Origin of the sequence: Bifidobacterium sp. 2450 (assembly GCF_041900695.1) — a bacterium.
In the GTDB taxonomy this organism is placed as follows: Bacteria; Actinomycetota; Actinomycetes; order Actinomycetales; family Bifidobacteriaceae; genus Bifidobacterium; species Bifidobacterium longum.
In genome coordinates, this window is record NZ_JBHEEA010000006.1 from 1 (window position 1) to 55,194 (window position 55,194).

56 protein-coding genes, 1 tRNA gene and 1 pseudogene (1 of these 58 only partly in view) are annotated in these 55,194 nt (G+C 63.0%); 21 read left to right on the forward strand and 37 right to left on the reverse strand.

What is annotated here, in order from left to right; genetic code table 11:
* The first annotated feature begins 114 nt into the window (after positions 1-114).
* Both ACEUKI_RS04260 and mobC read left to right on the forward strand, forming a co-directional pair.
* Positions 115-1,299, forward strand: coding sequence for an IS256 family transposase (locus ACEUKI_RS04260; protein ID WP_131218582.1), 1,185 nt, complete (start codon positions 115-117; stop codon positions 1,297-1,299).
* Between the two features lie 202 nt (positions 1,300-1,501).
* Positions 1,502-1,894, forward strand: a complete 393-nt coding sequence (gene mobC / locus ACEUKI_RS04265) for a plasmid mobilization relaxosome protein MobC (protein WP_374156538.1) — start codon at positions 1,502-1,504, stop codon at positions 1,892-1,894.
* A gap of 10 nt (positions 1,895-1,904) precedes the next feature.
* Here the strand turns inward: mobC and ACEUKI_RS04270 are convergent, their stop codons facing one another.
* From ACEUKI_RS04270 to ACEUKI_RS04280, 3 genes are all read right to left on the reverse strand, one after another.
* The gene (locus tag ACEUKI_RS04270) at positions 1,905-3,173 is read right to left on the reverse strand and encodes a type II restriction endonuclease (RefSeq protein WP_251847780.1); all 1,269 of its coding nucleotides are present in this window, start codon (positions 3,171-3,173) and stop codon (positions 1,905-1,907) included.
* Between the two features lie 45 nt (positions 3,174-3,218).
* The gene (gene dcm / locus ACEUKI_RS04275; RefSeq protein ID WP_080784732.1) at positions 3,219-4,190 is read right to left on the reverse strand and encodes a DNA (cytosine-5-)-methyltransferase; all 972 of its coding nucleotides are present in this window, start codon (positions 4,188-4,190) and stop codon (positions 3,219-3,221) included.
* Between the two features lie 128 nt (positions 4,191-4,318).
* Positions 4,319-5,101, reverse strand: a complete 783-nt coding sequence (locus tag ACEUKI_RS04280) for a cell filamentation protein Fic (protein ID WP_374156539.1) — start codon at positions 5,099-5,101, stop codon at positions 4,319-4,321.
* A 171-nt stretch (positions 5,102-5,272) separates the two neighbouring features.
* On the opposite strand from ACEUKI_RS04280, the gene ACEUKI_RS04285 reads away from it, so the two are divergent.
* Entirely contained in the window at positions 5,273-5,557 is a 285-nt protein-coding gene (locus tag ACEUKI_RS04285) for a hypothetical protein (RefSeq protein ID WP_374156540.1), read from the forward strand.
* Positions 5,558-5,802: 245 nt separating this feature from the next.
* Here ACEUKI_RS04285 and ACEUKI_RS04290 read toward each other — a convergent pair whose 3' ends face one another.
* Together ACEUKI_RS04290 and ACEUKI_RS04295 are read right to left on the reverse strand one after the other, a co-directional pair.
* Complete coding sequence (locus ACEUKI_RS04290; protein ID WP_374156541.1) at positions 5,803-6,342, reverse strand: hypothetical protein; 540 nt, start codon at positions 6,340-6,342, stop codon at positions 5,803-5,805.
* Between the two features lie 124 nt (positions 6,343-6,466).
* A pseudogene (locus tag ACEUKI_RS04295) lies at positions 6,467-7,560 on the reverse strand (IS30 family transposase).
* Positions 7,561-7,698: 138 nt separating this feature from the next.
* Here ACEUKI_RS04295 and ACEUKI_RS04300 point away from each other — a divergent pair.
* Positions 7,699-9,006, forward strand: a complete 1,308-nt coding sequence (locus ACEUKI_RS04300; RefSeq protein ID WP_374156542.1) for a relaxase — start codon at positions 7,699-7,701, stop codon at positions 9,004-9,006.
* A 19-nt stretch (positions 9,007-9,025) separates the two neighbouring features.
* On the opposite strand, the gene ACEUKI_RS04305 is transcribed toward ACEUKI_RS04300, so the two are convergent.
* From ACEUKI_RS04305 to ACEUKI_RS04335, 7 genes are all read right to left on the reverse strand, one after another.
* Entirely contained in the window at positions 9,026-10,309 is a 1,284-nt protein-coding gene (locus ACEUKI_RS04305; RefSeq protein WP_374156543.1) for a HipA domain-containing protein, read from the reverse strand.
* A complete protein-coding gene (locus ACEUKI_RS04310; RefSeq protein WP_374156544.1) occupies positions 10,306-10,620 on the reverse strand; it encodes a hypothetical protein in 315 nt (104 codons plus the stop codon). Before ACEUKI_RS04310 ends, ACEUKI_RS04305 begins: the two co-directional genes overlap by 4 nt.
* Positions 10,621-10,666: 46 nt before the next feature.
* Complete coding sequence (locus tag ACEUKI_RS04315) at positions 10,667-11,800, reverse strand: hypothetical protein (protein ID WP_374156545.1); 1,134 nt, start codon at positions 11,798-11,800, stop codon at positions 10,667-10,669.
* Entirely contained in the window at positions 11,787-12,734 is a 948-nt protein-coding gene (locus ACEUKI_RS04320) for a DUF4913 domain-containing protein (RefSeq protein ID WP_374156546.1), read from the reverse strand. Before ACEUKI_RS04320 ends, ACEUKI_RS04315 begins: the two co-directional genes overlap by 14 nt.
* Positions 12,734-14,542 (reverse strand): type IV secretory system conjugative DNA transfer family protein, encoded by a 1,809-nt coding sequence (locus ACEUKI_RS04325; RefSeq protein ID WP_374156547.1) that lies wholly within the window; start codon positions 14,540-14,542, stop codon positions 12,734-12,736. The genes ACEUKI_RS04320 and ACEUKI_RS04325 overlap by 1 nt, the downstream gene beginning before the upstream one ends.
* Positions 14,543-14,620: 78 nt before the next feature.
* Positions 14,621-15,262, reverse strand: a complete 642-nt coding sequence (locus tag ACEUKI_RS04330) for a hypothetical protein (RefSeq protein WP_374156548.1) — start codon at positions 15,260-15,262, stop codon at positions 14,621-14,623.
* A 108-nt stretch (positions 15,263-15,370) separates the two neighbouring features.
* Positions 15,371-16,039, reverse strand: coding sequence for a hypothetical protein (locus ACEUKI_RS04335; protein ID WP_374156549.1), 669 nt, complete (start codon positions 16,037-16,039; stop codon positions 15,371-15,373).
* A gap of 125 nt (positions 16,040-16,164) precedes the next feature.
* Between ACEUKI_RS04335 and ACEUKI_RS04340 the strand changes: the two genes are divergently transcribed.
* Complete coding sequence (locus ACEUKI_RS04340; RefSeq protein ID WP_374156550.1) at positions 16,165-16,422, forward strand: hypothetical protein; 258 nt, start codon at positions 16,165-16,167, stop codon at positions 16,420-16,422.
* A gap of 176 nt (positions 16,423-16,598) precedes the next feature.
* Here ACEUKI_RS04340 and ACEUKI_RS04345 read toward each other — a convergent pair whose 3' ends face one another.
* From ACEUKI_RS04345 to ACEUKI_RS04445, 21 genes are all read right to left on the reverse strand, one after another.
* Entirely contained in the window at positions 16,599-16,937 is a 339-nt protein-coding gene (locus ACEUKI_RS04345; RefSeq protein WP_374156551.1) for a dehydrogenase, read from the reverse strand.
* Positions 16,938-16,951: 14 nt separating this feature from the next.
* Positions 16,952-18,511 carry an ATPase gene (locus ACEUKI_RS04350; RefSeq protein ID WP_251847786.1) on the reverse strand — a complete coding sequence of 520 codons (1,560 nt, stop codon included), beginning with the start codon at positions 18,509-18,511 and terminating at the stop codon, positions 16,952-16,954.
* 53 nt (positions 18,512-18,564) lie between these two features.
* On the reverse strand, positions 18,565-20,052 hold the full coding sequence (locus ACEUKI_RS04355; protein ID WP_080784742.1) for an SCO6880 family protein: 1,488 nt from the start codon (positions 20,050-20,052) through the stop codon (positions 18,565-18,567).
* A 33-nt stretch (positions 20,053-20,085) separates the two neighbouring features.
* Positions 20,086-22,074 carry a hypothetical protein gene (locus ACEUKI_RS04360; RefSeq protein WP_080784743.1) on the reverse strand — a complete coding sequence of 663 codons (1,989 nt, stop codon included), beginning with the start codon at positions 22,072-22,074 and terminating at the stop codon, positions 20,086-20,088.
* A gap of 8 nt (positions 22,075-22,082) precedes the next feature.
* A complete protein-coding gene (locus ACEUKI_RS04365; protein WP_011068085.1) occupies positions 22,083-22,385 on the reverse strand; it encodes a hypothetical protein in 303 nt (100 codons plus the stop codon).
* 37 nt (positions 22,386-22,422) lie between these two features.
* On the reverse strand, positions 22,423-22,905 hold the full coding sequence (locus tag ACEUKI_RS04370; RefSeq protein WP_179133395.1) for a hypothetical protein: 483 nt from the start codon (positions 22,903-22,905) through the stop codon (positions 22,423-22,425).
* A gap of 13 nt (positions 22,906-22,918) precedes the next feature.
* Positions 22,919-24,151: a hypothetical protein gene (locus ACEUKI_RS04375; protein ID WP_374156552.1), complete on the reverse strand. Its 1,233-nt coding sequence runs from the start codon at positions 24,149-24,151 to the stop codon at positions 22,919-22,921.
* Positions 24,148-24,786, reverse strand: a complete 639-nt coding sequence (locus tag ACEUKI_RS04380; RefSeq protein WP_115770376.1) for a hypothetical protein — start codon at positions 24,784-24,786, stop codon at positions 24,148-24,150. The genes ACEUKI_RS04375 and ACEUKI_RS04380 overlap by 4 nt, the downstream gene beginning before the upstream one ends.
* A gap of 314 nt (positions 24,787-25,100) precedes the next feature.
* Positions 25,101-29,909 (reverse strand): LPXTG cell wall anchor domain-containing protein, encoded by a 4,809-nt coding sequence (locus ACEUKI_RS04385; protein ID WP_374156553.1) that lies wholly within the window; start codon positions 29,907-29,909, stop codon positions 25,101-25,103.
* A gap of 339 nt (positions 29,910-30,248) precedes the next feature.
* Entirely contained in the window at positions 30,249-31,253 is a 1,005-nt protein-coding gene (locus ACEUKI_RS04390; protein ID WP_374156554.1) for an FIVAR domain-containing protein, read from the reverse strand.
* Between the two features lie 24 nt (positions 31,254-31,277).
* Entirely contained in the window at positions 31,278-32,189 is a 912-nt protein-coding gene (locus ACEUKI_RS04395; protein WP_080784748.1) for a hypothetical protein, read from the reverse strand.
* A gap of 28 nt (positions 32,190-32,217) precedes the next feature.
* A complete protein-coding gene (locus ACEUKI_RS04400; protein ID WP_007056112.1) occupies positions 32,218-32,448 on the reverse strand; it encodes a hypothetical protein in 231 nt (76 codons plus the stop codon).
* On the reverse strand, positions 32,448-32,702 hold the full coding sequence (locus tag ACEUKI_RS04405) for a hypothetical protein (RefSeq protein WP_007054327.1): 255 nt from the start codon (positions 32,700-32,702) through the stop codon (positions 32,448-32,450). The genes ACEUKI_RS04400 and ACEUKI_RS04405 overlap by 1 nt, the downstream gene beginning before the upstream one ends.
* A gap of 77 nt (positions 32,703-32,779) precedes the next feature.
* Positions 32,780-33,373 (reverse strand): ParA family protein, encoded by a 594-nt coding sequence (locus ACEUKI_RS04410; RefSeq protein WP_007052734.1) that lies wholly within the window; start codon positions 33,371-33,373, stop codon positions 32,780-32,782.
* Between the two features lie 135 nt (positions 33,374-33,508).
* A complete protein-coding gene (locus ACEUKI_RS04415) occupies positions 33,509-33,985 on the reverse strand; it encodes a WhiB family transcriptional regulator (protein WP_007054326.1) in 477 nt (158 codons plus the stop codon).
* The gene (locus tag ACEUKI_RS04420) at positions 33,976-35,346 is read right to left on the reverse strand and encodes a helix-turn-helix domain-containing protein (RefSeq protein WP_374156555.1); all 1,371 of its coding nucleotides are present in this window, start codon (positions 35,344-35,346) and stop codon (positions 33,976-33,978) included. Before ACEUKI_RS04420 ends, ACEUKI_RS04415 begins: the two co-directional genes overlap by 10 nt.
* The gene (locus ACEUKI_RS04425) at positions 35,343-35,543 is read right to left on the reverse strand and encodes a hypothetical protein (protein ID WP_115770777.1); all 201 of its coding nucleotides are present in this window, start codon (positions 35,541-35,543) and stop codon (positions 35,343-35,345) included. The genes ACEUKI_RS04420 and ACEUKI_RS04425 overlap by 4 nt, the downstream gene beginning before the upstream one ends.
* Positions 35,530-35,694 (reverse strand): hypothetical protein, encoded by a 165-nt coding sequence (locus tag ACEUKI_RS04430; protein WP_181896301.1) that lies wholly within the window; start codon positions 35,692-35,694, stop codon positions 35,530-35,532. Before ACEUKI_RS04430 ends, ACEUKI_RS04425 begins: the two co-directional genes overlap by 14 nt.
* Positions 35,682-36,065: a hypothetical protein gene (locus ACEUKI_RS04435; protein ID WP_186289866.1), complete on the reverse strand. Its 384-nt coding sequence runs from the start codon at positions 36,063-36,065 to the stop codon at positions 35,682-35,684. The genes ACEUKI_RS04430 and ACEUKI_RS04435 overlap by 13 nt, the downstream gene beginning before the upstream one ends.
* Positions 36,062-36,412, reverse strand: coding sequence for a hypothetical protein (locus ACEUKI_RS04440; RefSeq protein WP_115770778.1), 351 nt, complete (start codon positions 36,410-36,412; stop codon positions 36,062-36,064). Before ACEUKI_RS04440 ends, ACEUKI_RS04435 begins: the two co-directional genes overlap by 4 nt.
* 129 nt (positions 36,413-36,541) lie before the next feature.
* Complete coding sequence (locus ACEUKI_RS04445) at positions 36,542-36,787, reverse strand: helix-turn-helix domain-containing protein (RefSeq protein WP_101027751.1); 246 nt, start codon at positions 36,785-36,787, stop codon at positions 36,542-36,544.
* A gap of 141 nt (positions 36,788-36,928) precedes the next feature.
* Here ACEUKI_RS04445 and ACEUKI_RS04450 point away from each other — a divergent pair, with 141 nt between their 5' ends.
* The gene (locus ACEUKI_RS04450) at positions 36,929-37,258 is read left to right on the forward strand and encodes a helix-turn-helix domain-containing protein (RefSeq protein WP_260847461.1); all 330 of its coding nucleotides are present in this window, start codon (positions 36,929-36,931) and stop codon (positions 37,256-37,258) included.
* On the opposite strand, the gene ACEUKI_RS04455 is transcribed toward ACEUKI_RS04450, so the two are convergent.
* Positions 37,220-37,292, reverse strand: a tRNA-Asn gene (locus ACEUKI_RS04455). The genes ACEUKI_RS04450 and ACEUKI_RS04455 overlap by 39 nt on opposite strands.
* A 192-nt stretch (positions 37,293-37,484) precedes the next feature.
* Between ACEUKI_RS04455 and ACEUKI_RS04460 the strand changes: the two genes are divergently transcribed.
* Both ACEUKI_RS04460 and ACEUKI_RS04465 read left to right on the forward strand, forming a co-directional pair.
* Positions 37,485-37,871, forward strand: coding sequence for a hypothetical protein (locus ACEUKI_RS04460; RefSeq protein WP_179133396.1), 387 nt, complete (start codon positions 37,485-37,487; stop codon positions 37,869-37,871).
* Between the two features lie 344 nt (positions 37,872-38,215).
* Entirely contained in the window at positions 38,216-38,905 is a 690-nt protein-coding gene (locus ACEUKI_RS04465) for a M23 family metallopeptidase (RefSeq protein WP_007054320.1), read from the forward strand.
* Between the two features lie 77 nt (positions 38,906-38,982).
* Here the strand turns inward: ACEUKI_RS04465 and ACEUKI_RS04470 are convergent, their stop codons facing one another.
* Together ACEUKI_RS04470 and ACEUKI_RS04475 are read right to left on the reverse strand one after the other, a co-directional pair.
* Complete coding sequence (locus ACEUKI_RS04470) at positions 38,983-40,614, reverse strand: hypothetical protein (protein ID WP_374156556.1); 1,632 nt, start codon at positions 40,612-40,614, stop codon at positions 38,983-38,985.
* Positions 40,615-40,862: 248 nt separating this feature from the next.
* Complete coding sequence (locus ACEUKI_RS04475; RefSeq protein WP_080784753.1) at positions 40,863-42,083, reverse strand: NADP-dependent isocitrate dehydrogenase; 1,221 nt, start codon at positions 42,081-42,083, stop codon at positions 40,863-40,865.
* Between the two features lie 127 nt (positions 42,084-42,210).
* Here ACEUKI_RS04475 and ACEUKI_RS04480 point away from each other — a divergent pair, with 127 nt between their 5' ends.
* The 10 genes from ACEUKI_RS04480 (at position 42,211) to rlmN (ending at position 52,732) form a co-directional block, all read left to right on the forward strand.
* Positions 42,211-43,335: a GuaB3 family IMP dehydrogenase-related protein gene (locus ACEUKI_RS04480; protein ID WP_007052748.1), complete on the forward strand. Its 1,125-nt coding sequence runs from the start codon at positions 42,211-42,213 to the stop codon at positions 43,333-43,335.
* A gap of 161 nt (positions 43,336-43,496) precedes the next feature.
* The gene (locus tag ACEUKI_RS04485; RefSeq protein ID WP_012577406.1) at positions 43,497-43,988 is read left to right on the forward strand and encodes a hypothetical protein; all 492 of its coding nucleotides are present in this window, start codon (positions 43,497-43,499) and stop codon (positions 43,986-43,988) included.
* 90 nt (positions 43,989-44,078) lie between these two features.
* Positions 44,079-46,175 (forward strand): long-chain fatty acid--CoA ligase, encoded by a 2,097-nt coding sequence (locus tag ACEUKI_RS04490; RefSeq protein ID WP_080785020.1) that lies wholly within the window; start codon positions 44,079-44,081, stop codon positions 46,173-46,175.
* A 6-nt stretch (positions 46,176-46,181) separates the two neighbouring features.
* A complete protein-coding gene (gene def / locus ACEUKI_RS04495; RefSeq protein ID WP_080784754.1) occupies positions 46,182-46,670 on the forward strand; it encodes a peptide deformylase in 489 nt (162 codons plus the stop codon).
* Between the two features lie 355 nt (positions 46,671-47,025).
* Entirely contained in the window at positions 47,026-47,871 is an 846-nt protein-coding gene (gene rpsB, locus ACEUKI_RS04500) for a 30S ribosomal protein S2 (protein ID WP_007056702.1), read from the forward strand.
* A 78-nt stretch (positions 47,872-47,949) separates the two neighbouring features.
* Positions 47,950-48,801, forward strand: a complete 852-nt coding sequence (gene tsf / locus ACEUKI_RS04505; RefSeq protein WP_007052754.1) for a translation elongation factor Ts — start codon at positions 47,950-47,952, stop codon at positions 48,799-48,801.
* A gap of 173 nt (positions 48,802-48,974) precedes the next feature.
* Positions 48,975-49,715, forward strand: a complete 741-nt coding sequence (gene pyrH, locus ACEUKI_RS04510; protein WP_080784755.1) for a UMP kinase — start codon at positions 48,975-48,977, stop codon at positions 49,713-49,715.
* Positions 49,716-49,791: 76 nt separating this feature from the next.
* Positions 49,792-50,343 carry a ribosome recycling factor gene (frr, locus tag ACEUKI_RS04515; protein WP_013140812.1) on the forward strand — a complete coding sequence of 184 codons (552 nt, stop codon included), beginning with the start codon at positions 49,792-49,794 and terminating at the stop codon, positions 50,341-50,343.
* 22 nt (positions 50,344-50,365) lie between these two features.
* A complete protein-coding gene (locus ACEUKI_RS04520) occupies positions 50,366-51,352 on the forward strand; it encodes a phosphatidate cytidylyltransferase (protein ID WP_374156557.1) in 987 nt (328 codons plus the stop codon).
* A gap of 210 nt (positions 51,353-51,562) precedes the next feature.
* Positions 51,563-52,732, forward strand: a complete 1,170-nt coding sequence (gene rlmN / locus ACEUKI_RS04525) for a 23S rRNA (adenine(2503)-C(2))-methyltransferase RlmN (RefSeq protein WP_080784757.1) — start codon at positions 51,563-51,565, stop codon at positions 52,730-52,732.
* Here rlmN and ACEUKI_RS04530 read toward each other — a convergent pair whose 3' ends face one another.
* Positions 52,733-53,281, reverse strand: a complete 549-nt coding sequence (locus ACEUKI_RS04530) for a type 1 glutamine amidotransferase domain-containing protein (protein WP_080784758.1) — start codon at positions 53,279-53,281, stop codon at positions 52,733-52,735.
* Between the two features lie 174 nt (positions 53,282-53,455).
* On the opposite strand from ACEUKI_RS04530, the gene hisF reads away from it, so the two are divergent.
* The 3 genes from hisF to trpE form a co-directional block, all read left to right on the forward strand.
* Positions 53,456-54,226: an imidazole glycerol phosphate synthase subunit HisF gene (hisF, locus tag ACEUKI_RS04535; RefSeq protein ID WP_080784759.1), complete on the forward strand. Its 771-nt coding sequence runs from the start codon at positions 53,456-53,458 to the stop codon at positions 54,224-54,226.
* A gap of 133 nt (positions 54,227-54,359) precedes the next feature.
* Entirely contained in the window at positions 54,360-54,755 is a 396-nt protein-coding gene (hisI, locus tag ACEUKI_RS04540; protein ID WP_080784760.1) for a phosphoribosyl-AMP cyclohydrolase, read from the forward strand.
* 80 nt (positions 54,756-54,835) lie between these two features.
* Positions 54,836-55,194: the start of an anthranilate synthase component I gene (trpE, locus tag ACEUKI_RS04545; RefSeq protein ID WP_080784761.1), read on the forward strand. The gene runs 1,198 nt beyond the window's last position; only the first 359 of its 1,557 coding nucleotides appear in the window; its start codon is at positions 54,836-54,838; its stop codon lies off the right edge, out of view.

Here is a 55,194-nt window from a genome sequence, read left to right on the forward strand (position 1 = left end):
GAGATTTTGCGCACTTTGGTTTGGGCTTGAGATAGGGGCATGGCCCGTGTCCTGTGTACGATTTTCAGTCGCCAGACATTAGAAAACCGCGATTGGAAACGAGGGCACGAAGCCATGTCACAGCAGATTCTACAGGTCGACCAGGCCATGTTGGAAACCACCCTGGACCGGATGGTCCGCAAAAGCGTCGAGGAGACCCTGAACGCGATGCTCGACGCCGAGGCCGACGAGATCACCGGCGCCGCGCGCTACGAGCGCAGCGGGGACCGCAAGGCGTACCGGGCCGGCCACTACGAGCGCGACCTGACCGTCAAGGCCGGCAAAATGAGCCTGAAAGTGCCGAAACTCAAGGGCGCGGTGTTCGAGTCGGCCGTGATCGAACGATACCGTCGGCGTGAGGAGAGCGTCGAGGAGGCCTTGATCGACATGTACCTGGCCGGCGTCTCCACCCGCCAGGTCGATGATGTCAGCCGGCTCCTGTGGGGCGACCGCATGCCCTCGCAGACCCTGAGCGACAAGCTCAAGCGCGTCTATGCGGATATCGACGCATGGCGGGGCAGGCCCCTCGAACAGGATTACCCGTACCTGTTCATGGACGGCGTGTGGCACAAAAGGTGCTGGGGCGGGTCCGTGGAGAACGTGAGCATCCTGGTGGCCATCGGCGTCGGCATGGACGGGCGGCGCGAGGTGCTTTCGGTGGCCGAGGGCATGAAGGAGGACGCGGAAAGCTGGCGCGAATTCATCAAAGGCATGCTCGCACGAGGCCTCAAGGGCGTGAGACTGGTGACGGGAGATCGGTGCGCGGGGCTGGTCGCCGCCGCGGGCGAGCTGCTGCCCGATGCCCGCTACCAGCGGTGCATGGTGCATTTCGAGCGCAACATACTCGCCAGGGTCAACCCCGGGAACCGCGACTGGGCGGCCGACGCACTGAAGGCCGTGTTCTCCATGGAATCACGCGACAAGGCGTTGGAGAAGGCCGAATCCGTCGCCCGGGACATGGAATCCAGGAAACTCAAGGAGGCCGCCAAATGCCTGCGCGAGGGCATCGGCGAGACCACGACCTACCTGCTCGACGACTACCCGCGCGAGCATAGGCGTCGGATCCGCACCAACAACATGATCGAACGGCTCAACCGCGAGATCAGGCGCAGGACCCGCGTGGTCGGCTCGTTCCCCGACGGACGCAGCGCGTTGATGCTCGTCTGCGCGAGGGTCCGCTACGTGACATCCGACGAGTGGTCGACGCGCCGCTACCTCGACATGTCAAGGCTCGGTGAGACCGTACCAGCAGCGAACTGATCACCGCCACAGGGACGGGCGAAGACCAAAGTGCGCAAGAGTTCGGGCACTACCCATGGAGATGCCCATCAAATCGAAGGTAAGCAAGCTAGACGGATTGTATATACAATCCGAGCCCGCAGCCTCCCGCGCCCTGCGGCGCTGGAGCAACAACCCGAGTGCCGAAGGCCTGACAATCAATGATCCATGAGAGGAGGAAACGATGGCAAGGAAAAGACGGTGCAGGCAAAACGGTCCACGCGAAAAGGCGGTGCTGATCCGCGTCGATGACGACGAGAAACGGATGCTCCAGGATGCCGCGCGGCGACGCGGCCAGACCGTCTCCCTCACCGTCATCGAGGCGGTGAAGATGTTGGAGGGAAGCCTGTACGTCGAGGAGGAGGAACATGATTCGCCCACCGTCCAGGCGCTCAGGGATATCGAATACCAGCTGCGCCGCATCGGCCGCAACGTCAACCAGATCGCGCACAACGCGAACAGGGAGATGAACGCGACCATCGAGGACGAGGCATCGGCGTCCTACGCCGTCCGGCAATGCCGGGAGCTGATCGATCACCTCGATGCCGTCATCGGGCAGTCCGGGAGCGCCCGATGACGCGAACCGGTCAGAGCAAGGTCAGGCTTTGCGGACGGCCAGCTTGCAGTCCTTGGATTTCTTCGATGAACCGGGAGAACGTCATGGTTTCTCCCTGGATCAGGTCATCATAGGATTCCTTGACCACCTTGGGCATGACCAGGTGGATGTGCAGTTCATCGAGTTGGGCGAGCTTGGGATGGGTCACGTCGCCGGGAGTCAGGGTGAACAGGTGTTTGTCCCTGATCCGGTTGGCTTCGTCGGCGACCTGGCGGAAACGATCCTTGATGGAGGTTTTCGAGGCGAGCATACGCAGCTGTTCCTCGGGGAACGCCGGATCCTCGTAGGCGGCTTGCGAGGGGAACAGGAAATCGGGTTTCTTTCCGTTTTCCGTCTTGGCCTGCGCCTCGTATTCGATGCCGCGCGCGTCGAGGATGTGGGCGATGTGGATTTCGAGGACCTTGCCTGCGCGGCTCATGCGCCGGTTGCGCACGGAGGTGTAGAACGAAGTGAACGAGTCAACGTCGATGACGCCATCCGATACGAATGGCGCGGCATCGTAGTCGTGTTGGATGACCGCCCGCTCATAGAGTTTGAACAGCAGGTAGCTGCGGTCGTAGTATTCGATCACCACGTCGTCAGGGTCATCGTGCGTGGGGTCCACGTCCGTCAAGGAGGATTGGGAGAAGGCCGCGAACTCCTCGTTGCTGGGGAACCTGTATCCCCATCTGCCGATCATCTCGGGGAGAAGCGTGTCATCCCGCACTTCGACGTTGATGCCGAGAGCTTCGAAGACCTGCGCGCCGAAGGCGTCCAGCTCACGTTCCGTGTTGTCGTGGAAGCGGAACGCGCCCTCCTGTTCGTCGTCGATGCCGAAGAGCCATTTGGCTTGGGCTTCGGCCGTGCTGTCATGCTGTGCGATGATGATCAGCAGGCGATTGTCCCTGAGCATACCGAAGCACATGAGGTCGCCGGGACGGGCCATGCGTATTGGCTCGCAGTCCTTGTAGTAGAGACGCCATTCGGCGCTGCGGTTCGGGTTGTTGCGCCGAGCGTCGTACCATGTGGTTTCGAGGTCGGCGACCGCCGGCGCGTCGTCGTCGCTCAGGTACATGAGCGCGGTGGGTATGCCGTGCCCTTGTGAGGCTCTACGATCCTCGCCGGTGCCGAGCAGTCTTCTGAGCGCGTCGTTGCCGCCGAACTCGTGCTGGTTGCTGCTGTTGGTGTCGATATCGACGGCCGACAGTTTCTTGGCCGCGACCGGGCCGATGTAGTCGCCGATTCTCCCGTAATCGCTCATAATCCATGAGCATAGACCAATCGGACAGGAAACGCCTCGGGCGAATCAGTCGGACAGGTAGGGTTTCATCGCCTCGCCTATGGCTCGGATGACCGGCACTGCGACCGAGTTGCCGAACTGCCGGTACGCCTGCGTGTCTGATACCGGGATACTGAACGAATCCGGGTAGCCCATCAGTCGCGCGCACTCTCGCGGGGTTAGCCTGCGCGGGTTCTTCCCATCGCCGCGTGAGACCAGTATCTCACTGCCGTCCTTGCCGTACCGCGCGCTCAACGTGCGCGTGTGGTCGGTGGCGGCATCGACCATGCCATATCCGAAACCGTTGCCTGCGGCCTCATGCTTCTTCTTGTAGTTCTGGAGGTACGTCCACAGCTTGTCGCTCAGGACATACTTGTCGGGAACCTGGGAGGCGGGCAGGAGGATGCTGCCGACGTTGCCGTGCGCGATGGGCTTCACGTCATCGAACGTGAACCCGTTCTCCTCGCGGAAGCCCACGATGTACGTGCGTTCCCTGTGCTGGGGGACGAAGCCCGCCGCATCGATCAGCTTGTAGGACACGTGGTATCCAAGGTCTTCGGTCAGCACGGAATATATCGTCTTGAACGTGCGCCCACGGTCGTGCGAGAGCAGGTTCTTCACGTTCTCCAGGAGGAACGCCTTCGGCTGCTTCGCCTTGATGATCCTCGCCACGTCGAAGAACAGCGTGCCTTGGGTCTTGTCCTCGAAACCGGTGGGACGGCCCATGCTCTGCTTCTTGGAGACGCCCGCGATGGAGAACGGCTGGCACGGGAACCCCGCGAGCAGCAGGTCAATGTCGGGAACGTCATGCTCGCCGACCTTGGTGATGTCGCCGGCCACGGGATTCTCGTCGTGCCAGTTCGCCTCATAGGTCTGCACGCTGTACTTGTTCCACTCGGACGAATACACCACATGCGCGGCATCGCCCAGCGCCTGCACCATGCCCATGCGGATGCCGCCGATGCCGGCGAACAAATCCGCTATCCTGATCTCACTCATACGGTTCCTCCGATTCCCGAGAAACCCAGGATAGCACATGAGAAGGGCGCGGCCCGACACCCCGCGAACTCATCGCGTAAATAATCCCGTGGCGTTCGGGAGCAAACTTCCCCCGGACGCCACGACCGTCACCTCAGTAAGCCGGAACCTCCATCGAGGCCGTCGAGGGGACCACCGGGCACGATGCCCATCCCGTTCACGGCATCATTCGTCTTTTCCACGACCCCAGACGATTGGGCCAAAGTCAGCCCGCCGGGCACATGGCCGACGGCGTTCTGTGAGAGCCAATCGGAGAGCCGGGAGTAGTCGCCCGTCTCGTAGTAGCGCAGGAGCATAGAGACGAACTGCGCCTTGTCTTCGGGAGGGATCGAGAAGACGCCGATGCCGTCGTGTATGAGCTGGTGGTTGGCAACCATCAGCGCGGTGCGCTCGTTGCCGTCCGAAAACCATTGTCCCCGCGTGACCGCGCCGAACAGCAGCATCGCAGTGTCCGCCCCTTCTGACTCCTCCAGGATGCCGCGAACCCTTTCCCGTGAGGATTCGACGGTGGGGATCTCCGGCACCCATCCCGTGCCGCCGATCCTCACGCCGTATTCACGCAAGCGGCCGGCGTCGCGCACGAGGCCTTCGCCGATGATGCGGTTGTATTCGCGGATGTACTGCCAATCGACTGGATAGTCGATGTTCTCGAGCAGGAATCCCCACGCGCGCCTGATGTTGTTCACCGTGACTATATCGTCCACGCTCATACCCTCGGGCGCGCGCCCGTCGAAGATCTCCTGCGTGTCGGGGAAGGTGACGCCATCAACCTCGATCTTGGCGGTGCGCCAGATCGAATCGACCAGCAGCCGCTTCGCCAGTTCCACGGCCGTGCGCCTATCCGTCGTCGTATCGTTCCTCGCCGGTTCCATCAAAGCTCCTTATCCGCTTCCGATAATTCTATCGAAGTGGCCGTGCCGGCAAAGGACGCCTGAGAGCGGGGGCATGGAGCTCGTGTTCGTGAGGTTGGACGACCATACGCCGCTGATCATTCATGCGAACAATCTGACCAAGGGATTCCGCGACGAGATAAGGAGGAACCGATGACTGGTCGCAGATACATAGCCGAGAACGGCACCGAAATCACCGACGAGCTGGTCGACAGGTGGGCCGAGGAGGCCGAGAACGGTTTCCCAGGCGCCCAGGTCACCCCGTTCGAGGGGCGCGCGTGGGAGGCCGACACCGAGCCTCTGCGCCCGCGCACCATCTGTCTGAGCGATACCATGTGGCATCCCATCGAGGCGGATGCCAAGCGCAGCCACATGAGCGTAAGCGCATGGACCAGAGCCGCGATGACCGACCGGTTCTCGCACCTCGTAGACGCCTGACGCATCAGACACAGCTAATACAGGCGCTGACAACGCACCGACGCATAAGAGAACTGGCGTGTGAGGTCTCATCAAGACTGCACACGCCAGTTCTCCAACGATGTATGAGGTTTGAGGTTATTTGTGGTCCTTGTCATGTGGATGCCACCATTTACACCACACCAACAAGTAGGCGACGAGTCCCCCTAGGAAAGGCAGGAAATTAACTAACTTCATGATTTACCTTCGCATGAATAAAAACCTGTTCAGCAGTAACTTGAAACCCACGCCCAGAAGAACGTAAAACCAAGACCCACCAACACAGCGATGGCAGGATTCACCCCGACAAGGCTCAATGCGGCTTGCCACGCTGCGTCATGACCAAATCCTATGGCGGTGACAAGATACGGGCATACATCATGCGGCGTAATCCTCAACTGTGCCCTGTTCATAAGTTCCTGACGTTGTTCCGCAGGAATTTTCTCAAGCTCATTTGCTGCATTGGCGACTACCGCAGCTAGGGATTCAGTGCGAACAGCACCATTGAAATCCTTGACCGTAACGACTCCTGTGTCGTAGTTGATTGTTGCGGTCAACGTACCTTTACCATCCACTTCGACGGTCGAGGTATTTTCGCCGTGAAGCTCTCCTCCGAATGCCGCAGGTATGGACTCTTTTGGCATTCCGCTGATCGCGATCTCTGCCGCATTTGCTGATGTCATCGGCACGAGTCCCAAAACTAGTGCTAAGGAGAACAAGACTACTAGGGCAAGTATTCCACGTGCCGATTTCATAAGACGAGCCATTGATGCCTCCGATGCTTCATTGCCTTGGTAGGCGGTATACCCATCATTTATTAGGCAAGTAGAAAATCGCTTGTCTAGTAAAAGAGTATATCATCAACAGAGATTCCTGTAGAGGCCCCCGAATTCAATTTGCAAGTGCAACGTTCGTCTTTGGGTGGCTTGTCCTTGACATTACCTTGCCGGGCTCGCGGTACCAAACCTCGTTGGGCGTTTCCCAGCCCAGGACCTTCATGGGGGTGTCGTTGATCTCATCGACGATGGCCTGCAGGTCCTCGTCCGTCAGGCCGTCGAAGCAGGTCCTCTTGGGCAGGTAGCGGCGGATGCGCCCGTTGCGGTTCTCGTTGCCGCCCCTCCGGTATGAGGAGTACGGGTCCGCGAAATAGGTGAGCATGCCCGGCGCCTCGTCCACGAGCAGGTGGCAGGAGGATTCGGTGCCGTTGTCCCAGGTGCGGTCGATGCGCGCGGGCGCGGGGATGTCCTTGTAGATGTCGTATTCGGCGCGCGCGGTCGCCGGCGCGCTCTTGTCCTCGATGAAGCGGGCGAACAGGCGGCGGCTCTTGCGTTCGACCTGCGTGTTGCCGCACCGCTTCGACGGGGCCGCGCCGACGGCCGTGTCGGACTCATAATGGCCGAACTCGCGGCGCGGGCCCACGCGTTTGGGACGTTCGGCGATCGGCACGCGCATCGGGATGCGCGGCCCCTTCGACCTCCTGCCCCTGGCGCGCGTGCGATGCCGCTTGCCCCGAGGCAGGTACTGCCTGAGGTCCAATGCCCTGCGCGGCTTGGCGTGGATCCACCGGTGGAGGCATTCGCGGCCGATTCTCATATGCGGGTCGGCCGGCCATTCGACCTTCAGCCGTCCCTCGATGAGTTCGGGCGTCCATCCCTTGCGCAGCGCGTCCATGACCCACGCGAGCAACGGCGAATACGCCATGCGCAGGGGCTTGCGCGATTGGCGCGCGCCGCTCGGCCTTGCGCTGCGCGGTCATGGCCGAGTAGAACGGCCTCGACGTCCACGCGACCGCCTTCAGCCGTTTCGGGGTAGGACTCGTTCTCGTTGGACGCGAACCACAGGCCGCGTCCCGGCTCGCGGCTGACGGTGGACTTGTCGCGGCCGATCCTCAGGACGATCTGGCGGACACCGAGCCCGTCACGGTTCCTCAACTCGTCGATCCGGACGCGTTCCTCGGCCGACAGGTGGGAATACACTTTCCTCATGAGCAACACCTTCTTGAGTTAGGACTTGAACACTTCCAACCATAGACAGGCGTTGCACTTCTATCTAGAACCCGGGACGCATATCTCTCATAGACGCCATGCGCCGCCGTGCCGGGCGCGCGGGCGGAGAATCATCGTATGATACCGAATATCGTCAGGGGTTCGGACCCGGCCGGCCTGGTGCGCTACCTGTTCGGCAAGGGACGGCGCAATGAACACACCGACCAGCATCTCGTGTGCGCGAGCGGCGACATGTTTCCCTCGTTTGACATGGATGGCAAGCCGGCGGCGTCGTATGCGGAGATAGGCCGCAGGTTCGACCGACGCTACCGCGTCAGGGGACGCAAGGGCGATCCGTTCCCGCCCGACATGCGAGGCAAGGACAACCCCGAACGAGAGCATGGCAGGAAGCGCGTGTGGCACTGCTCGCTTGCCATCAAGGCCGGCCAGGGCATACTGACCGATCAGGAATGGGAGTCGGTCATCCGCGATTATCTGACGCGCATGAACATCATCGACGGCGACGGCGATCAGGGCGTCACGTGGCTCGCGGTCCGTCACGGACTGTCCGCCAACGGCAACGACCACGTGCACATCATGGTGCAGCTCGCCGCCGACGACGGTTGGATCAACCCGTACCACGACCGGATCGACGCGCAGAGATCATGCAGGCGGATGGAGAAATCGCGCCCCGAACTGGTCGAGCTCGCACGCTCCGATACCGGAACGCGCGTCAGCTGGCAGTACGGGCAATGGCGGCAATGGGCCCAATGGAAGGCGCGAACCGAGTACGGCGACGACGCGGGATGGGATGCGTTGGACGGCGACGAGAGAAGCCGGCTCGTCACGGCGGTCGCCGCCTCCACGATGCCGCGCCAGCATGTCGGCCGGATCGTGGAGGCGTGCGCCAAGGCGTCGCGCAGCGAGGACGAGTTCATACGCCGCGTGCGCAGGGAAGGCTTCTCCATCGATCCCAGGCTGCGCAGGGGAACCGCCAAAGACTCGTTCACCGACCCAGGCCAGGTGGTCGGCTACAGGATCATGTGGCGCAGCGCGGACGGGTGGACGGAACGGTTCAACGCCTTCGAGCTCGGCGACGACATGCGATTGAAACGACTGCGCGACGGCTGGGCGGACGATGCCAGGAGCCGCGCCCTGGCCGTGCAGGAATGGCGCGCCGCGATGGAGAACCGCCCGCCGTTCCTCGACGGCGGACGCGAAAGACACCCCGAGAATCTGTCCACGCACGACATGGAACGCCTCGTATCCGAAGCGTTCTGCATCGCCGCCAGCCTCAACGACGCGGCGGACGGCGACGAATACCGGGCAGCGATGCGCGAGGGCCTGCACACGTTCGACATGCTGCGCGAACGCTATGGAATCGCGCCGGAATACGGTCTATGGAGCATGGTCGCCTCTGACGGGGAGAGCCGGCCCCGCCGTTAGGACGCTTCCCGGAAAAAGCTCAGATGGTACGGCCCGAGGAGGGAAAACCGAGCGAATCGGGCAAGGCCGATGCTGGATCGAGAGAGTTCGCCGGCTCGTCTCCCGGCATGATCGGCTCGATGGACTCGTTCGCCTTCGTCCAGCACGCGTTCAGGCGATCGGCCATCCGCGAGTCCAGGCCCTCGCAGGATTCGGATATGCCGGCGAGGACCTTCCCCGCCATACGCCGGGCCATATCGGCCACCCTCGAACCATCGAGACCGTGACGTGTCGCCAGATCCTCCCAATCCTGGGGCGTGGTGTGCTCCGCGAAGGCGTGATCCTTGTTCAACGGCATGGTGAGTTCCCAGTTGAACTCGGGCCAATACCTGGTGGCGACCGCATCATACTGGGGAGACAGGCGTATCCCCGATGCGGGATCGAGGATCAGGGAATAGTTCTTCGCATGTGCGTCGCTGTTGGCGGACGACGTGTTGAAGGCCAGCCTTTCGAGCCACCGGTAGGACAGGGAGCCCGACGCGTCGATGCGTTGCAGGAGTTCCAGGCAGTCGTCGGCCGACGGATCGTATTTGTCGCGGGTCGGCAATCCCAACGCTTGCAGGAAGTCCTCTTGCCGCAGTCGGACGATTCGGCCTTCCTCCAGGCGACGGTCGAACCGTTCCACGATATAGGCCGTCTTGCGCTGCGCCGTGATCTCGCCGCGTGCCGGTGTGTCGATGCCGCACAGTTCCGACAATCGCATCGTCGCCAGTTCCACCTTGGTCGCCTCGGGAAGGTCATGGGGCTTCGGTTTGACGATGTGGGTGGAGGGAAGCATCATATCCGGCCAATACCACTTGCCGTCCACGCGGGACAGTGTGAACTTGCCCTGCGCCCCTCCCAAGGAGAACCGGCAGTGGCTGTCCTCGTCCCACCAGTAGTTCCTGGTCCGCTCGATGCGGTCGATTTCGTTGGCTATCTGGGAATCGGTGATCAGACGAAGCGTCGGCGATGGGATTGGAGGTTCCGGGGAGAGGGAGAACACCAGTCCGCCGGTGGCGTCAACCCGGTCCAGCAGATCGAAGACGCCGGCCGAGGAGGCATTCAGGTGCTCACGCATGGCCTGGCGGACGTTGGGATTGTCGGGCAGTAGATTGTCCAGGAAGTTACGCGGTGCCTGGTCTTTCCATCCGCCGGTCCTGGGCAGGCTCAGACTGATCGGCAGACCCTCGTTCGCGTCGTACGCGAACGATATGCGCTCCTCGTCGTCTTCCGAGAACACGCCCACATGATGCCCGTTCTCCCAGGCGTGCAGTTCCCTCACAGCAGTCTCCCCGCGTAGGCGGACGGCAGCGTTTCGGTGCGGATGTGCAGCAGGTCGAACATCCTGTACACGTAGCGGATGGAGGTCAGACCGGTCTCCACGAGCTCTTCGGCGCTTGAGAGGGGGACCCCGGCTCTCCTGGCGAGTTCGGCGGCGTCGAGACCCATGACGGACATGCGTTCGCGCGCGCAACGGCGGACCGACGAGGTGTCGGGGAAGAACCGCGCCGGGTTCTCCTCCTTCTCGTCGGGAAGACCCTTGTAGGCGGTCAGGGCATCATATTTCGACAGATCCAACGTCACGTGTGCCATGCTCGTCCTTTCCGGTTCCGAAAGCCGTTGACACCATGATACGGCGTCAGCGTGCGTTGCCGTTGGTCTCGGGTTGCAGGATCTGCGGCGTCGGGACGTTGGCCTGGTCGGGTATCGGCTGGTCCGTGGGGTTCATGGAGGATTCCATGGCGGGACTGTATTCGCCGAACGGGTCGGGCCCGTTCCATTCCTCGGGTTCGTTCAGGTCGAGTGGCATTTCCTCGTATCCGTCGGGCTCCCCGGTCGTCAGGTCGCCGCCTCCCGTGGTCTCGGGCTCGGGTCCGGATGCCGGTTTGCGTTCATCGGCGGCGGGCTTCGTATGCTCCCGCACGGGTGTGGGGGTTTCGACGATTGGTGCGGCGTCAGCGTTCTCGGTGCGTTCGACCTCGCTTATGGTGCTGGGCTCGTCTCCTGTGGCCTTGTTGTCCGCGTGCGAGGATTCCGGCAGGCCCTGGTCCTTGAGGAAGCTGATTCGGGAGGCGGCGTCGTCCACGCCGTTGACCGGCGCGCACATCACGGCTTCGACGATCCTGTCGTGGTCGTAGCCCGTCCATTGGCCGGTGAGCCGCGAGTCCACGAAGAACGTGGCGTCGTCGCCGTGCGCGGCCTGGAACGCCTGCACGTCCTCCACCCGTTGCAGGTCCACGGGCACGCCGGCCGTGTTGAAGGCGTTCAGGGTGGCCTGCAACGCGGGCGACTGGTCGGTGTAGGTGATGTTCACGTGGTTGGTCAATTGGTCGGCTGCGGCGTCGATGTGCGTTTCCGGGTGGCGTTTCGACCATTCGTCCTTCAGTCGGGCCTTCGCCTCGATGATCTGCCTGCGGTAGCCGGGGTCGTTGCCCTCCAGTTGGTCGGCGACCATCCATCCTTGCAAGAGGGACGAGTCGCGCATCTTCCTCCAGCCGTCGCCGTCGGCAAGCACGGTCGCGTTCAGGGTGGACTCGAACCCCTTGTTGAGGCGTTCCCTGTTGTCCATCTCCCATTGTTCGAGGCGGATGGCCTGCTGCTGCCGTCTGGTCTGCTCGTAGCGTTCGTTCTGGACGGCGCGTTCGGCGCGTTCCCTGCGGCGCGTACGGTCGCCGCTCAGCTCGTTGTGCAGGGTGCGCAGCTGCTGGGCGACGCTGTTCCAGCTCTGGACCATGATCTGGTCGAAGCCGTCCTCGGGATCAGTTTGAGCCATTGTTCCTTCTCCTTGTCGTGGTGGTTTCCTTGTTTTCCTTGCCGCCTGCGGCGGGGACCGACAATGTTTCCAGGATCGGTTCGCGCCATGCCCGGTTCGGGCGGATGCATGGCAGCGGCTCGCCCTTCTTGTCGGTCTGCTGCCGAACGTCGAGGCTGGCGACGATGCCACGGTCCTTGTCGAAAACGCGGTCGAGCATCGACGCCGCCTGGATGTAGAAGATCATCATCTGGCCGGGTGCCTTGCGCGCGTTCTCGTAGGCGCGCCACATGGCGTCGAGCGGGAACACGAGCGCCGGATAGCGCCACCAGTCGCTCACCCATTGCATGTTCACGCTCGCGCTCTGGTGGTAGCAGAACACGTTGGCTACGAACCTTTCCACGAACGCGGCGAGGTTCGGGTAGTAGGTCTCGCTGCGCCGCATTCGCGCGCCGAACTGGCCGGACACGTCCCTGGCCCGCGCGGGATCGAGGTCGCCGGATTCGTCTCGGCCGAGATCCGTCTTCCCCTCCTGCGCGGGCAGTATACGGGTGTCGGATTCCTCCGCATCATCCTTTGGAGGGGTGTCGTCACGGCCCGTTGCGTCTTCCGGCGGGTTCTCGTAGCCGTTGCCGGTTTCCCCGGCATCGGCCGGAATACCTGATCGGATGGGTTCCGCCGCGTGCCGGCCTGCCGGCACCTCGGGTGTGGTCGGCGTCGGCTCGCCTTGGCCCGGTATGGTTTCCTCTTCGATCTCCTTGTCCTCGGGGATGTGCGGCGCTTCGGGGTTGGGCAGTCCCTTGCCGTAGGGCACGCCCTTGTCCTCCAGGATGGCGCGGGTGAACAGTTCCAGCCATCCGCAGTCCGATGACAGCAGGGTCCTGGCGGCACCGACCGCGCGCTCCCATTCCTCCCCATCAGGGCCGGACGTGGTGTTCGAGGTGTGTTCGCTCATTATGCGGCCTTTCTTTGCTCTTCTCGGGCTTTCGCCTTGGCCTGCGCCAATGCGTCGGCCCATTGCCTGTTGCCCGTCCATGGCAGGGTCTTGACGATCTGCGCTCGGGATTGGGATGCGAGCAGCAGCGCGCGGCCGACGGGCCATTCGGTCAGGTCGGAAACGTCGAGGATGTTCTCCTTCTGGATCGAGTTGTTCACGCTGCGCCGTCCGGTGCCGTCGATGTTGACGCTGCCGCGCACGATCTCCCTCTGGCCCACCAGCTGGCTGATCTCGCCGAGGAACTTCGCGTCCTTGATGCCGCCCAGGTAGACGGTGATGTTCGCGTTGTTGAACAGCGAGCCGAAGTTCGTCTCGCCGAACGCGGCCCTGCCCTGGTCGGGGTTCTGCCAGATCGTCATGATCGGTATGCCCGCCGAACCGAAATACGAGTACACGTCGGCCAGTTCGGGCCAGCGGCAGATGTTCGCGGCCTCGTCCAGCACGCAGCACAACGGGACCGGCAGACGGCGGTTGTTGCCGGTGAACTCGGATTGGGCGCGTTGGAACGCGGTGAACGCCACCACCGCCGTCAGGCTGGCGGTCAACGCGGTGGAGGGACGGCCCTGGGCGGAAAGCAGGTACAGGGTGTCCTCGCTCGTGGCGAACTCGTAGGGGTCGAACAGGCCGCGCCGCTCGTCGATGTTCCCATTCGTATCCCGGTGAGGGTCGATCCAGTCGATGATCTCGGGGTCCGCGAGGAACGCGACCATGGTCTGGAGGCTGCCGAACACGCCGCTTCGGGTTTCCGGCGTCAGCGCGATCACGCTGGACACGCGCGAGGCGATGCCCGCGTAGCGCGGGTATTCGCTCAGGATGTCGGCCGGCGACGTGTCGCGCTCGTTCGAGCACCACCTGAACACGTCGGACACGGAACGGCCTCCCAGATGCGCGGCGAACAGGTAGTCGGCGAGCTGCTGGGCGGCGGTGCCGGGGAAGAAGTCGTCGCCGCCGGTCTGCGGCTGGCCCGAGGCGTAACGCCAGCAGTCGGCGATGCGTTTCGCGTCGGCGATGGACTGCACCGAGGCGATCAGGTCCCACACCCACGGCGCACGCCGCCGGTTCGGGTCCGCGATGCGTTCGGGGTCGAACGTCCATATCCGGCCGTTCGGATGGTCGAGCCTGCGGATCGGGGCGGTCACGTCGAGGATGTCGCCCTTGTTCGAGGTCGCCAGGCACGGGCCCGGAGCCGAGAGCACGGCCGGGATCGCGTAGCACAGGGACTTGCCGGAACGAGGGCCCGCCAAAACGATCGCCATGTCCTCCCAGCTGGTGTACATCGACGTGTTGTCCACGATGTTGAGCCCCAGCGGATAGCCCGGCGACATGCCCTTTCGCCAGTGGTCCGCTTCTATGAGCCTTGACGCCATGGCCTCGGCGCGCTGGCGCGTCACCTTCTCCACGGCCTCGCCGTGGCCCATGGCAGGCGCGTACACGTCCACGCGGGTGCGGGCCTTGGCGCCGTTTGCCCATGGCACGGCCTTGCTGGCGATCAGCCACGCGCCCACGCCGCACGCCACGGCCAGCACGACGAGCACGGCCACGGCCAGCGCCCACCGGCCTGCGGTCAGCGACCATTGGCCGGAGACCAGGTACATGAGCGCGAAGATCTGGAAGGGATGCCCCGCATGGGAGCACACGAGGGCGAACACCGTGAGGATCAGGAACGCCGCGACGATGATCGCCAGTTCGATCTTGCGGCTGGGACGAACCGTGCCGCCCAGATCCCTCACTCGGTTCGATTGCAGTTTCGGATCGACGTCGGCCAAGATTCATTTCTCCTTTCAAGCATGACGGCGGAACCGATGGAAGCGGTCCCGCCGTCGATGCGCCAGCTTGCGTCATGGCTAGCGGGCGTTGCCCGTCGTGAAATCGGATGGGGCGGAAAGGAGATCCGATGCCGCAGGGTCCGCCGGAGCGGGAGCCGCGCCCGGTGTCGGATAGCCCGACAGCGGGTCGAAGGGCTCGCCGTTGAAAGTGCGGGGAACGCCGTCGCCAACGTATTCGCCGCGCGAGGCGTCAACCTGGTCCGTCCATGGATCCGTTCGCCCGGCATCGGCCACGGCACCGGCCTGTTCCTTGTCCTGGCGTTTGCGTTCGCGGGCGAGCTGGATGCGCCGGGACACGATGGAATCGATCTGCATGGAATCGCCGATCACGACCGGACGCGCGTACGCCTTGCCGTCCTTCTGGCTGATGAAGGCGTCGGGATCGCCCATGCGGCCGGTCGCCACCACGGCGTCGCCCTGGCGGAAATCCATGCCGTGCAGGAGCTCGGCGGCCCGGCCCCAGAATTTCACGGTGGTTCTCACCGGGCCGAGCGGATTGTCCGCAAAGCTGCCGTCCTTCTGACGGACTCGCGGGCGGTCCTCATACACGGTGGCGCGCAGGTACGCCGAGCTCGTGGTGCCGTCCGCGTCGGCTTTCGCCGGCCAGTAATCGGGGTTCGCGGCGAGGAGACCGCGAACCACTTGCATTGACTGTGGCATGATGATGGTCCTTTCATTCGGGGAATACCAGCGCCTTCAATGGCGGCGGCGACTCCCATCATCCGGCCGGACCGGTGGCCTCGCGGGGCACGGCGTCTACGCCACCCGTCAGCGGCCCAGATGCCCGCCGTTCTCCCACATGTTCGTCGCCTCCATGGCGGGATCGGTTTCCGGCAGACGGTCGAGCACGCTTGACGCGAACCGGTCCGAGGCGTCGTAGCCGATGGCCTGTTCGGCGAGTTCCCGCGCCTTCTCGCCGTCGCCCATGGCGAGGCTGAGCATGGCCTTCAGGCCGATGATCCGGTAGCAGGCGTCCGTCGGCGCGTTGGCCTCCAACGGGCCGAGGATCCCCATCGCCATGTCGATGCGCGCCGGATCGGGCGTGGTGCCGTTGTCGATCAGCCGGGAAAACAGCAGGTCGGTGTTCACCATGCCGTCCGGCGTATTGATGCGTTCGCGCAATGCCGGAAGGGACAGGGGAGCGTTCTCGGCCAGTATGTCGCTGGCGATCATCATGCATGTTGATTCGGGCGCGAACTGCATCGTCACGCCCAACACGGCGAGCCGGTTCGCGTCGGACGACCATTCGCCCGTGGAGTGCTGTTCGGCCATGAGCTTCGACCAGTCGTAGGCTGCCGCGTTGCGCCAGGTGGCGCGCACATGTTCCGAGAATCCGTCGTAGGTCATGCCCGAGTCCAAATATTCGTGCGTGGCTGCGGTGATCAGCTCGTCCAACGGCGGCTCGTCCGTATCGGCGGCTGTGGCCTCGCTCCCCACGATGAACGGGATGCGGGGCCCTTCGGAGGCCAGGCCGTCCGTTTCTTCCGGCTGCCCCCCCGTTGATGCGGCCCGCTTCCATGCGGTCCACTTCGCCGGCGAACCATTCGGAGCCCGCGAAATAGGTGCCGTCCATCGAGGAGAGCACCGGCTGGAGAACGGATGCCAGTTCGTCGTACACGGCATCGGGGTTCCGCAACGCCTCGATGGCCTCCACGGCCGCGTTGTATTCGATGATGCGGTTCGCCAGCCGCACGGCACCGTCATCGGGTCGCACGTCATCGTATGATTCGCCCCAATGCTCGATCCATCCGATCATCGTCTCCCGTGTGATCCGCTCTTCGGCATCGGTGTTCTCCAAAGGCATGATTCTGACTCCTTGACACTTGACGATAGCGGCGGCAACCCGGCATTCTCGCCATGACCCCGATCATCCGGCCGAAGCCGTGGCATCACGGGGCATGGCGTCTACAGGGTCGCGCCCCTGTCCTGCGGGGAGCCGTATCCCTGAGCTGCCGGGTTTTCCTTGATGCGTGCGTGGGCATGGCCTTTGTTCCTTTCACTGGTTTTCCGGCAGGAAGCCGGTGTTGTCGTATCGTTTGAACGTTTCGACGGCGTGCGCGACCCGCGCCCTCGATTCGCCATAGGTGGCGGAATCGACCGTCTCATGCCATACGGGTTCACGGGTTTCCGTGTTGCCGTACGGTTCGGCGGGGGTTATCGACATTTCGAGGTCCCATGATGATTCGCCGTGCTCGGCGGGGCGGAAGTCGAGAGTGCTGCGGTTGCCCGTCAGCCGCAGCAGCCGGGATCGCTCGCCGAGCCGGTCGGAGAGTGATGCGGAGCGTGCCACGGTGCGGATCATGCGTTTCATGCCGGTGGCGAGGTGGTCTGTCATCGCAGGGTTCCCTTCTAGGCGTGCCATTTGAGGTTCGTATCGTTGAACCCGCTTTTTTCGAGCGGGCACATCTCCACGTTGATGGGGATTCCGGGCAGTCCTCCCAATTTGATCAGGAAACGGCCCAGACCCTTGTGCGAGGCATCGGAGCCGAAGTTGACCGGGGTGGCCCAATCCTCCAGCATGTCCTCCTCGCGCCGGGATACGGGCAGTCCGCATTCGCCGCGCAGGTATCGGTCCACCTCGATGCGGCTCAAAGCGCCCAGCACCTTGATCTCGCTGCGTTCCACGAAGCCGCGCGCCTTGGTGTTCTGCGCCGGGGTCTCCATGCACATCAGGTCCTTGAACGTGTGCGTGATCATGATCTGGCCCACGCCCCACTGCCTGTTCAGACGGGTGAGCAGGTCGAGCTTTTCGACCATGAGGGGGCTGGCGCGCAAAGCGCGGTGCATCTCGTCCATGATGATCACGTGGTTGCGGCGGGGCTGCAATCCCTCCTCGGCGAGCACGTCGGCGGCGTTCTTCGCGGCGAACGCGCTCGTCCACGTGGTCGCCAGCACGGCGGCGACCACATCGTCGCCCGACTGGGCCAGGGCGCTGATGTCGAAGTCCACGGGCCTGGACAGGTCGATGCGCGCGGTGGTCTGGTCGCCGAACAGACGGCCGAACTTCGTCATGCGGTTCGAGAACCCGTGCAGGTCGGCCAGAAGGCCGCGAACCTGCGCCCTGTAGAGCTCGTCGTTTTCCGGGTCGTCCCAGACCGCCGCCGTGCGCACCTCGTCGGGCCCTTCCCTCAGCAGGTCTCGCAGGTCCGCGATGACGGGAGGCTGCGGATCGCCGCCATGCCGGTCGTGGAGCACGCGCACGGCGACGGAAAGGATATCGGATTCGCGTGCGGTCACGCCCCTGGCACCGGCATCGGTGTCGTTCTCGCGGCCGGTGCGCATGATCGTCAAAAGCACCTCCATGAGCGCGGCGCGCGTGTCGTTGTAGTAGTCCGTGAGATCCTTGCGCGCCTCGCCTTCCAGTTGTTGCAGCGCATAATGGAGGTCGCCGGGGTCCAGGGGGTTGACCACGCCGATGCCCGCTCCCAGCCGGATGACCTGGCCGCCGAGCATGTTGACCAGTGAGGCGTAGTCGGGCTTCAGATCGCCGGGGATGATCGCGTTCATGCCCAGGGCGCTCAGTCCCAGCACCTCGCGGCGCACGAACGTGCTTTTGCCGATGGCCGGCAGGCCGAGAAGGAACATGCTCGGCTGCTTGATGATGCCGGCCTTGAACCAGCTGATCGGGTCGCAGCACACGCCGGCACCCGTCATCAGGCTTCGCCCGACCGGCACCCCCTCGGCCGGCAGGGCCATGTCGGTGCCGAACGGCCAGAATCCGCCGCACACCTGGTTCGACGTGCCGAAGAACTCGTCGATCGTGGGCATCAGGGCCGCATGGCCGCCGCCGCGCGATCTTCTTCCACGCCACGGCACCGGGGGCACGGGCTCGTCCGGTTTGGCCTTCAACGGTGTGAGCAGCATTGATTCCATGCGAGCCACGGGGTCCGTGGCCGTGGCGCTCGGCATGGTTCCTTTTCGTTTCGACGGCTCCCATGGCATCGGCATCACGTGTCCTCCGTTCAGGACAGGAGCCGGCCGAGGGGGCCGGCTGGAGTGTATGATCTGACGTTCAATCCAAGGGGCAGGCTTGCGGCGAATCCCGTGTCCTGTGCCCCGTAGCAGGGGCGCAGGTCGATCTTCGCGCCGCCTGCGGCCTGTTCCACGGCGCGTGACGCGGCTTCGAGCCGTTGGCTTTCCTGTTCGCCCCTGGACACGGTGACGGTGACGAGCATCCCGAAGAACACCATGACCGCGCCCTGGTTCGTTGCGACGGCCTGGCGGTTGGCCTTGCCGATCTGGCTCATGGACCTGACCGTGGCCCGTTTCTCCTGGCTGACCTGGTTCGCGGCCTTCTGCCTGTTCTGCTCGGCCATGAACATCGTCTTGTCGGGCGGCAGCATCCGGTAGAGCACGGTCACTCGCTTGCGGTCGCAGTCCGCCAACGGGGAAAGCAGCCGGGTGAGCGTGTCGGCGGTCACGTTGCTTTTCGGCGGATCCACCATCTCCCATGTGCGGCTCAAACCGGAATCATGGGAATAATGGCTCCAGCCGGCCTCGTGCATGAGCGGTCCGCAATCCTCCCAGGCGATGTACGGCGGCTCGTCGGATTCCTCGATCGTCTCCTGCGCGGCCGGATCGTAGGCGACGCGGACCATGCGCGTGATCTCCTCCATGCCCAGGGCCCTCGCGGCACCGCCTCCCGCCTGCGCTATCTGCTCGCGGATCGACGGCAGCAGCAGGCTTATGCGACGCGCGGCCTCCCCGGCCTCCAGGTATTTGCCGTCACGGTCGGTGTAGCGGAAAGTCAAGGTGAGCGTCACATCGTTGGAAGCGCCGCCGGCCGCGTACTGGTCCATGATCTGCGCCATGGCGCGCGCGGCCAGCTCGGGAGCGTCCTCCACGATGCGTCTGCTCAACGTGCGGCGGAACCTCACGCCGGAATCGGGTGCCGTGTCCACGGTCACGGCCAATTGGGTGACACCGGCCTCCGAGGCGAGCGATTCCATGAGCCCGGACCACGAGGCCACGTACGAATCCTCCACGTCGTCGTCGGCGAGGCTCGCGCCCTGCGGCTGGCATGACAGGAGCAGCGAGTATTCGCCGGTGTGCGAATGCCGCACCAGGCAGAACTCGCCGCCCAGCCCGTCCAGGGCGGAGGTCAGGCCCACCCGTGAGAGGATGCCCGGCAGCATGGCCTTGCCGCCGTCGATCGGCGCGAGCAGGCCGGAACGATACAGGTTGGCGCCGGAACGCTGCGCGGCCATCCACGTGCGCTTCTCCACGGTGCGATCCACCATGTTGCGGTGCTCGCGGTCGCGGATAGCCAACACGAGGATGACGCCCATGCCGACCACGAGGATCGCGATGGCCGCGACCACGCTCGCCATGCTGACCAGCAGCGTGCAGGTCAGCACACCCATGCCCGCTATCGTCAGCGGGATGCCGATGTTGCGGATGCCGCCCGGCATCGGCCGCATCCAATCGCCGTATGTCGTGTTCGACGCCATGATTATCCGAATCTCCTTAGCAAAACGTATGCGTCAGAATGTCTTGCCCTTGCGAGTGGTCGAGCGGTCGGCACCGTCCGGGGCACCCTCGCGGGCGAACCCGCCGGCATCGCCGTTCGCCCCCTGCGGCCTGTTGCCGCCTGACGGGTCAGGGGATGCGCCATCGGGCGCCGGTGGAACCGGGCTCCCCGCACCATTGCCGTCGCTGCCCTTGCGGTTCGCTCCCTGCGGCTTGTCGCCGGTGTTCTGCGGTTCGCCGCCCGTGGGATTGCCGTCCAGCGGTTTGGCGTGCTTGCCGCCGCCGTTCGCCCCCTGCGGCCTGCCGCCGTTTCGGCCGAGCCCGGAAAGCAGTCCGGCCAGGCCGCGACCGGCACCGGGTCTGGCACCGTCCGGTGACGCTTCGCCGCGTCCGTCGCCGCCGCCTTTCCTGCCGCCCTTGCCTCCTGCGGCCTTGCGCACGCCGGCACCGGCCAAGGCGACTCCCATGCCGAGTATGGAGGGCAGGATTCCGCCGCCGCCACCGCCGACCGAGGATTGCACTGCGGGCACGATCACGCGGATCATGGCGGGAAGGAGGATGATGACGCTCAGGGTGAGCATCAGCGTGATGGCCTGGCTGTCGTCGCCGGGCCCGGCCGTGACCATGATCGCCGAGCCGGTCGCCATGACCAGTGCGGCGACGGGCTTGTAGGCCAGGAACGCGGCCAGCCAGCCGATGGTCTTGGCGAAAGCCTGCTTGCCCGATTCCATCCAGCTCATGGCGGCCCACATGGGTGCCACGCCCACCAGGATCGGCAGCATCCCGGCGCGGAAGTAGGCGAATATCTTGCTGATCAGCCCGCAGATCCACATCACGATGGTGAGCACGATGGCGACCGGAGCGCCCAAGTTGAAAAACGAGCTCGCGGCCAGGCTTTTCGATTCCCAGGCGTCGTTCATCATGCCCGAGGCGGACCTGAGCACGTCGGCGGTCCACGTGTCGAACGTGGCCTGGAACGTGTTGACCAGTCCGGCAAGGCACACGGCGCTAAGGACCGCCCACATGAACGCCTTGCCCAAGGGGATCAGGTCGCGGCCCTCCTGTTGGGTGACGAGCTTCCAGCCGGCCGCGATCACGCCGCACACGGCCGCGATGATAAGGAACGGGTCAACCTGCATACGGATGTAGTCCGACAGGAAGAACGTGGTGCCGCCGCCCGGCGTCCATGACGGCAGGCCCGGATTGCCGCCGGACGAGCGGGAGAAGAACGTGAGCGCGATGCTCGCGCACGAGGAGCCGAGCAGCACGCCGAGCAGTATCCAGCCGATGCGGTCGAGCAGACGGCCCTCGCCGCCCTGGCCGATGTTCCACACGATGCGCGCGCTCAGCACGATCAGGCTGATCGCGGCGGCAGCAATGAGCACGCCCTGCGCGATGCGCAGGTACCGGTTCACCGGCGCGAACCATGAATCGTAGTCCGGCGTGGCGTTCGCCTGCAGCGTGGACACGCGGTCGTTCGCGGCGACCAGCGTGTTGCGGCTGGTGGACAGCCATTCGATCGTGGAATCCGATTGGACCTGGTACATGTTCCACAGGGTCTTCTCCAGCCAGGAGAGCTTGCGCTGCTTCTGGCAAGAGGAGTCCTTGTACTCCCATTTGCCCTCGTCGGGAGACTCCTTCTGGTACGTGTTCTCCAACGCATCGCATTGCAGGTTCGGTGCGGCCTCGAACTGGACGCGCGCATACTTCTTGAGCTCCTTGCCGGTCGGATTCGCGGACACCATTCCGGCACGCACCCAGCCGGCCTGGTACTTGTCGATGACCCATTGGATCTGGCTGGGGCCGATCAGGTCGCCGAGCCTGCCTTCGGGTATCTTCATCACGTAGGTGGTCTGGGTGTCGCTGATCTGCTTGTCGCCGAACTCCAGTTCCTTGCTGAACGAGCCGAAGTCGGGTCCGCCGCAGGCGGCGAGGCCCATGAGGCAGGCGAGGGCGAGCGGCAGCGCGCACAGGCGCTGCCGTATGCGTCGAATCCCTTTCATGGCTTTTCTCAGCAGCTTGCGGTGACGGACAGGCCGAGTGCGGCGAGGATGGCGACCGCGCCCGCCCCGAGGAAGATGCCGATCACCCAGTTGACGAGCTTGTCGAACGTGTCGTCGCGGTCTGGCACGCCGTCGCCCTGCTGGCGCAGGATGTGCACGCCGATGCGCACCAGCGCGACCACGCCGATCACCAGGCTCAGCGCCTTCACCCAGCCCAGGGCGGTGGATACCGGGCCCGAGAATCCCGGAGGCAGGCACGGGGTCGGGTCGGAAAGGGTCTCGGCGAGGATCACGTATGTTTCATGCAGCATTGGGTCGTTCCTTTCGTGTTAGGTTCATGCACCATCGTCAGCCGACATGGGCCGTGGCGCGGGGCACGGCGTCTACGTCCTTCACGAGCCGTGAGTACGCGGCCGGATAACGCTGGGGAAACCCGTCGAGTTCAAGCCCTTTGATATGGGGCAGCCGCCACACGCGGACTGCGGATGACAGCTGGATGCGCGCCGCCACCAGGGGGCGCGGCATACGGGGCACGGGGTCGGTGATGGCCGCGCCCAACAGGATCGATGCGCCGAACAGTCCGGCCGACTGGTCGGCGAGCAGCGCGCGCAACGATTCGAGACCCCTCCCGGTTCCCATGGCGCACAGGATGACGCGCGACGGCATGGAGGGATCCCGGCTCACCGGCAGCGCGCGGCCGGCGTCGGCGAACCGGTCGGGGTCCGAATGGCGGATCGTGGTGCATCCGGCACCGCCGTGCGCGCCCACCAGCCACACGCGGTCGGTGACGGGTGCCGCGAACGCCGGGATCAACGTGGTCAGTTGTGGCATGGTGTTGGTCCTTTCATAGGCTCGGGTCGATGCCGGGCAGTTGCGAGGGGTCCGGGTTCGCGGGCACCGACCAGCCCGGAGACGCGGAACCACCGGCCGAGCCGGCGGAACCGCCGGAGGAATGGTATCCGCCGCCGGACGGGCCGGAACCCGGGCCCGAAGCGGAGCCGGAGGGCGTGTACGAGTGCTGTTGCGGTGCCGTCGTGCTCTGCTCCTGCGCCGCCGCAGCCGCTGCGGCCTCCTCCTGCGCTTTCCTTTCCTCGTCGGCCTTGGTCTTCGCGTCGATGGAGGCGTTCACCTTGTCCATGGCGTCGGCGATGGCCTTCTCGTCGCGCTTGTCGATTGAGGCGCGCAGCAGGGCGCGCGAATATTCGTCGGCCACCTTGCCTTCGGAGGAGGAATGCAATCGTTCGCCCTGTTCGACCGTATGGGCCAGCCGCGAGGAGAACACCGCGCCCGCCGCCTTCTTCAGCCGCGAGAGATTTCCCGTGTGCTTCTTTTCGATGGCTTGCAGCTTGGATGTGGTGGCGTTGGCCGTTCCCGTGTCCGTGGCGGCACATGCGGGGATTCGCTCGCCCTCGGAATATTGTTCGGCCAGCTTGTCGAGGGTTTCCAGGGTTTCCGGGTCGGCGAGCTTGTCGGCCGTGACCGCTTTCGCCTGTGCGAGCCGGTCGCCGTCGAGGTATTCGGCCAGCTTCCGTTCGGCTTTCTTCGCCGCTGCGCGCGCGGTGGCGCAGTCCGCCGTCGCCTGTTCCAGCTCGCGTGCGGCCGTGGCGGATTCATGCGATTCCCACGCGGACATGCCGGCGACCGTGACGCAGGCCGCGAGCAGGATGCCGCCCGCGGTCGTGGCCATGCGCCCCCATTCGCGCACGGGCATGGCGGCATCCCGGTCGCCGACCGGCGTGAGGTCGATCGTGTCGGCGAGATCGGCCGGCTCCACGGCACCGCCGACGTGCCGCGGTTCCGATGCCGGGGCATCGGCCGGGATATCGTTCCCCACCGGATTCGAGGCCGATGGCAGCGGGCCGATCTCACACGGATCGACGGCCGTGTCCGCCCGGCCTTCGCTTCCGGCGTCGTCCACGCATCGCGCATCCGGCTCCAGCCCGGGCCCGGGCTCGGGTTCGGGCTCGGCCGGTGGCCGGCGTTCCGGTTCCGGTTCCCGTGCCGTGTCGATGGCGACGGCGATGCCGGCGGCGATCATGGGGCCCATCTCCCATGGGTCCGTGCCGGAGGTGTTCATCGGTTCGGGAAGAGGCGCTGGCGAAGGCTCGGCCGGTCCGGCGCGGTGGCGGCCATGCCGTCGGCGGCGTCGGCCTGCCGTTCGCGCAGCTGCCGCTGTTCCATGACCCATGCGGGATGCTGGCCGTGCTCGTGCGCGTCCATGAGGCAGCGCGTGACCTCGCCCTCGGGTGAAACCGCCGCGAGCCGGCCCAGATGGCCGGTGAACGCGGCCTCGGGATCGCCCTGCATGAAGCTCATGTACGCGGCCGCCTCAAGCGCGCCCTCCCTTCGCGCGGAATCCGGGATGGTGTTGGACAGCCGCCACAGCAGTGCGGGTATGTCCTGGTGGAACTCGCTGTTGGCGATCTCGCGCACGTTGTAGTCGGCCTGGTACCACGGTTTGACCTGGCCCGAGGCGAACAGGGGCAAGGCGCGCGGATCATGCTCGGCGACCATGAGGAAACGGGCGCGCTCCAGGCCCGGCGATATCAGCTTCGCGCACACGGCGTCGCGCAGCCCCGTGTCGCCGGACAGCGACGCCAGCAGTCCCGCCGTGGCATGGTCCTTTCCCGCGTCCGCGCCGATGCGGTATTGTCCGGCGCGCAGCGAGTCGAGAAAATCGAATACGGCCAATGCGGTTTGCCTGTCAGCCATGTGCAACCTCCAGAGGAATGATGATGGTGCGAACAATGTCAGAGTCGATGATGCGCCGGGTCGCGGGCCGCTGCGGGGCGCACCGTCTACAGGCCCCATCGGGAGCACGGTTCCACGGTTTCACGGGTTCACGGTTTCATGGGTTCCGGGCATGGGAAAGGCCCTTCGCCGGGGGAGAGGCTGGCGAAGGGCCTGGGGTTCACACGCCGTCCGGGGGCACGGGATTCGGAAAGCTTTATGCCCCTTTCCGGCATGTGAAGTCAATGGGGGGCGTCCCGGCCGTCATCGGACGACGAGGCCGGAACGCCACGGGGTCACTTGCCCGCGTTCACGGCCGTGTGGCGGCCGGAACCCTGGGCGTAGTGGCGCTTGCGGAACACGAGCAGCGAGCCGCCGGCGAGCAGCACCGCCAGGGCGCCGCCGGCAAGGCCGAGCACGGCCGTGCCGGTGGAGGCCAACGGCTTGGCACGGTAGCCGTTCCAGTCGTCGGTGTTGCTGGCGGTCTGGGTGTCGGCGCACAGCCGCTTGCCGTCGATCTCGGTCACGTCGCCGGTGGAGTATTCCGGATCGGTGCCTTCGCCGCCGTCGGTCTTGTCGTTGAACGGGTCGCCGTTGGACGGCGCGCATTCCACGAGCGGGGTTCCGGTGACGATGGCGCGGTCCGTGTGGGTCTCGCCTTCCCTGACGCCCTTGAGCGTGCCGGTCACGCTGACCGACTCGCCCGGCTTGAGCACCAGGGTGTCCCAGTCGGCGGGATAGGCGAGCGAATCCATGTCCACGTGCGCGTCGCCGACGATGGTGGAGTCGGCGAGGTTCAGGTCGCTTGCCTTGAACCACGCGCCGTCACCGGTGGCCGGGTCGGTCTTGGACGTGTTCGTGATGATGAACGTGATGCCGATGCTGTCGGCGTCCATCTTCAGCGCCTGCTTGGAGTCGTCGCGGTCCGCCTGCTCCTGGCCTTCCTGCTTGAGGGTCGGGGTGTCGACCTTCTCCAGGTGGATGCTCGGGGTCATGTCCGGGGTCTTGGTGACGACCTTGTTGGATTCGCGCGGCTGGCCGTCGATGGTCTCGGTCCACGTGTTGGGCACCTCGTCGGCCACGGCGATGCGCTTGCACTGGAGGTAGAGCACCCAGCCGGCCTCGTGCTCGTTGTCGGCGCTCACTAGGTCGAGGTAGGCCTGGGTCGCGTTGACCGTGACCTTGCCGTTGTCGCCGGCGTCCACGGTGAACAGGTTGCCGCCGAACTTCGAGGAGTCGAAGCCGCTGCCCGCGATCTTCTCGCCCTTGGCCGCGAGCACCTGGCCGTCCCTGTACAGGTCGCGGCTGGCGTAGACGGCCCAGTTGCCCAGGTACTGGTCGTACTCGGTGTTCAGCCGGTCCGTGCCGCCCCAGTCCGTGACGGTCTGGTAGGCGCGGTCCGGGGGCAGGATGCTGGAATCCAGGCGGTAGAGGAACGTGTGGTTCAAATACACGCTCTTGCCGTCGATGCTGTCGCCGCCGACCTTCACGGTCACGTCCTTGGTCGGGTTGATCTCCTTCAGCGGGTTGGTGACGGTGTTGGTCTTGTCATGCTTGTCGTTCGTGACCTGCGTGGCGGTGTTCTTTACCGTGTGGCCGTCCTTGACCTTGGTGACGGTCATCGGCATGACCACCTGGTAGGTGTGGCCGAGCAGCGACCGGTCGATGCTCGGGTCCTTCAGCGGGTCGTAATCCTTGTCGGACTTCTCGCTGTACGCCTTCAGGTCGCCGGGCTGCGGGTCGCCGGGCACGGTCTCGCCGGTCGCGGGGATCTGGGTGTCCACGGTCCTGGCGAAGGCGTAGAGCACGCCGTCCTTGTCCTGGATGTTGAACTCGCCGGTGCGGTCCCTGCCGGTCTCGTCAAGGATCTCCACATGCTTCGCGTCGAGGGTCAGGTACTCCTGGTCGTAGTCGTCCGTCATGCCCAGTCGCCATACCTTGTAGGCGGTGTCGGCGAGCCTGGAGGCGTCGATGTTGACGCGGTAGTACACCTTGTCGCCCAGCAGCGCGGTCTTGCCGTCGATGTTGATGGTCGGGTCCTTCTGCGTGTCCTGCTTGGAGGGCTTGATGACCGGCGGCTCGTTCTCGACCTTGTTGGACGGGGTGACGCCGTTGTTGACGGTCAGCGCGGCCTTGTTGCCGACGGTCTTGTCGGTGGGCGCGTCCTCGTTCACCTTGGCCTCGAAGCGCAGCAGCGCGCGCGGGTTGGAGCCGGCCTTCCAGTTGGCGGCAACCCAGTCCCTGGCGAACGTGGCCTCGAACGAGTGGGCCTTCTCGTCCCACTGCACCTTGTAGGCGCTCTTCGGGATGATGCCGCCGGTTCCCAGGTCGGTGATCTCCAGGGTCTGCTTGTTCGCGGTGGTGTACTCGGAATAGGTGTCGCTCAGCTTGATGGCGGTCACCGAATATGCCTGGTCCGCAGGGATCTGCGGGTCCACGCGCACGGTGTATTCCACGGTCTGGCCGGGGAACACGGTCTTGGTGTCGATGCTGGACTGGTCGCCGCCCTGGGAGGATTCGGCGATGACCTGCTTGTGGATCGGGGGCACGGTCACGCAGATCTTCGGCGTGTTGGTGTCCACCGTGCTGCCGCCGACCGTCTGGCCGCCCTTGTTGTCGAGGTCGTCGCCCTTCGGGTCCGCGCACGTGTTGAGCTCGTCGCCCTCGGACTTGCCGTAGGATTCGAGCAGCTTCACGGTGTCGAAGTTCACGTCGAACGGGATCACGACGCTGATCTGCTTCGCGGTCTTCAGATCCTTCTGCGCGGCCTCGTAGGAGTCCTTCGCGCTGACCGTGACCTTGGTGCCCTCGGCGGTGATGTCGAACTGGTCGGTCACGTCCTTGCCGGTCTTGTTCAGGTCGTTGACGCTGGCGTTGGCCTCGTCGGTGGTGTCCTGCTCGTAGACCTTGATGTTGGAGGTGTCCTTCAGGTCGAGGATGCTATCGACGTTGGCGAAGTCGTCGGTCCACGCGATCTCGGGCACGCGGCCCAATCCGGTGGGCAGGGTGCCGGAGATGACCGCCGCCACCTCGTCGCCGAGACGGTAGTACTTGTCGTCGCCGCCCACCTTGTCGCTCTTGGTCGGATCGACGGTCAGCTGCCACTTGCCGTCAACCTTCATGGCCCACGCCTTGTTGGGGTTGGGCGTCCACACGAACACCGGCGGCTCGTTGGTCGGTCGGGTCTCGTTGTTCCACTTCTCGTACGCCTTGTTGGTCAATTGGATCTTCTTGCCCTCGGTGGCACCCTTTTTGATGGTGCCCGTCAGGTAGAACCTGACCTTGCCCGCGCTGTTCTTGAACATCGTCTTCGCCATGTAGGCGGACTTCGCGGTGGCGGTCGCGGTCCCGGCCTTCTGGTCGATCGCGATGGTGAAGTTCGCGGTCTCGTCCTTGCCGTCAACGAACACCTTGCCGGACTTCCAGTCGATCCACTGGATCGAACCGGTCAGATCATCGGTGATGGAATAGGATGCCAGCGGGTTGAGCAAGTGGCTCGGGATGCTGCCGTTGACCACGACGCCCACCTGGTCGCCCACCAGGAAAGTCTTCTGATCGACGCCCTGCTGGTTGGTCCAACCCTTGTCCTCGGCCACGAGAGCGCCGGACTCGTCCAGCACCCACACCTTGTCCGGGGTCGGCGTGACCTTGCCCACGCTGTCGCCGTTGCCGGTCTGGCAGTCGGCCAGGCTGCCGGTGCCGTTGTCGCCGTTCCAGCACGCCACGGAACCGTCGTTGATCTCGTAGTCGCCGCCGGTGGGCTTGGCCGACTGGGGCACGTTCAGCGTGTAGAGGCCGGAATGCGGGGCGGTGGCGTGCGCCTTGACCACGCGCTTGCCATCGATGGAATCGTCGATGGAAATGTCCGCCGGCACGATGTCGCCGTTCGCGTCGGTCACGGTCACCTTGCTCACGTCGTCCTGCTCGGTGCCGCCGATCACCACGTCCCTGGTGTCGATCGTGTCATAGATCCAGAACTTGCCGGAGGCGTTGGAATGCGCCTTGATATGCGCCGTGTACAGCGAGCCGGACGCGATGGAGTCATTGCCGTCCCGCACCGTCTGGCCGGCCCCGTTGGTCAGCCATTTCTCGGGCGGGGTGGCGGTCTTCTCGCCGGACTCCTTGCCGTCGTTCGCTCCCTTGTGGGAGACCGCCTCGGCCATGCCGCCCTGCTTCGCCACGTCAACGTCCCACCAGCGCTTGCCCGCAGGCCACGACTCCCACGAGGCGTCCATGTCCTTGAAGGACGCGCTCACCGTGGCATTGCCCTTGTTGGATGCGGTGAACCGCTTCGCCACCGTCTTCTCGGTGCCGTCAACGCCACGCCAATGCAGGGTCGCGGTGCCGTTCACGTTCTCGGTCTTCGACCCGTCGCTGGACAGGCTGATCACATCCGACGCGTCCTCGGTGTCACCCGACTGGCCCGACATCTCCGCAGCCTGCGTGCTCACGCTCAGATGATAGGTCGGCGGTGCCGGCTGGTACTTGTCCAGCACGATCACCACGATCGAGGGCTTGCTGGAAGCCTCCACATTACGACGCATAATCGCATCCACGCTGTTCGACGGATCATCATCGAACGGATATGAGGTCCTATATACGGTGCTGCCATACTGGTATGTTCCTGGAGCTACGTAGGTGTTCCAGTTGTCGTACCAGCCGCCGGTCCCGGTCGGCGAAGCCCAGCCGGACCCGTTGTAGATGTAGTTGCCGCCGAAGACGGCTGGCACCGCGCCGACTGCGACCACTCGGCAGTCGCCGTTGCCCTCGCCGGGGTGACGCCGCTGGAAACCGGTCTCGCATTCCGTGCGGGCTTGGTCCAATGCGGTCTGCGCCTTCGTGACGCCATCGCCCTCCAACGTCACGCCGGCATTGTTCATGGCGGCGCGCACCGAATCAAGACTCGTGGCCGGACCCCATGCGCCCGAAGCATCGTCCTTGTATTGCCAGAACTGCACCGCGGCCAGGTCGCCGCCCGTGCCGGGCTGGTTGCCTCCGCCACCGCCCGCGAACGCGGTCGATGCGACGACGCCGCCGGCACCAAGCGTGGCGATCGCAGCCACCGCCGCGACACCGGCCTTCATCATCTTCCTGCCAAAGTTCATGTAAATGAACCTCCGTTAACCTTGTCTGTTCATCCCCTCCCTCAATCGTTCCGGTCATGGCCCCGCCGCCTCTTTTTTCAAAGGGTGGCGGGGCTTCCGACCGCAGGAATAACGGGAGGTAGCCACCGGTTGGCCCGGCAGCCACCAACAAGCCTCACAGACGACACGCCGAACCACGGAGCATGGCGTCTACAAAAAATCCGGAAGTATTTCCCGGCAATACGGGTACACGGGAATGCGGGGGACACAGGTTCACAGAGACATGGCTTTCCTTTGCGAAATCCATGAAAAAGGCCCGTACCGGTTTCCCGATACGAGCCATAATCAGTCATTCATCGATCAGTGATGGTAATAGCCATCATCCTTGCCGGTGCAGCTGTTGCCGCAGCCGTAAGCGCCGTTGAGGTTCGGCTTTGGGGCGGAGGCGGCGGCCGGGCCGGAGCCGCCCGATGTGGTGCCACGGTATGTGTTGGAGCCGGAAGTGGAGCCTTCCGTGCGCCCGTACGCGCCTCCGGAGTAGGAGGAGACGCCGCTGTAGGTGGATTGGGCCTGCGCCTGAGCCTGGGCTGCCGCTGCGGCCGCTGCGGCGGCTTGCGCATCCGCGTCCGTCTTTGCCTGGACGCTCGCGTTCACGCCGTTGATGGCATCCTCCAGCGTTGTGCGCGCTCCGTCGATCTTCGCCGGATCGTTCCCGTCCTTCAGCCCGTTCGCCGCGTCGATGGCGTTCGACAATGCGTCGCGGGTGGCGTTGTCCGCGACCTTGCCGTCCGAATCCGCGAGCAGCTTCGACGCCTCGTCCAGCTTCGCCGTCAGATTCGTTTTCGCGTCATCCAGCCTCTTCGCGGCCTTGGATTCGGCGACGGCCCTCACCGCCTTCGACAGGCTCTTCTCGTGGGTCTCGTACCAGTCGGCCTGTTCATTGAGCTTCACGGTGGCGGCATCCAGTCCTTGCGCGTTTTCGGCCACGCAGCCCTCGTATTCGGGTGCCATGGCCTTGAGCTCCTTGCCCAAGGATTCGATGGTCTTCGAGTCCTTGACCTGTTCGGCCTTGACGGCGGCGGCATCGGCGGCATCGCCGTTGAGCAGCGCGTTGTATTCGTTGGCATTGTTGCGCACGGTGTCGGCGGCGGTGGCGCACGCCTCCTTGGCCTCGGCGAGCTTCGCGCCGCTGTAAGCGTTCCAGCCGATGATGCCGGCCGCGACCAGAATCACCGCGCAGACGGCCGCGATCAGGGGCGGCAGCCACTTCGGACGCTTCCTTCCATCCTTGCTTGGCTCTGTGATGTTCTCGGCGGGTGTTTCGACGGGTTCGAGGATTTCCGTCTTGTCGTTCTCGTTCATCATTGTTCTCCTTGCATTGATAACGCTTTATTGATCTGCCGGGATACCCGCGTTGGATTGCAGCGTTTCCCGCGCGATGTCGAGTAGCCGCTCGTCGCGGCCGGGTTGGGCGTCCGCTGTGTGGGGGAGCCAGTCCTGATCGACGTCGAGGGTCAGGTCATCGAAGGCCTGTTGCCCGTCATCGCGGCCCAGCAGGCCGCGTAGCCTGAACGTCTCGTTCATGTGCTGTCCGTCCCATTCGATGCGCCGGGCGTACAGCAGGAAATCCAGAGTAAGGAACCCCGGCCCGGCCTTGTCCACCTGCACGTACCGGGAGCGCGTCGGCGTGAATCTCACCTGCGGCACGCCTTTCAGCCGTTCGTGCAACGGGCTGTCCGGCACGATGTAGCGTTTGACCAGGTTCTGTCCGCCGGCCGCGAAGAACAGCATCTGCGGCAGATTGCCGTAGGTCGCGTCGTAGTAGCGCCATCCTTGGTCGTCCCGCCATTTGCGAAGCATGTCACGGGCGGCCCCCGGCCCCAGATGGATGCCGGAGAACCGTTCCCACGCCAGCGTCACCCGGTCGAACTCGCCGCGCATGAGACCATACAGGGCCCGCCCGGTCTGGTCCTTCGGATGACGTCTCGTTCGGGTGTCCGTCCGATGGTTCGGATCCGCATACGGGCAGTGCAGGTAGGCGTCCTCGTCGTAGCGGCACAGGCCCGGCACATCGCCCCGGTGGTGTCGCCCGTAGGGCCGGCGCGCACGGCTTTCCTCCTGCCGGCGGAACAGGCCGACGATCTGGATGGGATTGTCGCACAGCGGGCACACCGCGTAGTAGGACGGCCCCTTGTCGCCGTCACGACGCCACGGGGCCACGCCGCCGGTGCACCTCATGTATGACTCCTGGCTGATCATGATGCTTTCCGCCCTTCCCGGCCATGCCTTGAACACATCCATAGTCGGCTCCCCTCGCCGCGCATCGTCGTCATCGATACCTCCTGTTGATTCTAACCCACCAATCCGCCGGCAGCTCGGGCACCGCGCCCTCGCGTTCGGCGAACGCGAGGCACGCGAGCACCGTGCGCAATCCCAACGGGAACTCCCGCCGTCCCTGACGCATCAGGAACGTCCAGTCCTCCGTGCACTCCTCGCAATCCGAATGGTCCATGATCCCGCGACGGGCCAGTGCGGCCCGCTCCTCGATGTCATCCGTCATCATCCACTCCTTCTTCCGTCTTGCTTCGCCTCGGCCCTTGCGTCCGCCGCGTCGAGGGGAGGGCAGTCGCGTTCGATCCATGCCGTGAGCATGTCGCGGATGGTGGTGCCGCGCCGCACGGCCTCGGCCTTGAACCGTTTCTTGAGCATGGGGTCGAGCTCCACCGTGATCTTGGGCAGCTTGACCGGTTTCTTGTAGTCGGTGAGGGTCGATGCCAGCATGTTCCTCGTGGTCATCGGCTTGTTGATCTCCATGATGTTGTTCCTTTCCGTGTCCCCGTGTCCACGGGTTTGCGTGGACACGGGTTTCCGGGTTGCCGGTTCCGCGGGTGTCAGGCGTTGAATGCGTCGCTGAGTTCCTTGGCGATAAGCCCGTAGCCCGAGGCGGACGGGAACCGGCCCTCGTCCGGCGCGAGACGCATGGCCTCCTTGTACGGGATGGTCTCCCTGCAATGGGCCAGTCCGTTCTCGGCCAGGAACTCCTCGGCGTGCCTGAGGCTGCGCGTGCCGTAGCGGGTCTGGGTCAGCAGCACCGAGGAGGGCTTGTTGATCTGCCGGATGGTCTCCAGCATGCGTTCCAGGTCGATGGGGCCGGTGGTGGTGACGAGCAGCACGAGGTCGGCCGCGTCCACCGCCGCCTCCACCAGATCGGTCTGCAAGGGAGGCGTGTCGATCAGCACCCATTCCTCCTCGGCGGGCGCGGCGACGGTGAACCGGTTGACGACCTCCACCCCGAAGGGCAGTGGACGGCCGGCCGATAGGGCCTTGTGCGCCCACAGGGTCGCCGCGCCGGACGGGTCGGCGTCGCGCACCGTCACGGTATGGCCCAGTCGGGCGAGTGCTTCGGCGGTGCCGATGGCGCTGGTGGTCTTGCCGACCCCGCCCTTGAGGTTGACGAAGGCCACCGTTTTCGTGTTCGTGGTCATTGGGATTGTTCCTTTCATTCGGGTTTCCGGCTTCCCGTGTCCACGGGTGCGCGGTTCCACGGTTTGCCGCGTATGCGGGTTTCCGGAATGGTTCGTCCTTATGGGGCCGGACCGGTTATCTGTATCGGATTGTCTTCAGAAGAGGGTGTCCTGCAAGGGCGGGGTGTGTGTGGCGGCGGCCGGGGCCTTCGCCTTGCCGGTCGAGCGTGTGGTGGCGCGCCATCGTTGCTGGCGTGCGTTGCGCTGCTCGGTCTTGCGGCGCTTGCATTCGCGTTCGCGTGCCGCCGCCACGATCTCGGGGTTCGCGCGGATGTACCGGGCGAGCCGCCGTTCGGCGGTCGGGTCGTCGGGGTCGAACCGGAATCCGGCCTCCTGCGCGGTCTTCAGCACCTGGCGTCGGGCCCTCAACGGCAGTCCGCCGTAGATGCCGTACTGGTCCCGGACCATGATGCCGAACGCGAGGCATTCGGCCCTGACCGGGCAGGCCTCGCAGATCCGCACCGCCGCGCGGCGCAGCTCGTATTGGGTTCGCTGGTTGGGCAGGTCGTCGGGCCCCCACATGCGGTCCGACCACGAGTCGGGGAAATCCGCGCATTCTCCCTTCAGGAACATGCCGGCGCCTCCTTCGGCCCACGGCCGCCGATGAAGCCGAAACGGACGGACGCCGGCCCGGTCTCGGCCGGCTTCCGCCGCCCGAGGCCGTCGTCCTCCTCCCTGGATTCCGCGTCCAGGAAGGCGCGGCCCGCCCGCAATGCCTCCAGCACGGCATTGCATTCGCCTTCTGCGTCGTTCGCGGGGATGTTCTTCAGCAGCCGGCGCAGGGTGCGTTGGGCCTCGAACCCGTCGTTGCCCGCATCGAAGTCGTAGGGGACGAGCAGTCGCCTCGTCCGGCGGTCCAGGTCGTCGGGGATGCCGTAGTTCGGCACCTTCGGCGTGGATTCCGCGCTCGGTGGCTGCGCCGTTTCGCCCTTGTCGGCGAGGATGCCGTGTCCGGCGAGCAGGCGACGCCCGTGGGGGTCGTCGGCCATCTGGAGGCATACCTGGTCCCAGTGCCGTGCGAGGGAGCGGGGGCCGGTGAGCGTGCGACGCCAGAAACCGTCATACGGTTTGCCGGAAGCGTCGCCCTTGTCGGTCTTGGAAGGCGGCAGCGACGCCCATTCGGCCACGGCCAGCACCAGTGGCATGCCGTGGCGGGCGATCAGCCGTCGGGCGGCGTCGAGTTCGCGTTTGCCGGGCCGGGCCAACGGTTCGGGCACCGGCATCGGCGGCATGGCGCGCAGCCCGTCCGCCATCGTGCGGCACACCGCCTCCGCGTCGGAACCGGCCCCGGCGGATTCGCTGCTTGGGGGTTCGGCTCCGGCGGCGTCGGCCCATGAACCGTCCTCGCGGATTCCGTCATCGTCCGGGGAGGTCTCTCCGCTTGCGGGGAGATGCCCCGTAGGGGCAGAGGGGTTATTACGTACTAGGGACGTACTGTAGCTCACCAGGTGAGCTGGGGGTGGGGTCACAGCTGTGAACCGTGGTTCACCCGTGAGCCGGGGTTTTCCCGTGTCCCCGTCGCCATAACCACGGTCCACATGTGAGCCGGGGTTTCCCCTCGCCCTGTTTTCCGTGGAAGGCCGTCCTCCTCGGGTCGCGTCAATGTCGTTCGAGTCGAAGAAGTCGGGGTCGAGCTCCAGACGGTTCCCCAGGCACAGATCCCACACGACGGGCCGGTGCCACTCGCTGAAATGCCCGGCCTGGCGTTGGTCGCCGCGACGGATCAGCCCGTTCGCTTCCAGCCATGACAGATGGCGTTTGACCGTGCTCACGCTGCACTTGCACCACGCGGCCAGCTTCCTGTGCGTCGGATGCGCGTTGCGCCCCTCGTCGTCGGCCACGTTCGCCAGACACATCAGCACGCGAGCGGCACCGTCGTGCCTGGCGTCCACGGGCGCGAACCTGAGCGCCCAATCGACCGCGTTCACGCTCATGCGGCACCCCCTCGGCGGGAGTCTTGCAGACGTGCGCGCAGCACGGGCACGCGCGGCACGGGAACGTCGAGCATCATCGACAGGTAGAAGTCGTGGCTGCCGTCCGACGGGCAGGCCGCCAACAGGCCCGACGCAGGCCCACGGGCCGGGAAGCCGCCATGACGCCCGGCACGCTCAAGCGTTTCATGCGCTCTCATGGCCCTCCTCACCCACGGAACCGGCCGACTCCTCACGCCAACGGGCCTCAAGCATGTCGCGGCGCGTGGCCGCGCGGCACAGGGCGAACATCAGCAGCAGGCCGAAGCAGGCCACCGCGAGCACCACGAACAGCAGGATCACCAATTCCACCACTCATCACCCCCGCTCACCGAAGGATGCCTGAGCATCGAGAACACCGCGTCATCGCCGCTGAGGGACTCCACGTCGCGCATCAACGCGTCGATCTCGTCGGACACCATGCCCGCACCGGCCTCGTAGCCGCGATTGAACACGCAATCCGACGGACCGCCATGGATCAGACGACGGTTCAACGTCCGAGACGGCGACGAAGCGTTCCGCACGTCACGAAGAGCGTCATGCCGGCCGATCAGATAGGCGACCGCCATGACCTCCCTCACGGTCATCGACTCATCCACGGACAGGGACAACAGGGACATGTAGTCCCGGAAATTCGAGCGCTCCTCGTTATCGAGGGAACGCGCGCCAACGGTCATGGTCATTGCCTCACCTCCGCGTGAAGGGACCAGAAAGCGAAATCCCAGGCATCACGCGAGTTACGGTCGCACCAACGGCCCACAAGGACCATCACGCAGGCCAAAGGAACCAGAAACACGGCCGGCACGAGGAGATCCCTCGCGGCGATCAGCACGGCCACGAACACGACGACCGCCACCGCCGCCACGACCCACGAGGCCAGGCCCAACAGCTCGTAACGCCGTCCCAGACGACGCCAATACAACGATTCGGGAAAACCCGGGAAACATGTAGACGCCATGCACCGTGAAACACCCGCGCAGGCGGTACCATCAGAATCAGAAGCCACAAGGACTTCGGTTACACTTGACATTTGTGCAGCCTCCATAATCTAAAAGGCAATGCGAACGATTCACTGTCGCCAAACATCGGATCGTTCAACATTGGATGTGTTGCATACGCCCGGTTCCGATGTACCAAATCGAGACCGGGCATTCCTTTATCAGACCGTCACCTCCTCTGAATAGGGAGTAACAGTGATACCCAGCACGAAATCAGAAGAAAGCCCATAGCGATCGTGCAGAAACAACAGGTCATATTGCTGCCACTGCGTTTCGCCATTGACCTTCTTACAAACGGATGACGCAGACTGTCCCATAGAGGAAGCCAGCTCACGATAGGAAATACCCTGATTCTTCAGCCACTCCTTCATCGCAGCAGTTCCTTTCACAGTCGTTTGTTTCGTCATGGCTAACACTATAGTGTTTCTTTTGACGAAACGCAAATCGAATGATAAGGTCGCTATTATTAAATGAAGAAATTAACCAAATTAACCAATGTGAAAGTCAGAAAAATGACTGCTGTAGAACCAATCAAGATTCAGAAAAACATGGATGACGAGGTGCAGTATGCGGAACTCGTCATCGCATGGAACGTAAAAATGCTGCTTACCGCGCAAGATAAATCGCAAAGCGCTCTGGCGTCATTCCTCGGCATCCAAAGGCCCACCATGACCAATAAAATGAAAGGACGTATCGCATGGTCGGTAGCAGACCTAGTGAAGTCTGCCGATTTTCTCGGGACGACCACTGAAGCACTAATGGATGATTCGCTGATGAAGCAGCTTCAGGGGATGGGCAACAGAAAAGCCACCGGCGACACGCCAATGGCTTCAGGTGAGCTCCTGCGGCTGGGCTTGAACCAGCGACCGTCCGATTAACAGTCGGATGCTCTGCCAACTGAGCTACGCAGGAATGTCTGCTGTGTTTGAGATTTCTCTCGCGCACAAGTCACGTATCTTACATGCCTGCCACGAAAAAGCAAATTACATGCGTGTAGGGCATGTCGCGCTGAATTCCGCAGAATCGGACTCATCGAATACTATCTCATACAGCCAAAAACCGAACACGGATATACACTAGCGACTAACGGTAGAGGAGCTGGCTATGGAACGTCGAATACTCATGTGCAGATCACATCCAGTGATGTCGTTCGACTACAACCGGCAATCCGGTCACGCCGTAGGCGTTGGCGAGATCTTGGACCGTAATCGCCTGCCTCTGGAACTGGTGACTCACAGCAAAGACGCTGTATATGCACGTCGAATCGACATGTGGTGGGCCCATCGCGCCATCCCATCCACCCGAGACGGCATCCGCAGAGTATTGGACTCCATGGGCATGCGGTCCACGGTCGAATTGCTTGACAAGTCGTTGGGATTGAGCTTATCCGACCAGTATTGGGTGAAACCCGAATCCTCTAACGCCCGATGGAAGGACGTAAACTTTTTCACCAATCCATTCGATGAAAATCTCGGCAAGCTCATGCGATGAAATGCTCAGTCCCCGAGAGGAGCTGGTGTCTGCTTGGCAAATACTGGAATCGGTGAAACGGAACAACCGTCTGAGCATGCGAACCCAGTGGGAACAATCACAAGAGTTCTGATGTTCCGCTGTCACTGCATGGCAGCGGTTGTGACATGGATCGGCCACGGCTGAAGGTCGAACAACATGACGATGCGGCGATACTGTCGCGCGAAATTTCATTGTGGATAACTTCGGAAGCTAGAACCACATAGGTCGTTCTGGCTGGACATCCTGTTTCGGACCCCTCAAGGTGGGTATCACCGGCAAAGAAGCCGGAATCACATCACACTCACACTATGGGGAGGAATCTCATGAATGCACCACTGTTGTTTGATTGGCGTCGCGACGAAGCCCGACGTGCCAGCAGGCGGCGTCAGCAGGCGCGTCAGCGGGCTCAGGAACGGCAACGGCGTATGGATGCCATAATCGCGTTGGCCGCCGTTATCGGCCTGCTGCTTGCCTTGGGAGTAGGGCTGGCATCCACGCCTCAGCATGTTGCGCATGCGGATACTGCGGTGACCGGAGATGCGGCATACACGGTGGAGGATTTCACCGATATGTCTGATTTGGCGTGGCGCAATGGCAATCAGTGCGAATCCCGGTTCGACTGGCCGGTCGACGATCCACAGGTCGAACAACAGTTCGAGCGGCCGATCAACCCGTGGGCACCAGGTCATCGCGGAGTGGATCTTGTTGCGGAGCAAGGTACCGTAATTCTGTCACCACAGGCAGGGACCGTGAGTTTTGCTGGCAAAGTAGCTGGCAAAGATGTGGTGAGTGTACGGCATCGTGGAGGTGTCACGTCGACATTCGAACCGGCCGTTACCGAGCTCTCAGTGGGGGATACGATCTCCCGCAGACAGCCCGTAGGCATCGTTGAAGGCAGCTCGGACCATTGCGAAGACCGTTGCCTGCATTGGGGCCTCAAGCGAGGAACGGCCGACTATCTTGACCCACAGCAATATGCGGGGAGCCGAAAAATCGTACTGAAACCGTCATGATTTAACGGTGATTGTCGGCCGGAACAGGGCCGTACGGAAGAGACATCGCAGGCGGCTAGCGGCGTGACGAGTATGAATCACAGGCCGGCATCGGCCAAGGAAATATATCCGGGGTCGATCAGCGCGGACTTGAGATTGCTGGCGCTGACAGCCAGCAACGGTTCGCTGATGGTCGGGATCTTCTTCACGCCGCCTACCTCGGAGTTCCTGATTGAAGGCATGGAACTCAGCGCTTCGTCCTTGTTGAGCTTGGCGCAGGCCTGAGCGATATCCGTGGCGATGGTCTGTCTGTCTTCCATGCCGGTCATCCATTGCTTGCCATTGACGATGGATGGGATGTTCGAGACATACGCGCCGTATCCGGTTACTAGAGGCCACTGCGAGTCACGGTCCTTGTCGGAAGCGGAGGTGTCCTTGTCCGCATCGTCATCGGAACTGGATGAGTCGTTTGCGTTGTCGTTTTCAGGGGATTTGATCGGGTCCGGCACGGCGTCGCGGCTGAGATCCTTCTTGCCGGTGATATTGCCGACAATGCCCGAGATGGTGATCTGCGGATTGATATCGGCGGCAGAGCCGGTGTATCCCAGATCGTCCAATTCCTTGACGACCTCGGAGGCGATGTAGTCGTTCATCGTGATGATGCCGTCAATACGGGTGAGTGTGGACTGTCCGTCGGTTTTTGCCAGACGCTTGTCAAGCACTTTCGCAGTGGAGCCTTCCTTAGCGGCATCGTAGGCCACGGCTTGCCAATCGTTTTCCGTGGATTTGCCGTCCAAGGTGCCTGAAGGGCTTTCCACAACGCCCTTCTGATAGTAGGAGCCCAGTACCTGCCAGATACCACGGAACGCCTCTTGGGCGAACGTGGAATCGTCGGCGTTGCCTTTTTCGTCCACGGCGGTGTATGGCAGCAGCACCTCAATGTATTTGGGGTTGTCTTTACTGGCCTTATCCAACTTGAGTTTGGACACCATCTTTTCCGCCTGTAGCTTGCCGATGGTCTGGGCGTCCGAGAACTTGACGAAGGCGTCCGGCTTATATCCCTCGATACTGTTGCCGAGCAATACCACATGCATGCCGGATTCCTTGGCCAGCTTGAGCGATGAGACCAGCCGGTCCACGGCCTGCGCCTGCTCGTCCGATGCAGTGCTGTCGCTCTCAGTGTTGGACGAATCGTCTTTGGACGAGTCGTCTTCGGAAGATTCACCGTCAGAAGTAGCTCCCTCATCCGTGGCATCGTTGGTGCTCAGGTTCTGGCTGACGTAATCGCCGTATTGGCGAGTGGAAGCGTCGGCCTCGACTACTGGAGCCACGAGCAATGTCATGTTGTCGGGCGCGATGGCAATGCCGGAATCGTCCGTGGTGTTATTCGAAAGATGATCGACCACAAAGTCTTGGATGGCGCGGCTTTGCTTGTCCAACGAGTCGGACGTCGTATGATCGATATCGCCTTTCTTGAAACCGGCGTCGACCAGAGCCTTGGTCAGGTCAGGCACCAGCTTCGCCCACTTGTTCAGTGGCGTCTGCTGGTTCAGCGTAATGCCGTCCGAAGGTGCGAACACGGCCACGCCGCCGGCAGAATTGGACGTCACCGTGGTTCGACCATCTACAACGGTCTTATTGTCTGAGGTGCACGCGGCCAGTGACAGCACCATCGCGCAGGATGCGATAATGGCGGCGAGCAGGGTGGTTGAGCGGCGTGCGAACACCATAAGCGGCGAAACCTCCTCAAGCGGGCGTGAAAACAAACTGAATCACGATTCTAGTAGGCCGTATACGAAAAAGTCCCGGACCAGTGGACAAATCGCCACATATCCGGGAACAATTAGGGGTATTACGTGCGTGTATCGAACAACTGTCATGATTATCGTGCTGAGGAACATTCCAGATGAAGCACGACAATCATGACAGTTTGCGACATGACATGACCCATGTAGGTCCGCACGATGTGTTCGATGATTTACTCGGCCAGAGCCTTGGCCAGGTTCTCGTCCAGCGCGTCCATGAAGCCGTCGGTGTCGAGCCACGGTTCGTCCGGGCCGATGAGCATGGCCAGATCCTTGGTCATCTGACCGCCTTCAACGGTGTCGACGATGACCTTCTCCAGCGTCTTGGCGAAGTGACGGACTTCGGGCGTGCCGTCCAGATCGGCGCGGTGCTTAAGGCCGCCGGTCCACGCGAAGATGGAGGCGATCGGGTTGGTGGAGGTCTTCTCGCCCTTCTGCCAACGGCGGTAGTGACGGGTCACGGTGCCGTGCGCCGCTTCGGCCTCGACGGTCTGGCCGTCCGGGGTCATGAGCACGGAGGTCATGAGGCCCAGCGAACCGAAGCCCTGGGCCACGGAGTCGGACTGCACATCGCCATCGTAGTTCTTGCAGGCCCAGATGTAACCGCCGTGCCACTTCAGGGAGCTGGCCACCATGTCGTCGATCAGGCGGTGCTCGTAAGTCAGGCCTGCCTCGGCGTACTTGTCCTTGTATTCGGTCTCGAACACCTCGGCAAAGATGTCCTTGAACTGGCCGTCGTAGGCCTTCAAAATCGTGTTCTTGGTGGACAAGTACACCGGGTAATGACGCATCAGGCCGTAGTTGAAGCAGGCGCGAGCGAAACCGCGGATCGAATCGTTGACGTTGTACTGCACCTGGGCCACGCCGCCGTCTTCGCCGTAGTTGTAGACCACGTGCTGAATCGGCTCGGAGCCATCGTCCGGAGTGAAGGTGACGGTCAGCTGGCCAGCTCCCGGAACCTTGAAATCGGTGGCCTTGTACTGGTCGCCGAATGCGTGACGGGCCACGACGATCGGCTTGGTCCAGCCGGGCACCAGACGAGGCACGTTGCTCATCACAATCGGCTCGCGGAAGATCGTGCCGCCCAGGATGTTGCGGATGGTGCCGTTGGGGGACTTCCACATCTTCTTGAGACCGAATTCCTTGACTCGGGCCTCATCGGGGGTGATGGTGGCGCACTTGACACCGACATGGTGCTTCTGGATGGCGTGGGCGGCGTCGATGGTCACCTGGTCATCGGTCTCGTCGCGGTGCTCGATGCCCAGATCGTAGTAGTCGAGGTTCACGTCGAGGTACGGCAGGATCAGACGATCCTTGATGTCCTTCCAGATCACGCGGGTCATCTCGTCGCCGTCGAGTTCGACGACAGTGCCTTCGACCTTGATTTTGGCCATGCTTCCTCCTGATAGATGGTGTGAAGATGATTTAGTCATAGCGCATGTTTGTAACGACTTGAAGCAATCGTCCGGTCCGTGGGAAACGGCCTTGTTGGCGTCCCACCCGGGCAATAGGCTGGAAACCATGTCTCAGGAAATTGAAATCGGTTTGGGCAAAAAAGGCCGTCTCGGCTACGCACTCGACGATGTGGCAATCGTCCCCTCCCGTCGCACCCGCGACCCCGAGGACGTCTCCACCTCTTGGCAGATCGACGCCTATGAGTTCGATGTGCCGGTGATCGGCGCCCCCATGGATTCGGTGACCAGCCCGGCCACCGCCATCGCCATGGGCAAGATGGGTGCGCTCGGCGTGCTCGATCTGGAAGGTCTGTGGACCCGTTACGAGGATCCGACCCCGCTGTTGGACGAAATCGCCGGACTGCCGGCCGATCAGGCCACCGAGCGTATCCAGCAGATCTATGCCGAGCCGGTCAAGCCGGAGCTCATCACGCAACGTCTGCACGAGATTCGCGCCGCCGGTGTCACCGTGGCCGGCGCGCTCTCCCCGCAGCGCACCCAGCAGTTCTACTCCACCGTGGTGGACGCGGGCGTGGACCTGTTCGTGATCCGCGGCACTGTGGTCTCCGCCGAGCACGTCTCCTCCGGCCAGGAACCGCTGAACCTCAAGAAGTTCATCTACGACCTTGACGTGCCCGTCATCGTCGGCGGCGCATCCAACTACACCGCCGCTCTGCACCTGATGCGCACCGGCGCGGCCGGCGTGCTCGTCGGCTTCGGCGGCGGCGCGGTCTCCGCCACCCGCCAGACCATCGGCGTGCAGGCCCCGATGGCCACCGCCATCGCCGACGTGGCCGAGGCCCGCCGCGACTACATGGACGAATCCGGCGGCCGCTACGTGCAGGTCATCGCCGACGGAGGCATGGGCGACTCCGGCAGCTTCGTCAAGGCCCTGGCCCTCGGCGCCGACGCGGTCATGCTCGGCGCGCCGCTGGCCCGCGCCACCGAGGCCCCCGGCAAGGGCACCCACTGGGGTTCCGAAGCCCGCCACCAGACGCTGCCGCGCGGCTACCGCACCACGGTCGGCACGGTCGGCCCGCTCGAACAGGTGCTGTTCGGACCGAGCCACCAGGCGGACGGCAAGACCAACTTCATCGGCGCCCTCAAGCGCGCGATGGCCTCCACCGGCTACGTCGACGTGAAGAACTTCCAGCGTTGCGGCATGGTGGTCAACCCGTATTCCGCACGATAATCCCGATTACCCCCTGGAAATGGGGGTTTGCCCTCCATGCAGGAGGCTTAACTTGCCCGAAGGCGCGCTCAAGTAGTTTGACTTGGCGCGCCTTTCGTGATGTTGTAGTACAGACGCTCGCCGATGATGGTGAGTTGCAAGGGGGCTTGAAGGGGGTCATCATGGAGTATTCGGGATTTTTCCACGGCACATATCAGTACGGGCCGTTGCCGAGTTATGACGGATTCATCGTTGTGGAGCTGTCGGATCGCCCGGTGCGGTATCACATCCAACCCACATTCATAGGCGGGCTGAATGCGAAGGAATGTCATTCCATGGCCATGGCTGCATGCCGCATCGCCTGCACATCGGCGGACGCGATACGTGGCAAACTCAGCGTCGCACATCTCAACAGAGCCATGACAAAACCATGCCTGGACCGGCTGCAAACCATGCAATACCTGCTCGGCACCCACATGGTCACCCATCCGGAGCTCAAAGCGAAATTCTGCTATCTGCCCACTGTCCCCACATTGATCGACGGCATGATTACCGGCAAGGACACGCTGGAAATGGCGGTATTCATGACCATCGGCCAGGAAAATCTGCGAGTCAACCTCAAACTGAAGTACATCGGTTCTCGATGGATGTGCATCTATGCCGATCTGGGCTGACCAGACGGCCCCGCCCGCACACCGATTCCTACGCTGGTAGCGGGAGACGGTTCTGCCGTGTCATAGGCTGGTTCGCCTATAGTAGTGACCATGCGTGAACATGTAGAAGAACCCAGATATGTCACCACCGATGACGACACCGTCTACTCGCTGCTGGCCAAACGAGCAGCTCGCACGCCGGATGACATCATCGCGGAATGGCAGGATGACAACACCCACCAATGGCGCAGCGCCACAGCTACTGAAATGCTGTCCCGCGTACGCGAGGTGGCCAAGGGCCTGTTGGGACTTGGCGTCAAAGCCGGCACCATGGTGCTGATTTACTCGCCTACCTGCTATGAGTGGGGTGTGGCTGATTTCGCTTGCGCGGCAATCGGCGCTGTGGTTGTGCCCGTCTATGAGACCGATTCTGCCCGTCAGACCGCGGGCATCGTCGAGGAAGTCGATCCCGCCATCGCCTTTGCCGGCGACTTCCAGCACGCACAGACGCTTGAGCAGATCCGTGTCAATCATCCGGGCATGAAATACGTGTTCAATTTCAAGGCCGATGGCCTTGACGCTGTCGCTGACTTCGGGCATGGCGTATCCGATGAGACGTTGGATGCGGCTATCGCTCGTATCAAAGCCGATGATCTGCTCACCGTGGTCTACACCTCCGGTTCCACCGGCAAGCCCAAGGGCGCGATGCTCTCCAACCGCAATTACACGCACATCGTGCTTAACGGCTACGAGATTCTGCGTGGCATGCTGTACGACGACAACCGTCTGCTGCTGTTCCTGCCGCTGGCGCACTGCTTCGCCCGCTACATCCAGTACGTGTGCATCGGTGGCTGCGGCGTGGTCGGATACATTCCCGACGCCAAGCGACTGCTCGCCGATATCCGCAGCTTCAAGCCCACCTACCTGCTGGGCGTGCCACGTGTGTTCGAGAAGGTGTATAACGCGGCCTCGCAGAAGGCTGGTGCCGGCATCCAGGGGCATATCTTCGCCCAGTCGGTCAAGCACTTCGTCAAGTGGAGCAAGGATGAGCAGGCCGGCCGCGGCCATTCGTTCATCGAGCGCATGCGCCATTCGTTCTACATGGCCACGGTGGGCAAATCCATTCGTTCCGCTCTCGGACCGAATCTCAAATGGCTGGCCTGCGGTGGTGCGCCGCTCAACGTGGATTTGGCCCACTTCTTCAACGGCATGGATGACATCACCTTCATCCAGGGTTATGGCATGACCGAAACCGCCGCTCCGATGCTCGTCAATTGGGAGGACGACAACGAGGTCGGTTCGGTCGGCAAGCCTGGGCCTGGCATGGGCGTGCGTCTTGGCGAAGACGATGAAATTGAGCTGACCGGCCCGAACGTGTTCCTTGGCTACTACAAGCAGCCCGAACTCACCGCACAGACGATGACTGCCGACGGCTGGATCAAAACCGGCGATCTGGGTCGTATCGACGACCGCGGCTTCACCTTCATTACCGGACGCAAGAAGGACATCATCATCACCGCCGGCGGCAAGAACATCAGCCCCGCCCCGATGGAGGATGTCATCGACACCTGCCCGATCGTGGCTCATGCAGTAGTAGTCGGCGACGGCAAGCCGTTCGTGTCCGCACTTATCGAGCTCGACCCCGAAATGCTGCATTCCTGGCTGGAAGGTCAGGGCCTCAATGCCGACATGACACTCGCCGAGGCCAGCGACAACGACGCGGTGCGCGCCTTTATCCAGCAGTACATCGACCAGGCCAACGCCAATGTCTCCCGCGCTGAGTCCGTGCGCAAATTCGCGGTGCTGGATGAGGAATTCAGTCAGGAGCACGGCACGCTCACCCCGAGCATGAAAGTGGTGCGTCCCAAGGTATTGCAGCGCTACGCCACCGTCATCGAAGAGGATCTGTACGCGCCCAAGCCATCCAACAAGCCGCTGCCCGCCACTGCCAAGATCATCGACAGCACGCTGGAGACCGTCAGGAAATCCTCCGAATCGGTCAAGCAGGCGTCCGAACAGGTCAAACAGGCCTCGGAACAGATGAAAACCAGCGTGTCTGATTCGATTGCTAGCGTGTCGGAGAAGATCAAGAAGTCGAAGGCCGAACCCGAAGAGGGCGAGACCGGTGATTCCGCCGACAATGCCGACAATGCCGCTGACACCGGCAGCAAGCCGGACCGGCCGGCTGACGAGAAGAACGAGGAGTAACGAGAAGTGGCCATCCGTGAGATCAGGGTCGTGCCCGACCCAGTCCTGCGCACCCCCTGCGATGAGATCAAGGAAATCACCCCAGCCGTACGCCGCCTGGTTGACGACCTGCTGGAAACCGTGGACGATCCGGGCCGAGCGGGCCTGTCCGCCAACCAGATCGGCGTGAGCCTGAGGGCCTTCTCCTACAACATCGACGGCAAGGTCGGCTACGTTCTGAACCCCGTATTCGAGGAGAAGTCCGGCGAGCAGTATGGCGATGAAGGTTGTCTGTCCGTGCCCGGCTTGTGGTACAAGACCCGTCGGGCCGACTACGCTCGCGTGCGTGGCATCGACCTGGACGGCAACGAGGTCGTGCTCGAGGGCTCCGGGCTGATGGGCCGTATGCTTCAGCACGAATGCGACCATCTCGACGGCCACGTGTATTTGGATCGCCTGGAAAAGGAAGAACGCCGCGAAGCCCTGCGCTACATGCGCAATCGTCAGGCGAAGTAGTCCATACCCGGCTCCCGCTGGCGGGAGCCGTCGAACGTAGTGAGACTGAGGGTGGTTCTGCCGGTACCGCCCGTAACTCCCCTCAGTCGCCTACGGCGACAGCTCCCCTCAAGGAGGGGAGCCTGTTTTTCTTAGTACCGGCTCCGTGCTATTCTCAAAATTTGTGTGCCACCCGGCAACGGACGCAGTCGCTGGCGTCCGGAACCACCCAATATTGTCAACCGGCACACAACAAATTCGCGTCATGCTCGCGACGGCCTGTGTCGGTCGGCTGTACAACTCGTGAAACCGGGGGAGTAGCTGCACGCAGGTGCGCATGGCCAGGCAAGAACCGACAATGAAAGGTAGTAATACCATGGCTCAGATCACTATGAGCGACATGCTGAAGGCCGGCCTGCACTTCGGCCACCAGACCCGTCGTTGGAACCCGAAGATGAAGCAGTTCATCCTCACCCAGCGCAACGGCATCCACATCATCAACCTGTTCAAGTCGCTCGACATGATCGACAAGGCGTACGACTTCATCAAGACCACCGTGGCCCACAACGGCACCGTGCTCTTCGTCGGCACCAAGAAGCAGGCTCAGGAAGCTATCGCCAACCAGGCCACCCGCGTGAACATGCCCTACGTCTCCGAGCGTTGGCTCGGCGGCATGCTGACCAACTTCCAGACCGTCTCCAAGCGCGTCAACCGCCTCAAGGAACTTGAGGAAATGGACTTCACCGACGTGCACGGCTCCGGCCTGACCAAGAAGGAGCTCCTCCTGCTCGAGCGCGAGAAGGACAAGCTCAACAAGCAGCTGGGCGGTATCCGCAACATGAACCGCACCCCGTCCGCGATGTTCGTCGTGGACATCACCAAGGAAGCCCTGGCTGTTGAGGAAGCTCACAAGCTGGGTATCCCGGTTGTCGCCATCGTCGACACCAACGCCGACCCGGACACCGTTGAGTACCCGATTCCGGCCAACGATGACGCCATCCGCGGCATCGAACTGCTGACCAGCCTGATGGCTGACGCCGTCGCCGAAGGTCTGCTGGAGCGCTCCGGCGCCAACAAGGCCGAGGGCGAAGCCGCCGAGCAGCCGATGGCCGCTTGGGAGAAGGAACTCCTGACCAACGAGGCTCCTGCCGAGGCTTCCGCTGAAGCCGCCGCTCCGGCTGCCGCCGAGGGCGAAACCGCCGAGGCCCCCAAGGCCGAGTGATGCTCTACGATGGGAAGTGCCTGAATAAGCGCTTCCCATCGTTCATGGGTAAGCAAAATTTCTCAAGGAGAATAATCAATGGCAGCAATTACCGCCGCACTGATCAAGCAGGTTCGTGAAGACACCGGCGCTGGCATGCTCGACGTCAAGAAGGCTCTGACCGAAGCCGAAGGCGACGTCGCCCGCGCCAAGGAAATCATCCGCGCCAAGGGTATCGCCGCAGCCGGCAAGCGTGAAGGCCGTAAGGCTCAGGAAGGCACCATCGCCTCCAAGGTCGTCGAGACCGCCAATGGCGAGACCGGCTACGCCGTCGAGTTGAACTCCGAGACCGACTTCGTGGCCAAGACCCCGAAGTTCGTCGAGTTCACCGAGGAAGTTCTCGGCTACGCCGTGGACGCCGACGCCAACTCCGCTGACGAGCTGCTCGAGGCCAAGGCTGGCGACACCACCGTCAAGCTGGCTGTCGAGGAGGCCGCCGCCCTGTTCGGTGAGCACGTCAAGGTCGGCCAGTTCGCCAAGATCTCCGGCGAGCACGTCGAAGTCTACGCTCACAAGAAGTCCGCCGAGATGCCGCCGAGCATCGTCGCCATGATCGCCACCGACAAGGCCGGCGCCGCCGTGGCTCACGAAGCTGCTCTGCAGATCTCCGCCATGGGCGCCAAGTGGCTGACCCGCGAGGACGTTCCGGCCGATGTGGTCGAGTCCGAGCGTCGCGTGGCCACCGAGAAGTCCCTGGCCGAGGGCAAGCCGGAGAAGATCGTTCCGAAGATCGTCGAAGGCCGTCTCAACGCTTTCTTCAAGGAAGTCGTGCTGCTCGAGCAGCCGTTCGTCAAGGACCCGTCCAAGACCGTCGGCGACCTGTTCAAGGAAGTCGGTGGCAACGCCACCGCATTCGCTCGTGTCGAGGTCGGCAAGGGCGAAGAGGAGTGAGCCTAAGGCTTACTCCGCGCGCTTAGCGTAATTTCAACGAAACGCCATCCGGTTATTCAATAATCGGATGGCGTTCCGCTATTCCAAGGGTGTCGTTGCTAGGGGGTGTCGTCGTAAACCGATACGCTTGTCTACGGATAATTTCGCACTTTCGGTTTTGAGAAAGGCACAATATGACTGATAGCGACAAGCCGCGCAGAGTTCTGCTCAAGCTGTCCGGCGAAGCATTCGGTGGTGGCAAGGTCGGCATAGATACCCATGTGATTCGTCGCATTGCCGAGGAAATCGTTCCGGCCGTACAACAGGGTGTGCAGGTGGCCATCGTGGTCGGCGGCGGCAACTTCTTCCGCGGTGCCGAACTGCAGCAGGCCGGTATTGATCGTTCCCGTGGCGACTACATGGGTATGCTCGGCACGGTGATGAACTGCCTCGCTCTACAGGACTTCCTGGAGCAGGAGGGGCAGGCCACCCGCGTGCAGACCGCCATCACCATGGGACAGGTCGCCGAGCCGTATATTCCGCTCAAGGCCATCCGTCACCTTGAAAAGGGTCGCGTGGTGATTTTCGGCGCCGGTGCCGGCATGCCGTACTTCTCCACCGACACGGTTTCCATCCAGCGTTCTCTCGAAATCCACTGCGACGAAGTGCTTATGGGTAAGAACGGCGTCGACGGCGTCTACACCGCCGACCCGCGCAGGGACGAGAACGCCAAGCGTTTTGAAATCCTGAGCTACAATCGCGCTCTCGTGGACAATCTGGCCGTCATGGACGCCTCTGCACTGTCCATGGCCCGCGACAACAAGAAGCGTATCCGCGTCTTCGGCCTCGAAGAGCCGGGCAACGTGACCCGCGCCCTCGTCGGCGATGAAATCGGTACGCTGGTCTCCACCGCCGAATCGCGCGTGGCCGAGTAAGCCGCAAACGCCTACAATCGAATCAAGCGTTCATAGACGAACAACACAGACGAACACCAACACACAAGGAGTGAATATGTCTCTTATCGACCAGGCCAAGGAACAGATGGCCAGGACCGTGGAAAACACCAAGGAAAACTTCTCCGGCATCCGCACCGGTCGCGCAAACCCGGCCCTGCTCAACGGCATCACCGTGGACTACTATGGTGCCCCCACCCCGATTAAGGCCGTCGCCTCCATCGGCGTTCCCGAACCGCGCACCCTGTCCGTCACCCCGTTTGACGCTTCCCAGGCCGGTGCCGTCGAAAAGGCCCTGCGCAACTCCGACCTCGGCATCAGCCCGAACCGTGATGGCAACGTCATCCGCCTGACCATGCCGGAACTCACCGAGGACCGTCGTAAGGAATACGTCAAGCTCGCCAAGGGCAAGGCCGAGGACGGCAAGGTCGCCGTGCGCAACATTCGCCGTAAGACCAAGGAAACCATCGACAAGGCCGTCAAGGACGGCGAGATGGGTGAGGACGAAGGCGATCGCCTGCTGAAGGATCTTGACAAGGTCACCAAGTCCGTTACCGACGAGATCGATACTCTGCTGGAGACCAAGCAGAAGGAGATCATGGAGGTCTGATTCAGACCAGGTCCGGAGGATTATGGAACGCAACGAACAACTCCATGAAGAGGCCGAGGAGACGCTCGACCAGATCAACAAGAAGACCGGCCGTAACATGCCGCAGGCCATCGCCACAGGCGCGGCACTGGTCATCCTTATTGTCGCGTGCCTGCTGCTCAGCGTCGACCTCTTCGTGCTGCTGGTAGTCGTGTTCATGATTCTGGCGCTGTGGGAGCTCAGGGTGGACTTCGCCACCGTAGGCCTGCACATCCCGGTGTTTATGCTGTGGCTGTGCTCGTCCTTCACCCTCATCGCCACCTACTATTCCCCATACCATCTCATCACGATGTCGCTGAGTATCATCGTGTCGATTATTCTGGTCGCCATCGCGGCCAGCGCAAAAATCAGCGTCGGCAACCGCCTATCTCTGGCGGTTGCCGGCAAACTGTCCAACACGGATGCCAGCGCGCGCCTCGAATCCTCGTTCAATCATGAGGGCGGGGAACAACATCATTCCCGGCTCAGCCATGCGGCTGTGTCCGTGCTTACCGTGTTGTACATTCCGTTGTTGGCCAGCTGCATCATCATCTCACTGACTTTTGATGGACATCCGATTGCTCACGCCATCATGCTGGTGTTCCTGCCCGCCCTATCCGATACGGGCGGTTTATTTGCCGGTGCCTGGCTCGGCAAACACAAGCTCAGCCCGCGCATCTCGCCGAAGAAGTCCGTTGAGGGCCTTATCGGCTCGATGCTCTTCGCCATGGCTGGCGCGTTCGCCGTATTCGTGTGCACGTATGATGCCTCGAACTGGGCCACTCGTTGGTGGGTGCCGATCGTGGCGGGTATTCTCATCGGCGCCGTGGGCACGTTCGGTGATTTGTGTGCTTCCATGCTCAAGCGCGATATCGGCATCAAAGACATGGGCCATCTGCTCAAGGGACACGGCGGTGTGATGGATCGTGTGGATTCCATTTTGATGAGTGCACCGTTCACCTGCGCCTTGCTGTGGGTCACCGGACTGTGATTCGCATGCCTCGTGCATGAACAATGTGGCATCGTGTGTATATCGCACGGTGCCACATGTCATATATGGGGGAATCATCGTTCAATATGCGTTCGCCATGGGCTAAGACATGGGCCATCTGATTCGTATGCGGCACGCCGTATGGTGGATTCTGATATTTCTATTGCATGTTTGACTATTTTCTGATATTGAGAGCGAAGCGAACCCATCATGACCACACAGCATCCTGACACTCCGGAAACCGGCATTACTCCCGGCGGCACATCAGGTGCCTTCCGTGACGTGCTATCCAAGGACCATGCCCGCCGTGGTAAGCCGCCGCTGCACTTTGTGGATATGACGCCCGAGCAGCGCATCGAGAAAGCGGCCGAACTCGGATTGCCGAAGTTCCGAGTCAAGCAGCTCGCCAACCATTACTTTGACCATTTCGATGTGAATGCCGCCAAATTCACTGATTTTCCGGCAGCCAAGCGCAGCGAGGCCGCCGCCGCGTTCTTCCCGCAGCTCATCACCGAGGTGACCCGCCAAGTGGCGGACGAAGGCACCACTATCAAGACCTTGTGGAAGCTGTTCGACGGCTCCCTCATCGAATCGGTGCTTATGCGATACCCGACCCGCACCACGCTGTGCATTTCCTCGCAGGTCGGCTGCGGCATGGGCTGCCCGTTCTGCGCCACCGGCAAGCTTGGCCTGACCCGTAACATGTCCACCGGTGAAATAATCGAACAGGTGCGTGTGGCCGCCAAAATGATGCGTGACGACGAAGTGGCCGGGGGAGAGGGCCGACTGAGCAACATCGTGTTCATGGGCATGGGCGAGCCGATGGGCAACTACAACTCCGTGCTGTCCGCCGTGCGACAGATTTCCGCCATGCCTCCTGAAGGCTTCGGCATTTCCGCGCGCAACATCACCGTATCCACGGTGGGCGTGGTCCCCGGCATCAGGAAGCTCACTGCCGAAGGCATTCCCGTGCGTCTGGCCGTTTCCCTGCATGCCCCCAGCGACGAACTGCGTGACGAGCTGGTGCCGATGAACAAGCGTTTCAACACCACGCAGGTGTTGGATGCCGCGCACGATTATTGGCTGGCCTCCAAGCGCCGCGTCAGTATCGAATACGCGCTGATGCGCGGCATCAACGACCAGGCCGAGCATGCGCAGTTGCTGGCCAAGAGGCTTAACCATTACGGCGACAACTGGGCCCACGTCAACCCGATTCCGCTCAACCCCATCGAGGGCTCGAAGTGGACCGCCTCCAAGCCGGAAGACGAACAGCGGTTCCTGGAGATCCTGCACCGCGCGGGCATCACCGCCACACTGCGTGACACCCGCGGCCAGGGCATTGACGGTGCCTGCGGGCAGTTGGCCGCTAAGGAGCGGTAGTTACTTCAGCGCATCCTTGATTGCGTCCACGAAGTAGTCCAAATCAGCGGGTTTGCGGGACGTGATGAGCTTGAAGCCGTTGGCGTCGTCCACGTGCAGCTGCTCGTCGACGTAATGGCCGCCCGCGTTCTCGATATCAGCGGCGATATAGCGGCAGGGCGCGGCGGTCTTGCCAGCCACCAGACCCGCGTCGACCAGCAGCCACGCGCCATGGCAGATCGCGGCGATCGGCTTGCCTTCGTGCGCGAACTCCTGCGCCAGCGTGATCGCATCCTCATTGACGCGGATACGATCCACATTGCAGGTGCCGCCGGGCACCACCAGCAGGTCGTAGTCGGCAGCCTGCACGTCGGACAGGCGCGCGTCCGGGGTCAGCGTTTCACCTTCGTAGCGGTCGTGCTGCACCGTCTCACACGGGTCCAAGGTAGTGGCGGCAAGCGTCACCTTGGCGCCGGCGGCCTTGAGATCGCGCAGCGGGCGCGTCAGCTCGGTCTCCTCGATACCCCAGTTGTTGACGATGATCAGTACCTTGCTGTTTTCGACAGCCATGCCAATCTCCTTGATTCGGCGGACAACTTCCACGAGCCATTCTCTCACGCCGAGCGGTTGCCATGCCGGTGCTCAATATGATGATTCTCATATTCCAGAAACAGGTGCGGCGCATGTAACAGGCGGTAGGTAGTCTGAAGGACTGTAATGCAAAGCCGAACAGGGGAGTGAAGCATGTCGTTGGCGGTACGAGTCATCCCGTGCCTGGACGTTGACGCCGGTCGCGTGGTGAAGGGTGTGCATTTCGAGAACCTCAAGGACGCGGGTGACCCGGTGGAGCTGGCGGCCGAATACTACCGTCAGGGAGCCGACGAGATCACCTTCCTGGATGTGACCGCATCCAGCTCCCACCGCAACACGATGATTGACGTGGTCTCCCGCACCGCCGAACAGGTGTTCATTCCGATGACCGTGGGCGGCGGCGTACGCACGCCCGAGGACGTCGACTCGCTGCTGCGCTGCGGTGCAGACAAGGTCGGTGTCAACACGGCGGCCATCAATGACCCGTCGCTTATCAGCCGTGTGGCCGACCGTTTCGGCAACCAGGTGCTGGTGCTCTCCGTGGACGCCCGCCGCGAAAAGGGCGAGCAACACACGCAATCCGGCTTCGAGGTCACCACGATGGGCGGCCGCAAATCCACCGGCATTGATGCCATCTGGTGGGTCAAGCGCGCCGAGCAGCTTGGCGCCGGCGAGATTCTGCTCAACTCGATGGACGCCGACGGCACCAAGGAAGGCTTTGACCTCGAGATGGTTCGCGCCGTGCGCAAGGAAGTCAAGATTCCGATCATCGCCTCCGGCGGTGCCGGCAAAGTCGAGGACTTCCCGCCCGCCATCGAAGCAGGTGCCGACGCGGTGCTGGCTGCATCCGTATTCCATTACGGCATCCTGACCATCGCCGATGTCAAGGCGGAACTCAAGAAGCACGGCTACACCGTTCGCTAAACGAATACACCTTGCTCCCGTTGGATGAACAATCCAATGAATTGTTCGTGGCAGTGCGCTATGCACACGTCGCACATAATCCGGGAGCTGCCAGCGAAGCTGACTGAGGGTGGTCCACACAAGGAAGATAGGTATGACAGACACTACATACGACAATTCCACTGAACTCGATCCCCGTATTGCCGCACGCCTGAAGCGTGACGCCAAGGGCCTGGTCGCTGCCGTCATCCAGCAGTACGACACACACGAGGTGCTGATGGTCGGCTATATGAACGACGAGGCATTACGCCGCACGCTGACCACCGGCTGCGTGACCTTCTGGTCCCGGTCCCGTCAGGAATACTGGCGCAAGGGGGATACCTCCGGCCATGTGCAATACGTCAAGGGCGTGTCCCTGGATTGCGACGGCGACGCACTGCTGGTCGAGGTCGACCAGGTCGGTGCCGCCTGCCACACCGGCAAGCGCAGCTGCTTCCTCGAAGGCGGCCCCCTGCCCATGGTCGAAGGCCGTCGCCCGGCCGAGCAGTAGAACGGGCTTTCCTGACTGAGGGAAGCTGAGCGACCGCGTACTATGAAACAAGACATCGAGTTGTAAGTAAAGGAGCGAATATGAGCGAATGCAGCGTCAAACACCTGAAGTGGGGCGCCACCTGGCCCAGTCGCGAACAGTTCCACGAACTGGCCGACGCCGGCTACCGCGTGGTGCCCATCGTGCGCCGTCTGCTCGCCGACTCGCTCACCCCGGTCGGCTTCTACGAGCGTCTCGCCGGCGGCCGATCCGGCACCTTCATCCTCGAATCGGCGGAATACGGCGGCACGTGGAGCCGTTACAGCTTCATCGGCGTCAACTCGATGGCCCAGCTGCGCTCCAACAACGGTCAGGCCGACTGGCTGGGCAAGATCCCGGTTGGTGTGCCAGTCACCGGTGACGTGGTCGAAGTCGCTCACGCCACGTTGAAGACTCTGAA

What these genes read in the sequence shown, in the direction of transcription:
- ACEUKI_RS04260 (WP_131218582.1), top strand. Translation starts at nt 115, where the DNA reads ATGTCACAGCAGATTCTACAGGTCGACCAGGCCATGTTGGAAACCACC.
- mobC (WP_374156538.1), top strand. Translation starts at nt 1,502, where the DNA reads ATGGCAAGGAAAAGACGGTGCAGGCAAAACGGTCCACGCGAAAAGGCG.
- ACEUKI_RS04270 (WP_251847780.1), bottom strand. Translation starts at nt 3,173, where the DNA reads ATGAGCGATTACGGGAGAATCGGCGACTACATCGGCCCGGTCGCGGCC.
- dcm (WP_080784732.1), bottom strand. Translation starts at nt 4,190, where the DNA reads ATGAGTGAGATCAGGATAGCGGATTTGTTCGCCGGCATCGGCGGCATC.
- ACEUKI_RS04280 (WP_374156539.1), bottom strand. Translation starts at nt 5,101, where the DNA reads ATGGAACCGGCGAGGAACGATACGACGACGGATAGGCGCACGGCCGTG.
- ACEUKI_RS04285 (WP_374156540.1), top strand. Translation starts at nt 5,273, where the DNA reads ATGACTGGTCGCAGATACATAGCCGAGAACGGCACCGAAATCACCGAC.
- ACEUKI_RS04290 (WP_374156541.1), bottom strand. Translation starts at nt 6,342, where the DNA reads ATGGCTCGTCTTATGAAATCGGCACGTGGAATACTTGCCCTAGTAGTC.
- ACEUKI_RS04300 (WP_374156542.1), top strand. Translation starts at nt 7,699, where the DNA reads ATGATACCGAATATCGTCAGGGGTTCGGACCCGGCCGGCCTGGTGCGC.
- ACEUKI_RS04310 (WP_374156544.1), bottom strand. Translation starts at nt 10,620, where the DNA reads ATGGCACACGTGACGTTGGATCTGTCGAAATATGATGCCCTGACCGCC.
- ACEUKI_RS04315 (WP_374156545.1), bottom strand. Translation starts at nt 11,800, where the DNA reads ATGGCTCAAACTGATCCCGAGGACGGCTTCGACCAGATCATGGTCCAG.
- ACEUKI_RS04320 (WP_374156546.1), bottom strand. Translation starts at nt 12,734, where the DNA reads ATGAGCGAACACACCTCGAACACCACGTCCGGCCCTGATGGGGAGGAA.
- ACEUKI_RS04330 (WP_374156548.1), bottom strand. Translation starts at nt 15,262, where the DNA reads ATGCCACAGTCAATGCAAGTGGTTCGCGGTCTCCTCGCCGCGAACCCC.
- ACEUKI_RS04345 (WP_374156551.1), bottom strand. Translation starts at nt 16,937, where the DNA reads ATGACAGACCACCTCGCCACCGGCATGAAACGCATGATCCGCACCGTG.
- ACEUKI_RS04350 (WP_251847786.1), bottom strand. Translation starts at nt 18,511, where the DNA reads ATGCCGAGCGCCACGGCCACGGACCCCGTGGCTCGCATGGAATCAATG.
- ACEUKI_RS04355 (WP_080784742.1), bottom strand. Translation starts at nt 20,052, where the DNA reads ATGGCGTCGAACACGACATACGGCGATTGGATGCGGCCGATGCCGGGC.
- ACEUKI_RS04360 (WP_080784743.1), bottom strand. Translation starts at nt 22,074, where the DNA reads ATGAAAGGGATTCGACGCATACGGCAGCGCCTGTGCGCGCTGCCGCTC.
- ACEUKI_RS04365 (WP_011068085.1), bottom strand. Translation starts at nt 22,385, where the DNA reads ATGCTGCATGAAACATACGTGATCCTCGCCGAGACCCTTTCCGACCCG.
- ACEUKI_RS04370 (WP_179133395.1), bottom strand. Translation starts at nt 22,905, where the DNA reads ATGCCACAACTGACCACGTTGATCCCGGCGTTCGCGGCACCCGTCACC.
- ACEUKI_RS04375 (WP_374156552.1), bottom strand. Translation starts at nt 24,151, where the DNA reads ATGAACACCTCCGGCACGGACCCATGGGAGATGGGCCCCATGATCGCC.
- ACEUKI_RS04380 (WP_115770376.1), bottom strand. Translation starts at nt 24,786, where the DNA reads ATGGCTGACAGGCAAACCGCATTGGCCGTATTCGATTTTCTCGACTCG.
- ACEUKI_RS04385 (WP_374156553.1), bottom strand. Translation starts at nt 29,909, where the DNA reads ATGAACTTTGGCAGGAAGATGATGAAGGCCGGTGTCGCGGCGGTGGCT.
- ACEUKI_RS04390 (WP_374156554.1), bottom strand. Translation starts at nt 31,253, where the DNA reads ATGATGAACGAGAACGACAAGACGGAAATCCTCGAACCCGTCGAAACA.
- ACEUKI_RS04395 (WP_080784748.1), bottom strand. Translation starts at nt 32,189, where the DNA reads ATGGATGTGTTCAAGGCATGGCCGGGAAGGGCGGAAAGCATCATGATC.
- ACEUKI_RS04400 (WP_007056112.1), bottom strand. Translation starts at nt 32,448, where the DNA reads ATGACGGATGACATCGAGGAGCGGGCCGCACTGGCCCGTCGCGGGATC.
- ACEUKI_RS04405 (WP_007054327.1), bottom strand. Translation starts at nt 32,702, where the DNA reads ATGGAGATCAACAAGCCGATGACCACGAGGAACATGCTGGCATCGACC.
- ACEUKI_RS04410 (WP_007052734.1), bottom strand. Translation starts at nt 33,373, where the DNA reads ATGACCACGAACACGAAAACGGTGGCCTTCGTCAACCTCAAGGGCGGG.
- ACEUKI_RS04415 (WP_007054326.1), bottom strand. Translation starts at nt 33,985, where the DNA reads ATGTTCCTGAAGGGAGAATGCGCGGATTTCCCCGACTCGTGGTCGGAC.
- ACEUKI_RS04420 (WP_374156555.1), bottom strand. Translation starts at nt 35,346, where the DNA reads ATGAGCGTGAACGCGGTCGATTGGGCGCTCAGGTTCGCGCCCGTGGAC.
- ACEUKI_RS04425 (WP_115770777.1), bottom strand. Translation starts at nt 35,543, where the DNA reads ATGAGAGCGCATGAAACGCTTGAGCGTGCCGGGCGTCATGGCGGCTTC.
- ACEUKI_RS04435 (WP_186289866.1), bottom strand. Translation starts at nt 36,065, where the DNA reads ATGACCATGACCGTTGGCGCGCGTTCCCTCGATAACGAGGAGCGCTCG.
- ACEUKI_RS04440 (WP_115770778.1), bottom strand. Translation starts at nt 36,412, where the DNA reads ATGTCAAGTGTAACCGAAGTCCTTGTGGCTTCTGATTCTGATGGTACC.
- ACEUKI_RS04445 (WP_101027751.1), bottom strand. Translation starts at nt 36,787, where the DNA reads ATGACGAAACAAACGACTGTGAAAGGAACTGCTGCGATGAAGGAGTGG.
- ACEUKI_RS04450 (WP_260847461.1), top strand. Translation starts at nt 36,929, where the DNA reads ATGGATGACGAGGTGCAGTATGCGGAACTCGTCATCGCATGGAACGTA.
- ACEUKI_RS04460 (WP_179133396.1), top strand. Translation starts at nt 37,485, where the DNA reads ATGGAACGTCGAATACTCATGTGCAGATCACATCCAGTGATGTCGTTC.
- ACEUKI_RS04465 (WP_007054320.1), top strand. Translation starts at nt 38,216, where the DNA reads ATGAATGCACCACTGTTGTTTGATTGGCGTCGCGACGAAGCCCGACGT.
- ACEUKI_RS04470 (WP_374156556.1), bottom strand. Translation starts at nt 40,614, where the DNA reads ATGGTGTTCGCACGCCGCTCAACCACCCTGCTCGCCGCCATTATCGCA.
- ACEUKI_RS04475 (WP_080784753.1), bottom strand. Translation starts at nt 42,083, where the DNA reads ATGGCCAAAATCAAGGTCGAAGGCACTGTCGTCGAACTCGACGGCGAC.
- ACEUKI_RS04480 (WP_007052748.1), top strand. Translation starts at nt 42,211, where the DNA reads ATGTCTCAGGAAATTGAAATCGGTTTGGGCAAAAAAGGCCGTCTCGGC.
- ACEUKI_RS04485 (WP_012577406.1), top strand. Translation starts at nt 43,497, where the DNA reads ATGGAGTATTCGGGATTTTTCCACGGCACATATCAGTACGGGCCGTTG.
- ACEUKI_RS04490 (WP_080785020.1), top strand. Translation starts at nt 44,079, where the DNA reads ATGCGTGAACATGTAGAAGAACCCAGATATGTCACCACCGATGACGAC.
- rpsB (WP_007056702.1), top strand. Translation starts at nt 47,026, where the DNA reads ATGGCTCAGATCACTATGAGCGACATGCTGAAGGCCGGCCTGCACTTC.
- tsf (WP_007052754.1), top strand. Translation starts at nt 47,950, where the DNA reads ATGGCAGCAATTACCGCCGCACTGATCAAGCAGGTTCGTGAAGACACC.
- pyrH (WP_080784755.1), top strand. Translation starts at nt 48,975, where the DNA reads ATGACTGATAGCGACAAGCCGCGCAGAGTTCTGCTCAAGCTGTCCGGC.
- frr (WP_013140812.1), top strand. Translation starts at nt 49,792, where the DNA reads ATGTCTCTTATCGACCAGGCCAAGGAACAGATGGCCAGGACCGTGGAA.
- ACEUKI_RS04520 (WP_374156557.1), top strand. Translation starts at nt 50,366, where the DNA reads ATGGAACGCAACGAACAACTCCATGAAGAGGCCGAGGAGACGCTCGAC.
- rlmN (WP_080784757.1), top strand. Translation starts at nt 51,563, where the DNA reads ATGACCACACAGCATCCTGACACTCCGGAAACCGGCATTACTCCCGGC.
- ACEUKI_RS04530 (WP_080784758.1), bottom strand. Translation starts at nt 53,281, where the DNA reads ATGGCTGTCGAAAACAGCAAGGTACTGATCATCGTCAACAACTGGGGT.
- hisF (WP_080784759.1), top strand. Translation starts at nt 53,456, where the DNA reads ATGTCGTTGGCGGTACGAGTCATCCCGTGCCTGGACGTTGACGCCGGT.
- hisI (WP_080784760.1), top strand. Translation starts at nt 54,360, where the DNA reads ATGACAGACACTACATACGACAATTCCACTGAACTCGATCCCCGTATT.